Here is a 56,872-nt window from a genome sequence, read left to right on the forward strand (position 1 = left end):
CTGAGGCTCTTGCCGCCGACGAGGATGCCGGCGGATTTGCCCCAGATCGGCCAGTCATTGTCGACCTGAACGGTGTAACCCATGCCGGCGAGCAGTTTGATCGTGTCGGGCGAAAGTGCGTGGGGTTCCGTATAGATCTTGTCTGGCAGCCATTGATGATGGATGTGCGGCGCGTCGATCGCCTCCTGGATGTTCATGCCGAAATCGATGACGTTGATGATCGCCTCGAGCGTGATCGTGATGATGCGCGAGCCGCCAGGGCTGCCGATCACCATGAAGGGCTTACCGTCCTTGGCGATGATCGTTGGGCTCATCGAGGATAGCGGCGTCTTCTTCGGCTCGATGGCGTTGGCCTCGCCCTGCACCAGGCCGTAAAGGTTGGGCACGCCCGGCTTGGAGGTGAAGTCGTCCATCTCGTTGTTCAACAGAATACCCGTGCCTGGCGCGACGACACCGGCGCCGAATTCACCGTTCAGTGTATAGGTCACGGCAACGGCGTTGCCGTCATTGTCGATGATCGAATAATGCGTTGTTTCATGACTTTCGCCGAGACCTTTGGGCATCAGGTCGGCAGAAACACCGGCCTTGTACGGATCGATGCCGTCACGGATCGTCTTTGCGTAATCCTTGTCCAGCAGCTTGCTGACGGGGTTCTTGACGAAGTCGGGGTCGCCAAGCGCCGAGTTGCGGTCCACATAGGCGTGGCGCATGGCTTCGACCATGACATGCACCGTATCGGCCGAACCATAGCCGGTATAGGAGAGCGGATATTCTTCCAGCACGTTGAGGATTTCGCAGATGATGATGCCGCCGGAGGAGGGTGGGGGCGAAGAAATGATCTGGTAGCCGCGATAATCGCATTTCACCGGGTCGAGTTCACGAACCTTGTATTGCTCGAAATCCTGGGTCGCGAGAATGCCGCCCTTATCCTGGCTTGCCTTGACGATGGCGTTGGCGACCGGCCCCTTGTAGAAACCATCGGGCCCTTGATCCGAAATATCGGAGAGAGCGTTGCCGAGATCCGGCTGGGTCAGCTTGTCGCCCGTCGCGAACGGCTTGCCGTCAGACTTGGTGAAGATCGCGGCGGTGGCCGGATCGCGGGAAAGCCAATCCTTGTTATCGTTCAGCTCTGCCGCATCGGCCTGGTTCAGCGTGAAGCCTTCCTTGGCGTAGCGAATAGCCGGCGCGATAAGATCCTGACGGGATTTCGTCCCGTATTTCTCGCGGGCGGTCTCGAAACCCATGACCGAGCCGGGGACGCCGACTGCAAGATAACCGTCGGTGCTCGCGCCTTTGACGATATTGCCCTTATCGTCGAGGTACATGTCCTTCTTCGCCGCCAACGGCGCGCGTTCGCGAAAATCGAGGAAGGTCGTCTTGCCGTCACGCATGCGGATGGTCATGAAGCCGCCGCCGCCGATATTACCGGCGGTCGGATAGACCACCGCCAATGCGTAGCCGACGGCGACCGCCGCATCGACGGCATTGCCGCCGCTTTTCAACACCTCAACGCCGACATCCGTGGCGAGATGCTGCGCCGTGACCACCATGCCGTGTTCGGCCTCCACCGGTGGTGGCGCGGCGGCTCTGGCTGTTACCGAGAAAAGGGCAAAGGTGATCAAGGTCACCGACGAAATCGCTCGATGGCGGAAATGGCGCATCATCATGCCTCCCGTTATTGGCTTGGGAACGAAGCCCATTTTTGAAATGGTGCCCTATTCGGAAATGGCGATATCCGCAGTTGCAATTTTTTGAAGATGCCATTGCGATATGAGCCGGCAATGGATCTGCGAGTTCCGGCGGAGCTGCTGCCGCCAATCGCGCACTGCGCGGTAAGAGGCTTGAAACCGGGCGAATCCGATGGGTGTGGATCGATTCCGTGTTCACCTCGGTGCGGGAGCGATGGATAGCCCGGCACCTGTAATATTTCTTTTATTAGTTGAATCTACTTTAAGGAGCCTTCAACCGAGGCAGTAGTATTGCGTGGAGGTTAGGGATGGCCGTGACGAAGCTTGAACGCTGGAGGAGCGAGCGCATGACGCAGGTCAAGCCGCTCGTCATATCTGAAAAGACGCATATCATCGAAATCGAATGCAGCCATTGCAGCCGGCACTTTTTCAGGTGGTCATCGATGGCTGCAGCCTATTGGCGTTGCGACGATTGCAGCGCGATTGCCTGATCGTGTCTTGCTTCACGATGCTAGGCTATCAGGATCGCGCGGAAATCGTTGACGTTAGTTCCAGTCGGGCCGGGCACGAATAGATCGCCGATGGCGTCGAATGCCGTCCAGGCATCGTTGTTTGCCAGCATTTCGGCGGGAACCATTCCCGCCTCGCGAAGCCGTGCCACTGTACCGGCATCCACAAAGGCGCCGGCATTGTCCTCGCTGCCGTCTATGCCATCCGTGTCGGCGGCCATGGCGTGAATGCCGGCATGGCCGTCGATATCGATGGCGAGCGACAGCAGGAATTCCGAGTTTCGGCCGCCCTTGCCCTTGCCTTTCAGTGTCACCGTCGTCTCCCCGCCTGATAGCAGCACGATTGGCCTGGCGAAGGGGCGATTGCGATGCAGTACTTCGCGGGCGATGGCGGCGTGGACATGAGCGGCCTCGCGGGCTTCGCCTTCGACCGCATCGGAGAGGATGGCTGCTTCGATGCCCGCGGCACGCGCCACCTCGGCTGCGGCCTCCAGCGAGACCCCGGCCGATGCGATGAGATGAACCTCATTGCCGGCAAAGCGCGGATCGTCGGGGCGCGGTGCATCCGCTTCAGCCTTTTCGATATGGGCGAGAACGGCTGGCGGCAACTCGATGCGATAGAGGCGGATGAGATCAAGGGCTTCCTCGCGCGTGCCGACGCCTGGCACCGTCGGGCCTGATGCCACGAGTGCTGGGTCGTCACCGGGTATGTCCGAGACGACGAGCGAGACGACCTTGGCGGGATAGGCGGCAGCAGCGAGCCGGCCGCCCTTGATGGTCGACAGGTGCTTGCGAATGACATTCATTGCGGAGATGGGGGCGCCGGAAGCGAGCAGTGCCTTGTTGACGGCGATCTCGTCCGCGAGGCTGAGCGTGCCTGCGGGCGAGGGCAAGAGGGCCGAGCCACCACCTGATATCAAGGCGATCACCAGATCATCTGCGGTCAGGCCCTCGACAAGTTTGAGGAGCCGGCGGGAGGCGGTAAGTCCCACTTCATCCGGCACCGGATGGGCGGCTTCTATGATCTCGATCTGGCGGCAGGGGGCGGAGAAGCCGTATCGCGTCACCACCAGGCCCTCCAGCGGGCCATCCCAGCATTGTTCCAGTGCTGCCGCCATCTGAGCCGAGCCCTTGCCGGCGCCGATGACGATCGTTCGGCCTTTCGGCTTTTTCGGTAGATGCGTGCGGATGCCGGTCAGTGGATCGGCGGCGCGCACGGCGGCATCGAACAGAGAGATCAGGAAGGCGCGGGGATCGGAAACGGTCATATCGAAACTGCCTGTCTTGCGATGATCTTGTAACCATTTGGTGGCTTAACTGTCTTGAAGACGCAAGGGGCAGGAACTGCAATTGTGTCCCGCGCGATGAATCCCTATGTAGAGGGAAAGGATTTTACGCTGTTATTGCAAGGATTTTCGAAATGGCCGAACTGAAAGTGAAGACAAGGCAGACGGGTGCCACCGCAACGGTCGGCCGTACCGGTTTTCCGCATGTGACCTCGGTGACCGGCGGTGAGATCGATATCGTTACCTCTCCGTCTCAGCCCGGTTTCAACCCGCTCGATCTGCTCTATTCGTCTCTATCCGCCTGCCTGGTCTTGAGCGCCCGCATGGCAGCCAGCAGCCTCGGCGTGCTCGACAAGCTCACCGAAGTCACCGCCGTCGTGACAGGCGAAAAGGCCACCGAAGGCCTTTCCCGCGTCGAGAAGTTCAATATCGCCTTCACCATCAAGGGCGATTTTAGCGACGAGGTGCGCAACGCCATCGCGCATGCCGCCGAAGACGAGATCTGCACCGTCAGCAACACGATCCGCGGCAATCCGCAGTTCGAGACGACGATTTCGGGGTGAGTTTTGGGTTTGGAGTAACCCCACATTCGTCCTTTCGCAGTCGCGCTTCGCTAAACTGGTCAGGTCCACTTTCGCCCCGCAGGCGGGGAGAAGATGCTTGGTGTTATCGCTCCCTCTCCCTCGTCAGAACGGGGAGAGGGGCCGTTTCGTTATTTCGAAGGAAACACAAACCCTTCGAGGTAAGGCCCAAGCTCCGGATCGATATCCACCTTCACAGCATTGTTGTAGATCGCAGTCGCGATCATGATCCCCGCGAAAGCCACGAGATTGGCAAGGGTCGGCTCGTCGTAGCGGGCTTTCAGTCGTGCCCAGACGTCTTCGGGAATCGCGTTTGAATCCCTGACGATTGCCTTGCCGAACTCGATCAGCAGGGCTTCGTCTTCCGTCGGTACGATCGTTTCCGGCGTCAGGCCGGCATTGATCAGCGCACGTCGGAAGAAGCCGACCGGGATGATCGAGCGGCATTCGATCGCGATGGCTTGGCAAAGCAGCCACACGCCGCGATCGTCCAGCGCCGGGCGCAGTTCCTCGCGCAGAGGAAACCATTCCGCATAGATGCGATGCGCCACCGGCGAATGCAGCAATGTCCGCTTCATGTTCGTCATGCGGCCACGCAGCTGCACTTCGCGGTCATGCTCGGCGCGCACGGCGTCCGAAGCGGTTTCGTAATCGATCGGGGTAATATGGCTCATGTTATTCTCTTGTAGTGGACTCTCTTATTGCGCGGCTTCAGCGCTAGCCTTGAAGAAGCGGTTTTCCGGGCGCGGCAAGCCGAGGTGTTCGCGCAAAGTCGTGCCTTCGTAGTCGCGGCGGAAAATGCCGCGGCGCTGAAGCTCTGGAACAACACGGGTCGTCACGTCAAGCAAGCCCTGCGGCAGGAAGGGGAAGACGACGTTGAAACCGTCGGAGCCTTCCTCGTGCAACCACTGTTCCATCTCGTCTGCGATGCTCTGCGGCGTGCCGACGAAGGCGAGGCCGGCATAGCCGCCGAGGCGCTGGGCTAGCTGGCGGACAGTGAGCTTTTCGGCTTCGGCAAGGGCGATGACGCGTTCACGACCGCTCTTGCTGGCATTGGTTTCCGGCGTTTCCGGCAACGGAGCATCCGGATCGAACTTGGAGGCATCGTGCCCGAGTGCGATCGACAAGGAAGCGATGGCGCTGTCGTAATGGACGAGGCTGTCGAGCTTCGCCCGCTTGGTCTTCGCCTCTTCGACGGTATCGCCGACGACGATAAAGGCGGCGGGCAGGATCTTCAGGTGATCCGGGTCGCGGCCGATTGCCTTCATGCGTCCCTTGATATCGGCAAAGATCGACTTGCCGTCGGTGAGATCGCGGGGTGCGGCAAAGACCGCTTCTGCCGTTTCGGCGGCAAGCTGACGGCCGGCGTCGGACTGTCCTGCCTGAACGATGACGGGCCAGCCCTGCGGCGGACGGGCGATGTTGAGCGGACCACGAACGCTGAGTTCCTCGCCCTTGTGCCCAAGCACATGCATCCGCTCGGGATCGAAGAAGATGCCGCTCTCGGGATCGCGGATGAAGGCGTCGTCGGCAAAACTGTCCCAGAGGCCGGTAACGACATCGTAGAATTCGCGGGCGCGATGGTAGCGCTCGCCATGCTCCATATGTTCTTCCAGTCCGAAGTTAAGTGCCGCGTCGGGATTGGATGTGGTGACGATGTTCCAGCCGGCGCGGCCGCCGCTGATGTGATCGAGCGAGGCGAAACGGCGGGCAATGTGATAGGGGAGGTCGAAGGTCGTCGAGGCGGTGGCGACCAGACCGATCCTGTCGGTGACGGCGGCGAGCGCCGAAAGCAGGGTGAATGGCTCGAAGGACGTAACGGTGTGGCTGCGTTTCAGCGCCTCGATCGGCATGTTGAGAACGGCCAGATGATCGGCCATGAAGAAGGCATCGAATTTAGCCTTTTCCAGCTCCTGCGCGAAGCTCTTTATATGCTGGAAATTGAAGTTGGCGTCCGGATAGGCGCCGGGATAACGCCACGCACCGGTATGCAGGCTGACGGGACGCATGAAGGCCCCGAGCTTCAATTGCTTCTGTTCGGTCATCGGCTCTCTCTCGAAAATCTTCAGGCTGTCACGACGCCGAAACGGCATCGAGAACGGAATGATGCCCTACGACGTAGGCGTGCTCCTCGCGCATTCAAAGGGCCGATTTCATTTATTTGATCGCTTTCGCGGAATATTCATCCGGGCACGGTTTCGGCGCCGTTCTGTCCGGCGAAAACCTTGACCAGCCAGTCTATGAAGACGCGCACTCGCGGTGAAAGCTGCCGGCTGCGCGGATAGAGCATGGAGACAGGCGTTCGTGTCGGCGGGTAGTCCGGAAGGAGATGCAGCAACTCGCCCGATCGTAACGCTTCCTCGGCGTGATAGAGTGGAACCTGGATCAGGCCGAGGCCGAGCTTGGCGGCGGCGAAATAGCTCTCGGCTGCGTTGACGGAAATGGTGGCCGGCAGGGTGATCTCGCGGACTGCGCCGTCGATCTGGAACTCCAGCGGCAGCAGACCACCTGTTGCGGAAGAGCGGAAGCCGATCATGCGGTGGCCATCGAGCCTATCGGGATGAGCCGGTGTGCCGAAACGTTCGACATAGGCCGGCGCCGCGAGCGTCACTTCCTCCAGCATGGCAACACGACGACCGATCATGTCGCTGTCTTGCAGCGCGCCAACGCGCAGCACGCAATCGATCCCTTCGCGGATCAGGTCGACGAACCGGTCGCCTTCGGTGATCTGCAGTTCTATGTCGGGATAGGTTTCGAGGAAGGAGGGCAGGTTCGGCAGCACGAAATGCCGGGCAAGCGTGCCATGCACGTCGACGCGCAACACCCCCTTCGGCTTGGCGCCGGCAAAGGCGCCTTCCGCATCCTCAATGTCGGAGAGGATGCGCAGGCAGCGCTGGTAATAGGCTTCTCCATCGAGCGTCGGGCTGACATGCCGCGTCGTGCGCTGCAGCAGACGCACGCCGAGACGCGCCTCGACCTGCTTGATGGCATCCGTCACCGTCGAGCGGGGCAGGCCGGTATCTTCCGCCGCCAGCGTGAAGCTGCGCCGTTCCACGACCCGGCAAAACACCCGCATGGCATCGAATCTGTCCATCTATTTGTTCGCTAATTTCGGATAGTGATGCCGATTAATGGCCGATTATCCGCCGTATGAAAAGAGGCATCTTCTCCTCATCGAAACGCGCCACGGCGCAGAGCAACGAAGGATGAGGAAAATGAGTAGCAATTCCAAAAAGGTAGCGATCGTCACCGGCGCATCGCGCGGTATCGGCGCAGCCATTGCCGAGCGGCTGGCCGAGGATGGCTTCACTGTTGTCATCAACTATTCCGGCAGCGAGGCCGCCGCCGAGGAACTGGCTCGCAAGATCGAGGAGAAAGGCGGCAAGGCGCTGACCGCGAAGGCCGATGTTTCCGATGTCGACGCCGTGCGCCGCATGTTCGATGCGGCCGAGGCAGCCTTCGGCGGTGTCGATGTCCTCGTCAACAATGCCGGCATCATGCAGCTTGCCAAGATCGCCGATGCCGACGACGCTCATTTCGACCGCCACATCGCCATCAACCTCAAGGGCACGTTCAACACGCTGCGCGAGGCCGGCAGGCGGCTGCGCGACGGCGGCCGCATCGTCAACTTTTCGACCAGCATCGTCGGCCTGAAACTCGAAACTTACGGTGTCTATGCGGCAACCAAGGCCGGCGTTGAGGCGCTCACCGGCATCATGGCGAAGGAACTGCGCGGTCGCTCGATCACGGTCAATGCGGTCGCTCCCGGCCCGACGGCCACGGATCTCTTCCTCAACGGTAAAAGCGATGAACTCATCGACCGCATGGCCAAGATGAACCCGCTGGAGCGCCTCGGCACACCGCAGGACATTGCCGCTGCCGTTTCCTTCCTTGTCGGCCCGGATGGTGGCTGGGTCAACGGCCAGACGCTGCGTGCCAATGGCGGCATGATCTGAGCCAACTTGGCGGCAGGGCAATGCCTGCCGCCCTCCAACCTATCGCGAAAAGCAGCCAATCCAGCAAAGGAACAGGATCATGAGCAAGCAAGTCATTGTCATCACTGGCGCGTCGAGCGGCTTCGGCGCTCTGACGGCACGCGCTCTCGCCAAGGCAGGGCATACCGTCTATGCGGGCATCCGCGAAACCAAGGGACGCAATGCGGCGCAGGTTGCGGCGGCAGCGGCATTTGCCGCAGAGAACGGCGTCGATCTCAGGACCGTCGAACTTGATGTCGCCTCGGATGCCTCCGTCGATGCCGGCATTGCCGCCGTCGTCGCCGAGCAGGGACGCATCGACACCATCATCCACAATGCCGGCCACATGTTCTTCGGCCCGGCAGAGGCATTCACGCCGGAGCAGTTTGCCGAGCTCTACGACATCAATGTGCTCAGCACCCAGCGTGTCAATCGGGCCGTGCTGCCCCATATGCGCAAGGAAGGGAAGGGGCTGGTCGTCTGGGTTTCCTCGTCCAGCACCCGTGGTGGCACGCCGCCCTATCTCTCGCCTTACTTCGCAGCCAAGGCGGCGATGGATTCGCTTGCCGTCTCCTACGCTTCGGAGCTGGCCCGTTGGGGCATCGAGACCGCCATCATCGTGCCCGGCGCCTTCACCAAAGGCACCAACCACTTTGCCCATTCCGGTTCGCCGGCAGACAAGGCCCGTGCCGCTGAATACGACAACGGCCCATATGCCGGCGTTCCTGACCAGGCATTGAAAGGGCTGGCCTCACTGGAACCGGCGGATGCCGATGCTACTTCGGTGGCGACTGCAATCGTCAATGTGGTCGATATGCCATTTGGTACGCGACCCTTCCGGACACATATCGATCCCTCCGAGGATGGTGCGGAAGTCGTCAATGGCGTTGCCGACCGGGTGCGCGCAGAACTATTCCGACGCATCGGTCTGGAGGATTTGCTGCGGCCCATCGCGAGGGGCTGAGACCTCACCGCCACCTTCCAGCGTGTCAAATCGCCGCTTCTGTGCCACAGGAGCGGCAATGACTTACGTTCGTCGAGACTATTTTGTGCAGTACGGCATTCCAAGCCTTAGAATTTCGTACTAAAGCGAATCCTTCATAGGGTCGGGAGATATCCATGGACGCGAAGGACATCGGCGAAATTGCCAGCTGGCTCATGCAGGCCGGTCTCAAGGGGATGGCGGAAGTCGATATCCTCTCGGGTTTCTGCGACCAGTGCTGCGCGCACGGCCTCAAGCTTGATCGCGCCATGGCGCTGATGGATACGTTGCATCCGGTCTATGAAGGCCGGGCCTTCCGTTGGGATGGTAACCAGGTGATCGAGCGCGAGTTCGAATATGGCCCGTCGCATCAAGGGATCGCCTCCGAAAACTGGGTTCGTTCTGCTTTTTATCACATGCTGACGACGGGCGGAGACGAAGTGCGCCGTCGGATCGGCTTCGGCGAACCAACGGACTTTTTCGGGCTCGATAAGCTCAAAGAGGATGGTCACACCGATTATATCGCCATGGTGCATCGCTTCGAAGAGGGCGGCACGATCGGCGAGATGGACTGCTTCTACTCCAACTTCGCCACGGCGGCCGAAGTCGGGTTCCCGCAAGAGGATCTGCGCGTGCTGCGCAAGCTGACGCCGGCGCTTGCGCTTGCAATCAAGTGCACCGGCATGAGCCGCATCGCCCGTACCATCGCGGAGGTCTATCTCGGCGAGGACGCTGCCAGGCATGTGCTTGAGGGCAAGATTACCCGAGGCAAGACCGAGCGGATTTCAGCGGCGCTCTGGTTTTCCGATCTCGCGAACTACACACGAATCTCCGATACCGCCGAGCCGGATGATATCATCCCGATGCTGAATGCCTATGCGGATGCGGTGATCTCGTCGATCCATGAGGCGGGCGGCAATGTGTTGAAGCTGATCGGTGACGGCACGCTGGCCATCTTCAAGGCGAGGAATTCCGCTGATGCCTGCGCTGCCGCCCTGATGGCGGAATCGCTGCTGCGTCAGCGGCTGCGCGACCTCAATTCGCAGCGGCAGATCGAGGGCAGGCCGGTGACGGATGTCTATCTCGGCCTGCATATCGGCGATGTCTTCTACGGCAATATCGGCAGCATGGACCGGCTCGATTTCACGGTCATCGGACCTGCCGTCAACGAGGTCAGCCGCATCGCCTCGATGTGCCGTTCGGCCGATCGCAACATCCTGATGTCGTCGAATTTCGTCGAGGCGCTGTCCACCAACCGCGGCAACGATCTCGTCTCGGTCGGTCGTTACGCGCTGCGTGGCGTCAACCGACCGCAGGAACTGTTCACGCTGCTATCCTCGGCCGCCTGATCCGCGGCTGCATGGCGTTTTGTCTGCCTATCGCGCCGAGCTCAGTTCCTGAGCGAGTCCGATCAGAAGTCCTTCGGGTCCACGGATGTAGCAAAGCCGATAGGCATTCTTATACTCGACAACTTCGTCGACGACTTGCGCGCCGAGCGTGCGCAGCCTTGCAAGCGTCTCGTCGATATCGTCGACGGCGAACATAACGCGGAGATAGCCGAGAGCGTTCACCGGGGCGTTGCGGTGGTCTGCGATGACAGCTGGTCTGATGAAGCGGGAGAGTTCGAGCCGGCTGTGTCCGTCCGGCGTGCGCATCATGGCAATCTCGACGTGCTGATCGCCCAGCCCCGTAACGCGTCCGGCCCATTCTCCTTCGATCGTGGCCCGCCCTTCGAGCTCGAGGCCAAGTTCGAGAAAGAAATCGATCGTCGCTCCGAGGTCTTCGACGACAATTCCGACATTGTCCATTCGCTTGAGTGCCATGGTGCCGATCTCCCGAGTGTTGCCCGACTCTACATGGTGTTGACAGGCCGAACAACGGAGGCTTGAATTGCCTCAAGCAGCCGAGGTTATTCGTCTCTCAGCGACGGCCTGCCGCAAACATCGGGCCGCCCTTGTTCGACGGGAAGCCGTAACCATTGATCATCACAAGATCGATGTCGCTGGCGCGGGCGGCAATGCCTCGTGAAAGCAGAGCATCGCCCTCATTGGTCATGGCCTTCAGCAGGCGGGAGACAATTTCGTCGGCGGTAAACTGCTTCGGCACGATGCCTTTCTCGGCGCGGGCGGCTTCGATCATGGCCGTCACGTCAGGATCGACGGTCCGCTTGCCATCGGGATATGTGTACCAGCCGCGCCCGGTCTTCTGGCCGAAACGTCCGGCTTCGCAGAGCCGGTCGGGGATGACGACATAGCGTTCCGAAGGGTCGCGTGTCGCGGCCTGCCGCTTGCGGCGTGCCCAGGCGATTTCCAGGCCTGCCATGTCGAAGACGGCAAACGGACCCATCGGAAAACCATAGGCCTCCAGCGCCGCATCGATCTGCTGCGGCGAGGCACCATCTTCGAGCATGTATTCGGCTTCGCGACGATAGGCGGAAAAGATGCTGTTGCCGATGAAGCCTTCGGTGACGCCGGAGACGATGGGCAGCTTGCCCAGCCGCTTTGCAAGCGCAAGGGCTGTCACCAGTACGTCGGGCGCCGTCCGCTTGCAGTTCACCACTTCAAGCAGCCGCATGATATGCGCGGGCGAGAAGAAGTGCAGTCCGACGACACGTTCCGGCCGTGCAGTGGCGGCGGCGATGACATCCGGGTCGAGATAGCTGGTATTGGTGGCGAGGATGGCGTCGCCCCGAACGATCGCATCGAGGCGCTGGAACAATTCCGTCTTGACGGTGAGATCGTCGAAGACGGCTTCGATGACGATGTCGACCTGCGACAACTGCTGCATATCGGCCGTAACGGTCAAGCGGCCAACGCGGTCCTCGCGGCCAGCCGCATCGAGGCGGCCGGATTGCACGGCCTTGTCGAGCAGGCCGATGATGCGTTCGCGGCCTTTTTCTGCAACGTCTGGGCTCTGTTCTACGCCGATGATGCGGTAGCCACCATTGAGTGCCGCAACGGCGATACCCGAGCCCATGAGACCCGTGCCGACGATGCCGATCGTTTCGATCCTGCGCGGCGCGACCGCTTCCAGTCCCTCGACCTTGCCTGCGGCCCGCTCGGCGAAGAAGACGTGACGCAAGGCGGCGGCCTCTTCACTGTCGCGAAGCTCGATGAAGGTGCGGCGCTCCTCGGCCAGTCCTTCCGTCAGGGAGGTGGTCGCTGCCAGGCGGATAAGCCGGACGGCTTCGGAGGGCGCCCGTTGAGCGCGGGCCTTGCGCAATGCGTCCGTTGCGGCCTTGTCGATGATGTCGGCTGCTTCCGCAGGGATGGGCAACAGGCCGGTGCGGCGAAGGGTGGAGCTGTCGATTGCCTTGATATCTGCGACGGCTTCCGTGACCGGAACGCCGCTGGACAGGCTATCGATAATGCCGAGCTTCACTGCTTCGGCGGCGGAGACCATGCGCCCGCTCGTGATCACGTCGATGGCCGCGGCGATACCGATCAGGCGGGGCAGGCGCTGCGTGCCGCCGGCGCCGGGAACAATGCCGAGCTTGACCTCAGGCAGTCCGAGCTTGGCTGACGGGGCAGCATGGCGGCGATGGCAGGCAAGCGCCACTTCCAGGCCGCCGCCGAGCGCGGCGCCATTGATGGCTGCGGCAACGGGTTTGGCAAAGGTTTCGATGCGCGAGATGACATCGGGCAGCAGCGGTTCGACCGGCGGCTTGCCGAATTCCTTGATGTCGGCGCCGCCGATGAAAGTGCTGCCTGCGCCGGTCAGGACGATGCCCTTGACCGCACCGTCCTTCCCCGCGTGATCGAGCGCGGCCATCAGGCCGGCTCTCACATCTGCGGAGAGCGCGTTGACCGGTGCGTTGTCTATGGTGACGACCAGGATGCCATCGGCGAGCGCCGCCGAGATGGTGTCCGAAAAGCGCAATGCCGACATGATCTTGACCGCCTGTCTGGAGAGTTTTCACGTTTCTTCGAAACGCGAAAACTCTCTATCTCTTTGTTTCCACGCATTTCGGACGAAAAACCGCTGCGCACTTTTCCTGGAATAGCTCCAGCGTTATTCCGGAATGACGGCCGTCGCCTGGATCTCGATCTTGGCACGATCCTCGACGAGAGCAACGACTTGCACGGCCGCCATTGCCGGGAAATGGCGGCCGATGGTTTCGCGATAAGCCTGGCCGAGACCCTTCAAATTGCCGAGATATTCCTGCTTGTCGGTGAAATACCAGGTCATCGAGGTGATGTGCTTCGGTTCCGCGCCGCCTTCGGCAAGGATGGCAACAACGTTCTTCAGCGTCTGGCGCACCTGGTCGACGAAATCGTCGCTTTCGAATTCGCACGCGGCATTCCAGCCGATCTGACCGCCGACGAACACCGTGCGGCCCGTCGCCGCTATGCCATTGGCATAGCCGATCGGCTTGGCCCAGCCTTCAGGTTGCAGGATGGTGTGCATCGGTCGTCTCCAGATGAGAGGTCAGCGCGGCGCGGATATCATCCGGCCATGCGTGCGATTGATTGGTGTCGAGCGAGGTAGCGACGACGCGGTGCTTGGCTGTCCACAGCACTTGGCCGTTCGCCGAGACCTGATGTTCCAGGTCGAGCGAGGAACGGCCGATGCCGCGGACGACGAGCACGAATTCGAGATCGTCGCCTTGCAGGCCCGGCTTCATGAAGGTCAGATCGAGCCGCACGGTGGGGACACCGATACGTAGGTCATCGATCATTCGCCTCCAGGGGAAGCCGAGCGAGGCAAAGTAGTCTTCCAGAACCCCGACGAGGATGTTCAGATACGACGGGAAATATGCGATCCCGGAAGGATCGCAATCTCCGAAACGCAGGGGTCTGGTGGTTTTAAAAGCCAAGGCGGACCTCAGTTCGAAAAGGCGGCAATGCCGGTGATGGCGCGGCCGAGGATGAGGGCGTGGATGTCGTGCGTGCCCTCGTAGGTGTTGACCACTTCGAGGTTGACCAGGTGGCGTGCGACGCCGAACTCGTCCGAGATCCCGTTGCCGCCAAGCATGTCACGGGCGGCGCGGGCGATATCCAGTGCCTTGCCGCAGCTGTTGCGCTTGAGGATCGAGGTTAGTTCGACGGGCGGATGACCCTCTTCCTTCATGCGGCCGAGGCGCAGGCAGCCCTGCAGGCCGAGCGTGATCTCGATGACCATGTCGGCGAGCTTCTTCTGGATGAGCTGGTTGGCGGCAAGCGGCCGGCCGAACTGTTTGCGGTCGAGCACATATTGCCGCGCCTTGGCATAGCAATCCTCGGCCGCACCGAGCGCACCCCAGGCAATACCGAAGCGCGCCGAGTTGAGGCAGGTGAAGGGTCCCTTGAGGCCGGATACGTTCGGCAACAGGTTTTCCTCGGGTACGAAGACATTTTCCATCACGACTTCGCCGGTGATGGAGGCGCGCAGGCCCACCTTTCCGTGGATGGCAGGCGCGGAGAGGCCCTTCCAGCCCTTTTCGAGGATGAAGCCGCGGATGAGGCCATCCTCGGTCTTGGCCCAGACAACGAAAACATCTGCGATCGGTGCATTGGAGATCCAGGTCTTGGCACCCGTCAGGCTATAGCCGCCATCGACCTTCTTTGCGCGTGTGACCATCGAACCGGGGTCGGAGCCGTGGTTTGGTTCGGTCAGGCCAAAGCAGCCGATCCACTCGCCGGTCGCGAGCTTCGGCAGGTACTTCTGCTTCTGGGCTTCCGAGCCGAAAGCATCGATCGGCACCATGACGAGCGAGGACTGAACGCTCATCATCGAGCGGTAGCCGCTGTCGACGCGTTCGACTTCTCGGGCGATCAGGCCGTAGGCGACATAGCCGAGACCGGCGCCGCCGTATTCCGGGGCAATCGTCGGACCCAGCAGGCCGAGTTCGCCCATTTCGCGGAAGATCGTGGGATCGGTCTGTTCATTGCGGAAGGCTTCGAGAACGCGGGGGCCAAGCTTCTCCTGCGCGTAGGAATGCGCTGTTTCAAGCACCATACGTTCGTCGTCGTTCAGCTGCTCCGTCAGGCGGAACGGATCGGCCCAGTCGAAAATCTCGCGGCTCATGCTCTTATCTCCCATTGGAGCGGTTGGGCGTCTTTCAAAAGCACCGAACCGCTCAATTTCCTTCTTCATGCAATTCCGGGCGGAAAATTGCTGAGCAATTCCCCTAGAACTGCTCTAGGTCTTCAGAAGTTCGCGCGCAACGATGAGTTTTTGAACTTCAGTCGCACCTTCATAGATGCGAAGCGCGCGGATCTCCCGATAAAGTTTCTCCGTTATCTCGCCCGACCGCACGCCACGCCCGCCAAAGAGCTGGACGGCCCGATCGATGACGCTTTGCGCGGTTTCAGTCGCCGTCATTTTGGCCATGGCCGCTTCGCGCGTCGTCGGCAGGCGCTGTACGTCGCGACGCCAGGCGGCGCGATAGGTCAGCAATGCGGCCGCGTCGATGCCGGTTGCCATGTCGCCGAGGGCGGCTTGCGTCAGTTGCAGGTCCGCGAGCCTTGCGCCGAACATCGGACGCTCGCGGACATGGGAAAGCGATTCATCCAGCGCACGGCGGGCAAAGCCAAGGCTCGCGGCAGCGACCGAGGCGCGGAAGATGTCGAGCGTGCGCATGGCGATCTTGAAGCCTTCGCCCGGCGCGCCGAGGCGACGCGACGCAGGAATGCGGCAGTTCTCGAAACGGATCGTTGCCAAAGGATGCGGCGCGATCACCTCGATGCGTTCGGCAATCGAGAAGCCGGGATCGTCGGCAAAGACGACGAAGGCGGAAATGCCGCGGGTTCCCGGCGCTTCGCCGGTGCGCGCGAAGACGGTGTAGACGTCAGCGATGCCGCCATTGGAAATCCAGGTCTTCTCGCCGTCGAGAACATAGTGATCGCCGTCGAGACGGGCGGCGCAGCTCATCGCGGCGACATCGGAGCCCGCGTCCTTCTCGGAGAGCGCAAAAGCGGCAAGCCAATCGCCGGATCGTACTTTGGGCAACACGGTTGCACGCAACGCCGGCGAGCCCGAGAGGCCGATGGCTCCGGTGCCGAGCCCCTGCATGGCAAAGGCGAAATCGGCAAGGCCGTCATACCAGGCCAACGTCTCGCGGGCGAGGCAGACCATGCGGGAATCGATCAGAGGATCGTCATGGGATGCGCCCGTCGCGGCGGCAAGAAGCCCGGCGTCACCAAGCGACTTGACCAGCTTGCGGCAAGCACCGTCAACATCCGAATGGTCGATCGAGGTCATGGCGGCGGATTTGCCGAAAGCATCGACATCATCAGCATAGCGGCGATGTCGCTCTTCGAAGAACGGCCAATCCAGATGATCGCGTGTCGGGCCGGGGAGGCTGCTTGCCTTGGACATCAGCTCAATCCCCCTGGAATTCCGGTCGGCGCTTGGCGGCGAAGGCTTCGAAGGCGCGGCGGAAATCCTGCGTCGCCATGCATATCGCCTGCGCCTGCGCTTCGGATTCGATCATTTCCTCGATGCCCATCGCCCATTCCTGGTTCAGCATGGTCTTGGTCATGCCATGGGCGAACCAGGGGCCGTCGGCCAGCGAGCGGGCGAGCTTGATCGCTTCGCTTTCCAGATCGGTATTGGCATGCAGGCCGTTATAGAAGCCCCAGGCTTGTCCTTCAGCCGCCGTCATCGAGCGGCCGGTATAGAGAAGCTCGGCGGCGCGGCCTTGGCCGATGATGCGGGGCAGGATGCCGCAAGCGCCCATGTCGGCACCGGCAAGGCCAACGCGCGTGAAGAGGAAGGCGGTCTTGGCTTCCGGCGTCGCAAGCCTGAGATCGGAGGCCATGGCGAGGATCGCACCGGCACCGGCACAGATGCCGTCCACTGCCGTGATGATCGGCTGCGGGCATTTGCGCATCGCCTTGACGAGATCGCCCGTCATGCGCGTAAAGGCGAGAAGCTCGGGCATCGCCATGCGGGTCAGCGGTTCGATGATTTCGAACACGTCGCCGCCGGAGGAAAAATTGCCGCCGGCGCCGGTCAGCACGATGGCGCGGATATCGGATGCATAGGCGAGATCGCGAAAGAGATCGCGCAGCTCGGCATAGCTGTCGAAGGTCAGCGGGTTCTTACGTTCCGGACGGTTCAGCCTGATGGTGGCGACGCGGCCGTCTTCACTGACATCTAAGAGAAAATGCTCAGGCTTGTAATCTTTGAAGGGCCTCAGATGCCCTTTCATCGTCATGTCCCGATCGCTCATGGCGTTCAAATCTCCCCACCGGCAACCGCAATTGCCTGTCCATTGATCGATGCCGCGGCCGGCGATGCCAGCCAGAGCACGGTGTCGGCAACCTCTTCCGGCTTGATCAGCCGTCCCTGCGGATTGGACTTCGTAAACTCGGCAAGCGCCTGTTCGGCGGTGCGCCCGGTCTTGGCGACGATCGTTTCGATCGAACGCTGAATGATCGGCGTATCGGTGAAGCCGGGGCAGACGGCATTGACCGTCATGCCGGTCTTGGCAAGCTCAAGCGCCAGCGAGCGCGTGAGACCGACGACGCCATGCTTGGCGGCAACGTAAGCCGAGACGTAGCCATAGCCCTTCAAGCCGGCCGTCGAGGCGATATTGATGATGCGCGCGCCGATGCCGCGGGCTTTCAGATCGGGAAGAACTGCTTGTGTCACAACGAAAACGCCCGTCAGATCAACCGATAAGACGTGGTTCCACGCCTCGAGACTTGTCTTCTCGAACGGCGCGCTCGGCGCTTCGCCGGCATTGTTGACGAGAATATCAACCGGGCCGAATTTTTCGCGTGCTTTGGCGAGGCCCTCGGCTACGGCTTCGGTGCTGGTGACATCGAAGCCTTCGACCACAAAAGCCTGCACGCCGATCTCGGCGGCAACCGCTTCCAGCGGTTCCCTGCGGCGACCGGCCAGGCTGACCTGCGCACCCTCGGCGGCGAGCGCCCTGGCGATCGCGGCACCGATGCCGCTGCCGGCACCGGTGACGAGGGCATGACGGCCCGCAAGTTTGCCCGAACTCGTCATTTCATCCTCATTTCGCCGGTGCCGTGGTGGCCGCGCGGGCGAGATTGGTTTCGTACTGAGTCTTGCCGGAAACATATTGCTTCGGCCAGGGAATGGAAGTCAGTCCGATCTTCGCGGCCTCATGCAGCGACCAGGCCGGATCCGCCAGATGCGGGCGGGCGACGGCGCAGAGATCGGCGCGGCCAGCGGCGATGATCGAATTGGCGTGATCGGCCTCTGAGATCGCCCCGACGGCGATCGTCGGGATGCCGATCTCGTTGCGGATCTTGTCGGAGAAAGGCGTCTGGAACAGGCGGCCGTAAACAGGCTTTTCCTGTTTCGAGACCTGGCCCGAGGAGCAGTCGATCAGGTCGGCGCCGGCTTCCTTGAACATGCGCGCGAAGATGGCCGCATCTTCCGGCGTGTTGCCGCCATCGGTCCAGTCATGGCAGGAGAGACGGACCGAGATCGGCTTGTCCGCCGGCCATATGGCGCGGATCGCATGGAAGATTTCAAGCGGATAGCGGGCGCGGTTTTCGTGACTGCCGCCATATTCGTCGTCACGCAGATTGGTGAGCGGCGACAGGAAGCTCGACAGCAGATAGCCGTGGGCGCAGTGCAATTCCAGCCAATCGGCGCCGGTTTCAACCGCGAGTTTCGTCGAGCGGATGAAGTCGGCCTTGACGCGGTCCATATCGGCGCGATCCATGGCCTTCGGCACCTGGCTGTTCTTGAGGTAGGGGACTGACGATGCCGAGATCAACGGCCAGTCGCCTTCTGCAAGCGGCTGGTCGATGCCTTCCCAGGCGAGTTTCGTCGCACCCTTGCGGCCTGCATGGCCGATCTGAATGCCGACCTTGGCGGCGCTATTCGTATGAACGAAATCGACGAGCCGCTTCCACTGCGCCGCCTGTTCCTCGTTCCAGAGGCCAAGGCAACCGGGGGTGATGCGCGCATCCGGGGTGACGCAGGTCATTTCCGCAAAGATCAGGCCGGCACCGCCAAGGGCGCGCGAGCCGAGATGAACGATGTGGAAATCGTTCATCACGCCATCCTCAGCCGAATACATCGCCATGGGCGAGACGACGATGCGGTTGACGAGCTGTACGTCGCGGAGGCGATAGGGCGTGAACATCGGTGGCAGGCAGCGGTCATTGCCGACGGCAAGGCCGGATTTTTCGGCGAACCAGCGCTCATAGCCCTCGAGCCAGGTCTTGTCGCGGAGCCTTAGGTTCTCGTGGCTGATGCGCTGCGAACGGGTCAGCATCGAATACATGAACTGCGGCGGCTCGAGCGTATCCGCATAACGGCGGCCGACGACTTCGAACCATTCCATCGCGTTGCGGGCGGCATTCTGGATGCGAGCGACGTCGACGCGGCGGATTTCTTCGTAGGTCTCCAGAACGGCTGGAATCTTATCCTTCTGGTGCCCGTGGATCTGGAACTGACGGGTCAGTTCGATGGCGTCATCGATGGCGAGCTTGGTGCCGGAACCGATGGCAAAATGCGCGGTATGTGCCGCGTCGCCCATCAGCACGACATGGGAATTGCCGTTAAAATGGCTCCACTTGCCGCAGATCAGGCGGTTGAAATTCAGCCATGCCGAGCCGCGGATATGGCGGGCATTTGTCATCAGCGAAGCGCCTTCGAGCACTTCGGAGAACAGGTTTTCGCAGAAGGCGATAGAGCCATCCTGATCGACCTTGTCGAGGCCGTGGGCGAGATAGGCTTCCTCGGTGGTTTCGACGATGAAGGTCGAGGTCTTGTCGTCGAACTTGTAGATATGCGCCTGGAACCAGCCGTGGTCGGTCTTGCGGAAATCGAAGGTAAAGGCGTCGAACAGCTTGTCTGTGCCGAGCCAGATATAGCGGTTCGGCCGCGTGATCATATCAGGCTGGAAGACTTCCGGATAATGATTGCGAATGCGCGAATTGAGGCCGTCCGAACCGATAACCAGATCGGCGTCGGGGTAATCGAGATCGGAATTGACATCGGTTTCGAAGATCAGCTCGACATCCAGCGCTTCGCAGCGTTTCTGCAGGATGTTCAAAAGCTTCTTACGGCCGATGCCGACGAAGCCGTGGCCCGATGTGCGCTGGCGCGTGCCCTTGAACAGGACTTCGATGTCGTCCCAATGATTGAAGGCGTCTTCAATCTCGGCGGCGCTTTCCGGATCCCATTCGCGCATCGAAACCATGGTCGCGTCGGAGAAGACGACGCCCCAGCCGAAGGTATCGTAAGGGCGATTGCGCTCGACGACGCGGATCGAATGCTCGGGATGGAGCTTCTTCATCAGAAGCGCGAAGTAGAGCCCAGCCGGACCGCCGCCGATACAGACGATGCGCATCGCTTATCCCTCCTCTTGAAACCGTGGTGGTTCCGAAAAATTATTTAAGTTTAAAATATCTCGCCGGTCGCGTTCGTCAAGATATGTCTTGCCTGAATCTCTTGATTAAACGACCGTGCAGCGCTCTGGAAATCTCAAAATACCTTTTAAATCAATTGGAAACAGGAAATATTTTAGGCTTAAAATTTCTTGCTTGAACATTTCATTCTTCAATGCGATCTTTTTAGCCACGCCACACATAGCACCTTGGGGAGGCCGTTATGGTGGTGGCTTGGTTGATTGCTATCTGGGAGCGAGGCAATGCTGGGACCGACCGGTCATACCGATACATTCACGCGGGACAATTTGCCGCCCTTCGAGGAATGGCCTGAATTGCGGATGGACGGTTTCGACTATCCGGAATGGCTGAATGCCGGTTTCGAACTCAGCGATCGCATGGTCGAGAAGGGCTTCGGCGACAATGTGGCCCTGATCGGCAATGGTCGCCGCCGCACCTATAAGGAACTGGCGGACTGGACCAACCGCATCGCCCATGCGCTCGTCGAAAACTTTGGCGTCAAACCCGGCAATCGCGTTCTCATCCGCTCCGGCAACAACCCCGCCATGATTGCCTGCTGGCTGGCGGTGACCAAGGTCGGCGCCGTTGCCGTCAACACCATGCCGATGCTGCGTGCGGGCGAACTGTCCAAAGTTGTCGACAAGGCAGAAATTTCCTTAGCACTCTGCGATACGAGATTGCTGGAGGAGCTGGTCGCTGTCGCCAAGGATAGTCGCTTCCTCCAGCAGGTCGTCGGCTTTGACGGCACCGCCAATCACGATGCCGAGCTCGATCGTATCGCGCTCAATAAGCCAGTCCGCTTCGAGGCGGTCAAAACCGGACGAGATGATGTAGCGCTGCTCGGCTTCACTTCGGGGTCGACGGGCGTGCCGAAGGCGACGATGCATTTCCATCGCGATATCCTGATCATTGCCGACGCTTATGCCAAGGAAGTGCTGCAGGTGACGCCCGATGACGTTTTCATCGGCTCGCCGCCGATTGCCTTCACCTTCGGGCTCGGCGGTCTGGTTGTATTCCCGCTGCGCTTCGGTGCATCGACAGCGCTGCTGGAGAATGCCTCGCCGAAGAACATGGTCGAGATCATCCAGGAATATGGCGCGACCATCAGCTTCACCGCGCCCACGGCCTATCGCGCCATGTTGGCCGCCATGGAAGAGGGGGCCGACCTTTCCTCGCTTCGTATCGCGGTTTCGGCGGGTGAGACGCTGCCCGGACCGATCTTTGAGGAATGGACGCGCAAAACCGGCAAGCCGATCCTCGACGGTATCGGCTCGACGGAGTTGCTGCATATCTTCATCTCCAACCGGCTCGATGATGCCAAGGCGAACTGCACTGGCAAGCCGCTGACAGGCTATGAAGCCCGCGTCGTCGATGAGGAGATGAACGAGGTTCCGCGCGGCACGATCGGCAAGCTCGTCGTTCGTGGCCCGATCGGTTGCCGTTATCTCGCCGATCACAGGCAGGCCGATTACGTCCGGGCTGGCTGGAACCTGACGGGCGACAGCTTCATTCAGGACGAAGACGGTTATTTCCACTTTGCGGCGCGCTCCGACGACATCATCCTTTCGGCCGGCTACAATATTGCCGGGCCGGAAGTGGAGGCTGCCCTTCTGTCGCATGCGGACGTTATGGAATGTGCCGTCGTCGGCAAGCCGGACGAGGAGCGGGGCCATATCGTTCAGGCCTATGTTGTGCTGGCCGCCGGCGCCACCGGTTCGGATCTGCAGGTCAAGAAGCTGCAGGATCACGTCAAAGCCGTGATCGCGCCCTACAAATATCCGCGCTCCATCATTTTCGTCGAAGCCTTGCCGAAGACCGAATCCGGCAAGATACAGCGTTTTCGGTTGCGCAACTGAAGGTCGGGGTGCTTCGTCCGGCATCCCGGGCAGAAAACTGCCATGCATATGTCCTGGAAATGCTCATCACGCGGCGTTTTCCTGCTCCGTTTCGCGCGTCAGCCAGTGCGGATCAATTTCCGGCAAGGGAATGGCATCGAGCAACATGCGCGTATAGGCGGAGGCGGGTGTGGTGAAGACGCGCTCGCAATTGCCTTCCTCTTCGACACGGCCATGGCGCAGGACATAGACACGGTCGCAGACGGCGCGGATGACCGAGAGATCGTGGCTGATGAACGCCATCGACAGGCCAAGGTCGCGCGAAAGTTCCTTCAGCAGATTAAGCACCTGTGCCTGCGTCGAGACGTCAAGGCCGGAAACAATTTCGTCTGCCAGCACGAAATCTGGCTCCAATAGCGCTGCCCGTGCGATGCCGATGCGCTGGCGCTGCCCTCCGGAAAGTTCGTGCGGATTGCGATCGAGGCAGGCCTGCGGCAGCGTCACGCGCTCGAGGATCTTGGCAACGCGTCGCTCGGCGTCTTTCCGGTCCGAAGCCAATCCATGCAACAGCAGCGGTTCCACGAGGATACGGCGGATGGTGTGGCGCGGATTGAGCGAAGCCATCGGGTCTTGAAAGATCATCTGCATGCGGCGGCGCAGAGGCCGCATAGCGGCATCGGGCAGGCGGGTGATATCCCTGCCATCGAAATGGATGCTGCCTGCGGTCACATCGACAAGCCGCAGCAGGGCGCGGCCGAGCGTCGTCTTGCCCGAGCCGCTTTCGCCGACGATGCCGACCGTTTCGCCACGGCAGATGTCGAGATCGACGCCATGCAGCACCTTGATGCCTTGACCCGGCGGTCCGAAAAGGTGCGGCTTGGCGCCATAGGTAACTTCGATGCCCCTGGCCGACAGGAGACTATCGGAAATGCTCATCGGCGAACCTCCGGAATGCCGATTTCGCGGCGCAATTGTTCGAAGACGGTTTGCGGAACCGGCGTCAGCCCGGCATCCGGCCGATCGTAGCGCGGACCGGCCGATATCAGCGATTTTGTGTAGATGTGCTGGGGATGGGTGAGCACATCGCTCGTGCGTCCCTCTTCGATGACCTTGCCGGCGTAGAGCAGGGTGATGCTGTCGCAGATCTGGGCGACGACGCCGAGGTCATGCGTGACGAAAATGACGGCGGTGCCATGCGCCTCCTGCAGGCCACGGATCAGCCGCAGGATCTGCTTCTGCACCGTGACGTCGAGCGCCGTGGTCGGCTCGTCGGCGACGACCAGCTTCGGCTCCAAGGCGAAAGCGGCGGCAATCAATACGCGCTGGCGCATTCCCCCGGACAGTTCATGGGGGTAGGCGCGCAATACGCGCTCGGGATCGCGGATATGCACTTCTTCCAACAGCTTTAGCGCGCGCTGCCGTGCATCACGCGACGACATGCCTCGCTTCAACCGCAGGCCGTCAGTCAGTTGCGCCTCGACGCGCCGGCCCGGATTGAGCGCCGTTTGCGGATCTTGCGGGATCAGCGAAATCTCGCTGCCCATGATACCGCGTAGCTCCCTGGCTGAGAGAGTGAGGAGGTCTCGGCTTTCGAAAAGGATCGAACCGTTGGTGATACGGACGCTGCGGGGCAAGATGCCGAGCAGGGCCTTGGCGATGGTCGATTTTCCGGCGCCGCTTTCGCCGACGAGACCGCGCACTTCGCCGCGTTCCAGTGTCAGGGAAACGTCGCGCAGGATCGGCGCCTTGCCGTCGCGGTCGGATACGGCGCTGAGGCCGGTAATGGAAAGAAGTGGAGGTGTCATCGGCGCATCACCGGATCAAGAGCGCGGCGCAGGCCATCGCCGAGTTGATTGAAGGCAAGCACCGTCGCGAAGAGCGCGATCAGCGGCACGACCAGCACCCACCAGCCTTGATAGATCATCTGCCGACCCTCGGCGATCATGCCGCCCCAGGTCGGCGTATCGGATGCTACCGACAGGCCGACAAAGGACAGGATGGCTTCGACGATGACGGCGATGCCCATTTCCAGGCTGACAAGGGCGATCAGCACCGGCGTCACATTGGGCAGGATTTCGCTGAAGAGGATTCTCACCCGGGAGAAGCCGATCGTATGGGCTGCCGTTACATAGTCCATCCGCGCCTGCGCCTGCGTTTCCGATCGCACGACACGACAGAAACGCGTCCAGTCGATGATGACGATAGCAGCGATGACCGAGTGCACGCCGGAGCCGAAGACGGCGACGAGCAGGATTGAGAGAAGCACCGGCGGGAAGGCCATCCAGATATCGACGAGGCGGGAAATCACTTTGTCGATCCAGCCGCCATACCAGCCGGCAAGAAGGCCGAGCAGCGTCCCGATCAGCGCCGCGAGGCCTGCTGCGACGAAGGCCACCGTAAGCGCGATGCGGGTGCCGAAGATGGCACGGGACAATACGTCGCGGCCAAGATCGTCCGTGCCGAGCAGGAAGCCGGGATCGGAACCCTCGATCCACGCCGGCGGCAAGGTGCCGGACATCAGATCCTGCTCCAGCGGATCCTTCGGCGCGATATAGGGCGCAAAGATCGCGAGGATGATCAGGATCAGGATGAAGCCACCGCCGAAGATCACCTTCGGCTCGGCGAGCAATGCCCGGATGCGCTTAGCCATTCTCGACGGCGATCGCGGCATGGCGGGCGAGGTGACGTCAGCCATGGGCGAGCCTCGGATTGAAGGCCGCGACCAGAAGATCGACCGCCAGATTGACGAGAATGAAGATGGCGCCGAAGACGAGGACAAGCCCCTGGATCAGCGGCAGGTCGCGGTTGATGACGGCGTCGATCGCCATGTTGCCAATGCCGGGATAGGCGAAGATTCGCTCGACGATGACGGTGCCGCCGATCAGGAAAGTGAACTGCACGCCGGTCAGCGCGATCGTCGGGCCGACGGCATTGCGCAGCGCTTCCTGCAACACCAACCGCAGTTCGGACATGCCTTTCAGCTTGGCGAGCAGAATATAGTCCTGCACCATGGCCTCGGAGAGCGCGGCTTTGAGCACCCTGGCGATGATGGCCGCAAGCGGCAGGCCGAGCGCCAGGACCGGCATGACCATATGGGCGCAAATATCGGCGAAGATCGCAAAGCGAAGCGTCACCAGGCTTTCGACGAGATAGAAAGGTGTTGTGAATTGCGCGTCGATGCTTGGGTCGATGCGGCCGGAAAGCGGAAAGAGAACTCCGAGAACCAGGACCAGCGCAAGCGCCCAGACGAAATCCGGCACGGCCAGGAAAAGGCCGTTCAGGCTATCGATCACAGGTTCGAAAATCGTGCGGCGGGCCAGCGTGCCGACGATGGCTACCGCGCCACCGAGCAGAACGGCCAGAACCAGGGCGGCAAAAGCAAGCTCCAGTGTCGCGGGGAGACGTTCGCCCAACAATGACAGCACATCGCGTTTCAGAGAGATCGACGTCCCGAAATCACCCATGAGGACCGATTTCAGCCAGATTCCAAACTGTGCCGTCAGGCTTGCATCAAGACCGTAATGGGCGCGGAGTGCTGCGATATCTGCGGGGCTCGCGCCCGGCGAGATCATCATGGCGATCGGATCGCCCGGCACGACGCGCAGCAGGACGAAGACGATCAGCGCCACTCCGAACAGCGTGATGGCGGCCATGATCAGCCGATTGAGAATGGAAACTGCTATCATTCGTTATGTATTCCGATGGCATTCGCTGCTGCAAATGAAGAAGCCAAGCCCCTCATCCGCCCTGTCGGGCACCTTCTCCCCGTTTTTCACGAGGAGAAGGGGAAAGAGGCACCTGCAGCCTACCCCTAACCGCCTGTTCACGCGAGGGAACAGAGGTCGTCCCCTCTCCATGCGAGCGGAAAGAGGGTCAGGGTGAGGGGCAAAGCCACAAAAGCGATATCAAGCCTTCGACACGAGTGTCGGCTGCAGGGCGCCGGAGACGTTCGGCGTGACCTTCAGGCTCGACTTGTAGACGATCGGCTGAGCATATTGCAGCAGCGGAATCACATAGCCCTGCTCGGCGATGTATTTGATCGCTGCTTTCCAGCCAGCAATGCGCTTTGCCTCGTCCTTTTCGCCCCAGAGCGGTCCCAGCATGTCGTCGACATCCTTGGTCTTCCAGGCCGAGTGCGGCGAGGGGCCGAACATGGCGAAGCCGGTAGAGGTCGTCGGGTCGCCGATGGCATTGCCCCAGTTGTAGAAGGCGGCCGGTCCGAGCTTGTGGGCGGCGCGCAGTTCGTAATGCTTGGCGATTTCGTAGACTTCGATCTCAGCCTCGATGCCCACCTTGCGCCACATGCCGACGATCGCCTGGATCATCTCGTAGTCCTTCGGCTTGAAGCCGCGGGTGGTCTTGATGGTGAATTTCACCGGCTTTTTCGTCGAGTAGCCGCTGGCCGCCAGGAGCTTCTTGGCCTGTTCCGGATCGTAGGGGATCTTGATGGAGGCGTCATAGGCTTCGTATTCCGGCGCTTCAAGCGTCGATAGCGGATTGCCGTAGCCGCGCAACAGCCGCTTGATGATCGCGTCCTTGTCGATCGCCATGTTGGCGGCGAGGCGGACATTCTTGTCGAGCATCGGATCGACATTGCTGATGAAGATCATGCCAATATCGGAAACGGGCGTCGCAACGCCTGCGAGACCCGACTTGGTCTTCAGCCGGTCAAAATCCTCATAGGGGATTTCCAGCGTCACGTCGGAAGAGCCGGATTCGATTTCGGCGACGCGGCTCGTCGTATCAGGCACGAACTTGAAGATGACCGTGTCAAAGGCGGGCTTGCCGCCGAAATAATTCGGGTTCGCCTTCAGGCGCAGATAGGAATTGCCCTCATAGGCATCGACCATATAGGGGCCGGTGCCGATCGGCTTCTTTTCGAAGCCTTCCGCGCCCACCTTGGTGTAATAGTCCTTCGGCAGGATATAGCCGGTGAGGAAGGCCATCCACTTGAAGAAGGTCGGCTCGAAGCGCACCACATCGCCGGTGATGCGGTTGCCTTCCACCTTGTAGTTATTGGCGGTCGACCAGATGAACTGGATGGGATTGCCCGTTTCCTGCTTGGCGGCGCGCTCCAACGACCAGACGACATCATCAGGTGTGAACTTGGAGCCGTCATGCCAGGTGACGCCTTCGCGGACGTCCATCCAGACCTTGGTCTTGTCGTCGTTCCAACCCCAGGCGGTCAGCAGGCCCGGCTGGAACTTCAGATCCGGTCCCTGGCCGATATACTGGTCGAAGATCGAGCGGTAGATCGCCTGGATCGTCGGGTTGACGGCGGAAGGGCCGGTCGTCGGATCGAAAGACGGCAGGTTGACGTTGAAGGCGATGGTCAAAGTGCCGGCCTCGGCAGCTTCGACGGGCGTTCTGCCCGCGAGAATCCCAGTAATGAATGCGGCTGCGCCGAGGCTGAGGGCCTCGCGCCGAGTAAGTTTAGTCATGGTCACTCCGTTCCCCTGTTAAGCGGCAGAAAAGCATGACGCTCCGCCTGCCGCTGGCGATTTATTGTCGGAATGTTTTAATCCTAAAATATGTATTTCGGAGCGGCAAGCGCTTTCTCTGGCCCTTTCGAAAATTCCCGCGTTCGGCCCAAGGCAAGGCTGTGTAAGATGGTCTATTTTTATGCATATGCATATAATTGCGGTTTCAAATCGCTCTTTTCACTCGCTGCCGCTTGTAGAGATCGCCGTATAGCAGCTGCTCCAAGAGGCGGTCTGTTGCTCAATATCGCGTATTTGTTCGTTGACAGTTGAAGGAAGTTCAAAATATGATTTTGCAAATGATTTAAAGAAGCCCATAGGGCAAAGGGGTAACGACGATGGCCGAGCGATCATTTGCGCGCGAGGTCGAGGATCTGAAGCTCGGGGAAGGTGATGTCTTCCGCGGCGAGGGTATTCTCGCGATCACCAAGGCACTTCTGCAGTCCGGCGTATCCTATGTCGGCGGCTATCAGGGATCGCCGATTTCCCATCTCATGGACGTGCTGGCCGATGCCAAGGACGTGATGGAAGATCTCGGCGTCCACTTCGAGACGTCTGCATCGGAAGCGGCTGCCGCCGCCATGCTGTCGGCCTCCGTCATGTACCCGGTGCGCGGCGCCGTTACCTGGAAATCGACGGCGGGCACGAATGTTGCTTCCGACGCGCTTTCCAACCTGTCTTCGGGCGGTGTCACCGGCGGCGCGCTAATCATCATCGGCGAGGATTACGGCGAAGGCTCCTCGATCATGCAGGAGCGCAGCCATGCCTATGCGATGAAATCGCAGATGTGGTTGCTCAATCCACGCCCGAACCTGCCGTCGATCGTGCAGGCGGTCGAGGAAGGTTTCGAGCTTTCCGAGGCTTCCAATACGCCCGTCATGCTGCAGGTCGGCATCCGCAGCTGTCATGTGCATGGCCAGTTCGTCGCCAAGGACAACAAGCGGCCGGCCTATACGCTGAAGCAGGCACTCGAAAATCCGGTTCGCGATGTCAACCGCATCGTACTGCCGCCCGCCTCCTTCCTGCATGAGAAGGAGAAGCTGGAGAAACGCTGGCCGGCCGCTGTCGACTTCATCAAGAAGCGCCAGCTCAACGAATATTTTGGTCCTTCCGAAGGCGAAGTCGGCATCATCCTGCTCGGCGGCGCCTACAATGGCGTCATGCGTGCGCTGCAGCAGCTCGGTCTTGCAGACGTCTACGGCAATTCCGCTGTGCCGCTATACGTTCTCAATGTCGCCTATCCGCTGATCGACGATCAGATGGCCGAGTTCTGCGCCAACAAGAAAGCCGTGCTGCTGGTCGAGGAGGGGGCGCCCGAATATATCGAGCAGTCGCTCAACACGATCCTGCGCCGCCGGGATATACAGACCAAGGTCTCCGGCAAGGATGTCTTGCCGATGGGCGGCGAATATACCGCACCGGTCCTGATGAAGGGCATCAAGAATTTCCTGGAGATCCATCAGCGCGTGTTGCTCGGCAACCAGCCACCGCTGCCGGATCCGACGCCTATCCTCAACGATCCCAAGATCAAGGCATTGGCGGAAGTCGTGCCGCCGCGGCCGCCGGGCTTCTGCATCGGCTGTCCCGAGCGGCCGATCTTCGCGGCGATGAAGATGGTGGAAGGTGAACTCGGCCAGCATCACATCTCCGGCGATATCGGCTGTCACCTGTTCTCGATCCTGCCGCCCTTCAATCTGGGCAGCACCACCATGGGCTACGGGCTCGGGCCCGCGGCTGCTTCGGCCTTCAACGTGGCCGCCGACAAGCGCGCGATCTCGGTCATGGGCGACGGCGGTTTCTGGCATAATGGCCTGGCGACATCAGTCGGCAATGCGGTCTTCAATAAGCAGGATGGCGTCATCCTCGTCGTCGACAATTACTATTCTGCGGCGACCGGCGGTCAGGACATACCGTCCTCGCGCGCCCTCAATCCGCGCCGCAAGACCAACAATTCCATCGTCAATGCGGTCAAGGGCATCGGCGCGACCTGGGTGCGCCAGATCGACCGCACCTATGATGTCGCCAAGATGCGCGACACGCTGCGCGAGGCGCTGACATCGAAGGAACCGGGGCCGAAGATCATCGTCGCCTCCTCGGAATGTATGCTCAACAAGCAGCGTCGCGTGAAGCCGCTATTTGCCAAGGCCGTGAAAGACGGCAAGCGCATGGTCAAGGAGCGCTTCGGCGTAGACGAAGATGTCTGCACCGGCGATCACGCCTGCATCCGTCTTTCCGGCTGCCCATCACTATCGGTCAAGCATACCGACGATCCGCTGAAGGACGATCCGGTGGCGGCGATCGACAATAATTGCGTCGGCTGCGGCAATTGCGGCGAGGTTTCGGAGGCTGCGGTGCTCTGTCCGTCCTTCTACCGCGCCGATATCATTCACAACCCGACGGGTTGGGACCGCTTCGTCGCCCGCCTGCGTTCCCGCGTCATCGGCTGGCTGCAGGCGCGTCGCCGCGCCGGCCGCATCGTCTTCGCAGATTGAGAGGGCGATATGAACGAGCATGTGAGCATGAGTGACCTCGGCGCCAACAGACTTTCCACGGACAAACCGCTGTCGCTTGCCGTTCTTGCCATGGGCGGACAGGGCGGTGGCGTGCTGGCCGACTGGATCGTCGGCCTTGCAGAAGCCGAGGGATGGATGGCGCAGACGACATCCGTGCCCGGCGTGGCGCAGCGTACGGGTGCGACGATCTACTACATCGAGATGCTGCCAGCCCGCGATGGCCATGCGCCGATCTTCTCGCTGATGCCGACCCCCGGCGATGTCGATGTCGTCATGGCGGCCGAACTGATGGAGGCCGGTCGTTCCGTGCTGCGCGGCCTGGTCACCCCGGACAAGACCGTGCTGATTGCTTCGACGCATCGCTCCTTTGCTGTGGGCGAGAAGGAGAAGCCGGGCGATGGCATCGGCAACCCGGAGGTCGTGGTCGACGCTACGGATTTTGCCGCCAAACGCACGATCGCCTTTGACATGGAGACACTCGCGGTCAAGAACGGCAGTGTGATTTCCGCATCCATGTTTGGCGCGCTGGCCGGTTCCGGTGCGCTTCCTTTCGCAAAGCAGGCTTTCGAGGCGATGATTCGCGCCGGCGGCAAGGGCATCGAGCCGAGCCTCAAAGCGTTCAATGCTGCTTTCGACAGGGTCAAGGAAAAACCGCGCGACGCTGTTTCCGCAACTCCGCCGAAGCATTTCGACACTTTGCCGGAGACGGCCGGCCACCCGGCACTCGACCGGCTGGTCAATCGCATCCGCGCGGAGTTTCCTGAAGTGGCCCATCCGCTGCTGTTTGCCGGTGCCAAGCGACTGACCGACTATCAGGATCCGGCCTATGCCGACGAATATCTAAGCCGCGTTGCAGCGCTTCATGCGCTGGACCGTAAAGCAGGCGGTGCAACCAAGGACTTCGCCTTCACCGTCCAGGCGGCAAAATATGTCGCCGTTGCCATGGCCTATGACGATGTCATTCGCGTTGCCGATCTGAAAGTGCGCGGTTCGCGCTTTGAGCGCGTGCGCAAGGAGGTCGGCGCCAAGGACGACCAGCTCGTCTACATGACCGAATACATGCATCCGCGCATGGACGAAGTCTGCGGCACCATGCCGAAGGGCATGGGCCTGTGGATCGAGAACCGTCCGCGCCTGTTCGAGCGGCTCGACCGTTTCGTCAACAAGGGCCGGCGCGTTCAGACCGGCACGCTGTTCTGGTTCCTCGGCCTCTACATGGTCTCCGGGCTGCGCCGTATTCGTCGCGGCACCCTGCGCCATTCGCGTGAGGTCGAGCATCGTGAGGCCTGGCTGACCGCAGCATCCAATCTGCTGACCGCGAATTACGATCTGGCCGTCGAGGTGCTTGGCAATCGCCGCCTCGTCAAAGGCTATTCCGATACGCATGTGCGCGGCCTGTCGAAGTTCGATCGCGTCATGTCTGCGCTGCCGTTGCTGCGTGACCGTGAAGACGGCGCTGCCTGGATGAAGCGGTTGCGGCAGGCGGCGCTCCTCGATGAAAAGGGTAGCGCTCTCGACGGCGCGCTGAAGACCGTAGAGACACTCTGACACGTTCAGACCAATTGAACGGGGCGGGTATTCCGCCCCGTGCGTCCTCGGGATGCAGACAATATCGGCCAAGACCGATACTTTCCAAAAGGGAACCATTGCATGGACAGTCTTCGAAATGGCGTTGCGAGGGACCCTTCTGGTCCTCGCGGCGGAGAGATCTCGCATGCCAAAAGCCTCGTCGTCGTGCTTATCTGCTGGCTGGCGATTTTCGCCGAAGGATATGATGTCGGTGTCCTCGGTGCCATTCTGCCGGCGCTCTCCACCGACAATGTCTGGCATCTCTCGCCGCTGCAGCTCGGAGCGATGGGCAGCTATACCGTCTTCGGCATGCTTGTTGGCGGCATTGTCGTCGGCACGCTCAGCGAACTCTATGGCCGCAAGCCGATGTTTCTCGCATGTCTCTCGCTCTTTGCCGTCTGCACGGCGCTCACCGCCTGGTCGCCGACACCGACATGGTTCGGCGTCAGTCGCGTTGCCGCCGGTCTTGGCCTTGGGGGTATCATTCCGCTCGCGGCGGCGCTGACCATCGAGTATTCGCCGGCAGCGAAGAAGAACCTTAATTACGGCATCATGTATTCGGGCTATTCGCTCGGTCTTTTCGCCGCTGCGCTCGTCGGCAGATGGTTGCTGCCGGATCATGGATGGCGGCCGGTCGTTCTGGTGGGTGCACTGCCGGTTCTGTTCGTGCCCGTCATGGCGTGGTTGCTGCCTGAATCCCTCGATTTCCTTGTGGCGCGGGGACGAAGCGAGAAGGCGAAACGTCTGGCCGCCAGGCTTGGCGTTTCCGTTCCGGCGAGAAATGCGCCGCGGGAAAGGAGCCTCGGCTGGCGCGCTGTACTGGGCGAGATTTTCTCGCCGCGAAATGCCTTTGCCACCGCCTGCTTCTGGATTGCGCTGTTCATGGGGCTGCTCCTGGTCTACGGGCTGGCTCAATGGCTGCCGCAGATCATGCGCAAGAGCGGCTACGATCTCGGCGACAGCCTGCTGTTTCTGGCGGTTTTCAGCTTCACCTCGGCAATCGGCGGTATCGTGCTTGGTCAATGGGCGGATCGTTTCGGCGTGCGGCTGACCGTGACGCTGTCCTATCTGCTCGGCGCCGTCGGTATCGCGCTTCTCGCCTTCAAAGGCTCCATCTGGTTGAACTATACGGTCGTCGCCATCGCCGGTTTCGGCACGGTATCTGCATCGCTGATCCTCACCGGCTATCTGGCTGCCTACCTGCAGCCCTTCGTGCGAGCCGCCGGCACCGGCTGGGCGCTGAGCTTCTCGCGCATCGGCGCGCTTTCCGGGCCGCTTATGGGCGGATATATCGCCAGCCTGAATGTCGGTCCGGAGTGGAATTTCTACGTCTTCGCCATCATTGCCGCCATCGCGGCACTGGCGACGGCGCTCATTCCCAACAAGCGATGATCTGATCTAAGCGGGCCTTTTGGCCCGCTCTATCTTATTGTCTTTTAAGCATTCCGGACGGAAAACCGCTACGCACTTTTCCTGGAAATGCTCTAGATCTCGTGCTTGCGGATGTTGTGCAGAACCTTGTGCAGGGTCGAGATGAAGCCGCGATACTCGGCTTCGTCGACGCCGTCGAACATCTGCAGGAACAGGTCGTACATGGTCGGCCACACCTTCTCGAAGGCGGCACGACCTTCCTCTGTGATGGAGACGTCGCGGATGCGCATGTCCTCGACACGCGGCTGGCGGCGGATGTAGCCCTGCTGTTCGAGCGAATCCAGTGTGCGGCTCATCGTCGACTGTTCGGTGACGGCAAAAACGGAGAGCTCGTTGATGGTGAGGCTGGCCGAGACGCACAGAACGGCGAGCGTTCGCATCTTGGCGGTCGTCATGTCGTATTCGCGCAGCTCTTCGGAAAGATTGGCATTCCAGCGGGCCATCAGCCGGTTCATCAGGTAGGGCGCGAAGTGGTTGAGGCCGATTTCGCCCATGGTGGGGCGTTTGGCGTTCTCATCCTGCTTGCGCCTCAAAACGGTGCCTGAAAACCGTTCCTCCATCGACGATGCTCCCTAGGAAACCTGTTACTTCAGCGATGATGCGAGCAGGAAGCCGGAGCCTCCGCCGAGACCTGGACCGGGATGTGCCGAAGCGCCGATGTGGTACAGGCCTGATATGTGGGTGCGGTGGTTAACAGATGACTTGAATGGACGCCAGATGAAAAACTGGTCGAGGCCGCAATAGCCGCCGTAGGGGTCGCCGCCGACGAGATTCATGTTCATCGCCTCCAGATCGCCCGGAGAATAGGATCGCCGCGCCAGCTTTATCTTCGAGAAATTCTCGATATGGCTCGATAGTATCGCTTCGATGCGGTCGGCATAGCGCTCGCGAACCTCTTCCGTCCAGCGGCCGTCCTCCGGCGTTGCGATCTCGCCTGCGGCATCGCCCTTGATGTGGCGCGGTGCTTCGGGGAGCTGCAGCCAGAGGATCGATTTACCTTCAGGCGCACGGCTGGGGTCCAGCGCGACCGGTTGGCCGACGCAAATCGTGGGTTCGGCGGGCAGCAGCCCGCGCTCGCATTCGTTGGCAGAGCGGGAGACGCCGTCGAGGCCGGAGGTCAGATGCAGCAGCGCGACCTTGCCGAGTTCGGCATCGGCTTTCCAGCGCGGCGGCTCCGATAAGGCGTAATGGATCTGCATGTCGCCCTTGCCGTACCGGTAATTGGCAACTCCCGATTTCACCTCTGCCGGCATTGGGTCCGGCCAATCGCCCATCAGCCTGTCGTAGAGCTGGTTGGGTGTCACTGAGCAGATCACTCCCGCCTTTGCGTGCAATGTCTCGCCGCCGGCGAGCCGCACACCGTCTGCACGGCGGTTAGGCCCCGGAATGATGCTCGCCACGTCGGCATTGACGCGGATTTCGCCGCCATTATCGGCGATCAGACGCTCGAAGGCGGTCAACAGGGTTGCGGCGCCACCCTTGACGATGGGCGCGCCGGCAAGCTCAATGGCGAAGCCGATCACCTTCAACATCTCGGCGGAATAGGCGCTTTCCGGCCCGAGACCGCAATGCAGGACCCAGGGCGCCCAGAGCGCATGAATGTCCTCGGACTTGTAATTGGCTTCGAGGTAGCCGCGAGCGGGCGTCAGCGCGTCGCCAAACCAGGCTGCGAGTTTGCGCAGGCCCCGGCTCCAGCCTTGCTTCCCGACTGCCTTCAGGGTTGATCCCGACCACAGCGCCCCGCCGAGAAGGGAAAACAGGAACGGCGCATCGGCGGCAAGCGCCTCCATCTCGCGAGAGAAGGTTTGCCCGTCGCCGAGCGACAGCTCGTCGAAGGTGGCGATGTTTCGGCGCCTGTCCTTGGAAAAGATGACATGCGAACCATCGGGCCGCAGCACGCCCGTCGGAAGATCGGCATGGGCGAATTCCAGCCCACGCGCCTCAAGATCCTTGCCGATGGCACCATAGGCCGGCGAGGTGAGGAACAGCACCATGGTTGTCGCCATGACGTCGTGGATAAAGCCGGGCTCGGTGATCTCCTCGGTACGCAGGCAACCGCCGATGCGGTCGTTGCGCTCGAGGACGAGCACCCTGTGGCCCTTTTTGCCGAGCATAGCGGCTGCGACAAGCGCATTTATGCCGCTGCCGACGATAATGTAGTCATAATCGCCCATTGCCGTTGCCCCTCATAGGCAAGATAGTTGGAAAGGAGGAGCCCGCCCCCGGACTCCCGCCTTTCCAGCCTATCATGCAATCAACGCAAGCGCACGAACCGGCGAGCCGGTGCCCTTGACGAACTTGAGCGGAGCGGCGATCAGCACGGCACCCTTGGCCGGAAGCTGATCGAGATTGGAGAGGCTGGCGAGGCCATAACGGTTCGCCTTGTGCATGAGATTGTGTGCCGGGAAGGGCGGGTTCATGCCGCCGGCCGAACCGGCGTCGGTGCCGATCGTTTCCTGACCCCAGCCGATGATGCCCTTGGTCACCAGATATTCGATTGCTTCGGCCGTCGGGCCGGGGGAGTGCGGGCCATTTTCATCGGCGTTCAGGAAGGTCTCGGTGGAGCCGTTGCGCTTGTACCAGTCGGTACGCAGCAGCACCCAGCTGCCGGCTTCGATGGCGCCATGCTGCGCTTCCCATTCCTTGATGCTGTCGACCGTCAGCAGATAGTCAGGATTGGCAGCAGCTTCCTTGGAGCGGTCGATGACATTGACCGGTGCCACGAAATTCTGCGGCGGAATGGTATCCGTCGTGTTGTTCGGATTGTCCTTGCCGGTGATCCAGTGACAGGGTGCATCGAAATGCGTGCCGGTATGTTCGCCGAGTTCCAGCCAGTTCCAGGCCCAGAAGGGACCGTCCTGGTTGTATTCGGAAATCGTGTGGACCTTGACGTTCGGCGTGTTCTTGCCGAACTGCGGCGGAAGATAGAGGACCGGGGTTTCCGGGCCGAGCGGCGCCGTGAGGTCGACGACCTTGACGGCACCCGAAATCAGGGCGGAGGCCAGGCTGGCGAGTGTAGTGGCAGTCATGATAACGTTCCCTTCGTTGTCGCAGGAACTCGTGCAAAGAGCCGCTTGGCGGGACTTCTGACGGGATCTAGCGTGAATCCATTTTTCGCCGGACGCGGGGTGCCTTTCCTCTGAGCACTTGGTCCACGCAGCGGCGGAATGTGGGGAGCCTATGTCACAATATATGATATTGCAAGCATTCCGGCGCGGGCCAAGTGTCCAAAATTGACCCTTTCGAGCTGCCTCTTGGGTTTTGTTAAGTCGCTGTAAATAAAAACAAATCATCCTGTGATAATAGCGAATGCTCTCTTTGGTTGCTTCCGCGTAAGAAATTCGCGTCAATAAATGCTTGAAGCTTAAAGCTCAAGATGTATGCATGTGACAATAATAATAACCGACGAATGAGGGGCAGACGATGAGCTATGATGCGATCATAGTGGGGGCCGGCCATAACGGTCTTGCGGCGGCGGTGCATCTGGCGGCGAAGGGCTGGAAGGTTGCCGTCATCGAGGGCAATGCGGAGCCGGGTGGCGCGGTCAAAACCCGGGAGGTGACGCTGCCGGGCTTTAGGCACGATCTTTGCGCCATGAACCTTTCCATGTTCGCCGGCTCCGCCTTTTTTGCGCAGTACAAGGACGAGCTTTCGGCTGCGGGCTTGGGCTTCGTGGCGGCAGCCGATTGCTTTGCCAGCGTCTTCCGGGATGGCACCTATCTTGGCGTCAGCACCGATCTGGAAAAGACCGCGGGCGCCATTGCCGACATATCGCCCCAGGACGCCGCCGCCTGGCGTCATATGCTCTCGGAGTTCGGGGCGGATGCCCCGCATATCTTCGGTCTCCTTGGATCTCCGATGCCGTCGATAACAGCCGCAAAGGTGGTCTGGAAAGCCTGGCGGCAGAAAGGCACCGGCTGGCTTTACGATACGGCACGCATGTTGTTTGCCTCACCGCGCGATTTTCTCGATGCGCGTTTCCAGAATACCAAGCTGAAGACGATGATGGCGGCCTGGGGATTGCATCTCGATTTTGCACCCGATGTCGCTGGCGGCGCGCTGTTTCCCTATCTCGAATCCATGGCCAATCAGGCCTTCGGCATGGTCATCGGCAAGGGCGGAGCCGATACGATCATCAAGGCGATGGCCGCCGTGCTGAAGAGCAAGGGCGGCGAGCTGATGCTCGGCACTCGGGTCGACAAGATCGTAACATCAGGTGGCAAAGCGACCGGCGTCGTCCTCGCTGATGGGCGGCGCTATGAAGCGAAGCGCGCCGTTATCGCCAATGTCCATCCGCAGCTTCTTTTCGGCAAGCTTCTCAATCAGGATTCGTCGCGGCAGGCGTTTGACAACAAAGTCTCACGCTTCCGGGCCGGCCCCGGCACGATGATGATTCATCTGGCGCTATCGAGCCTTCCCGATTGGACGGCAGGCAAAGCGCTGCAGAACTTCGCCTACGTCCATATCGCGCCGGATCTCGAAATGATGTCCCGTTGCTATGCCGAGGCGATGGGCGGCTTGCTGCCTGTTGAACCCGCTTTGGTGATTGGCCAACCCACTGCAATCGATCCCTCGCGTGCGCCCTCCGGTCAGCATACGCTCTGGATACAGGTGCGCGTTTTGCCGGCGGAATTCCGCGGCGATGCGGCGGGTCAAATTACCGGCGATAGCTGGGACGCAATCAAGGAGGCCTATGCGGAGCGCGTCCTCGATATCGCCGAACGCTATGCGCCGGGTCTGCGCGGCAAGATATTGGGACGGTCGGTGTTCTCGCCGGTTGATCTCGAACGTGAGAACCCGAACCTCGTCGGCGGCGACAATCTCTCCGGCAGCCACCATCTCGACCAGAACTTCCTGTTTCGTCCCGTTGCCGGCTACTCGCGCTACAAGACGCCTGTGGGATCTCTGTTCATGTGCGGGGCCTCCACATGGCCGGGCGCGGGAACGGGAGCCGGCTCCGGTTTCATGTTGGGGAAAATGCTGGCGAAGTGACCGCCATATGACTTGACGCCCAAACCTTTGACATTTCAAATATCGTTCCCTAAAGCATTTCCAGGAAAAGTGCGCAGCGGTTTTCCGTCCGGAATGCGGTATGCAACGAGAAGACGCAGCATTTCCGCTTTGCGAAGAAAAGCGGAAATGCTCGGGATCGCTTATCTGAGTGATGCGGAACGATAGACCGAGGCAACGTCATGACAGAGTCTGAGAGTGCAACCGTTGACTTGGAGATCATCGTTCAAGGAGCGCAGGAAGGTAAAAAGCTGGAACTGCGGCTCTGGCTGCGGATGCTGTCGACCACGAAGCTGATCTCGCAAGAAATCCGCCGCCGGCTGCGCAACGAGTTCGGCGCGACGTTGCCCCAATTCGACCTGATGGCGCAGCTCTATCGCGAACGCGATGGTCTGCGTCTCGGCGAGCTTTCCAAGCGCACCATGGTTACCAACGGTAATGTCACGGGCCTGGTCGAACGGCTTGAGACGGACGGGCTGGTGCTGCGCGTTACGCCTGATGGTGACCGGCGCGTGACCGTCGCGAAGCTGACGGACAGAGGGGTGACGTTGTTTGGCGCCATGGCAGCCGCCCATGAAGGCTGGCTGCGCGATATGATGGCGGATGTCGATCCCGCCATCGTCACCGAGCTCTGGCAGGACATCGGTGCGGTAAAGACGTCGGTCAGCAACCATCTGTCCGGCAGCGACTTCGACTGACGACGGTTTCAGCGGCCCAGCGTCTCTCTGAAACGCCAGGCCGCTCCCCTCTATTGTCTTCGGATGATTCCGCGCGAAACCGCCATGTGCGTTTCGTTGAGGTGCCTAGAGCATGTCGGGCAAAAGTGTGCAGCGGTTTTTGCGACTACGACATGCGGGAAATCAAAGAGCTAAAGCGCATGAAGCGAATCTTAGAGATCGCGACGCGCTTTAGCGGGCGCGCTCGCTCTTGAACTTCTTTTCGAGCACGCTCACCAGACGGACCATCGGCCAGAGCAGTATGACGTAGATCACCGCTGCCATGATAAGCGGCGAGGGGTTGGCGTAGAGCCCTTGCGCGTTCTGCCCTTCTTTCAGCAGCTCCGGCAGCGCCACGGTTGAGGCAAGCGACGTATCCTTGAACATGGAGACGCAGTTGCTCGTCGTCGGCGGGATAACGATACGGACCGCCTGCGGCAGCACGACCTTGTAGAGCGTGATCAGGAAAGGAATGCCAAGGGCGGCTGCGGCCTCGAACTGGCCGCGCGGCACGCTCTCGATACCCGAGCGGAAGACTTCGGCGGAGTAGGCCGCCAGTACGATGGAAAAGCCAATGATCGCCGACCACCAGGCCGAGAGGCTGATGCCGACGAAAGGCAGTGCGTAGTAGATCAGGATCAGCACGACCAGCATCGGCATGGCGCGCATGATGTCGATATAGGCGATCATCAGCAGCTGGATCGGCTTTGGCGCATAGAGGCGGATCAGGCTGACGATGAGGCCGCCGGTCACGCCGATCACGATGCTGACCACGCCGAGCGCAATGGTCATCCAGAGCCCGCGCAGCAATTGCGGGAAGGCCGAGATCATGACGTCGGAATTGAAGAAGGTATCGACGAAAGACATTGGCACTCCCGTGTGCAAGACGAAGACAAGATTGTTCAGCACATTTCTGCATTAAAAGAACCGCAGAAATGCCCTATCTCTTTGTTTTTACGCAACTCCGGACGCAAGGGTGCTTCGCACTTCTTGCTGAAATTGCTCGTTTATCTACGCCGGTCGTTGCGACCGGCGTAGCTTACTTTGATGATGATCTTTTGATCACGCCTTGGGGATAGGCAATTCGGTGACGGTGGAGGAGCCAGCCGGTGCCTTGCCGCCGAACCACTTCTCGTGGATCTTGTCCAGCGTGCCATCCTTCTTCATCGCGGTGATGGCATCGTTGATCTTGGCGACGAGCGGCGAATCCTTGGTCATCATCAGGCCGTACTGTTCGCCGGTCTTGATGCGATCCTTGATGGCGAAGCCCTTGGTCTTGACGAACAGATACTGCATGCCGGGGATATCGCTGACGACGGCGTCGATGCGGCCTGCGCCGAGATCGAGGAACATGTCCTGCTGCGAGTTGTAGCCCTTGACGTCGGCAAAGCCCTGAGCAGCCTTGTTGTCGTTGACCCACTTTTCCCCGGTCGAGCCGGAGAGTACGCCGACGACCGCGCCCTTGAGATCGGCGAGTGCCTTGATCGAGCTGCCTTCCTTGGTGGCGACGCCCATGTCGGAATCATAGTAGGGCTGGGTGAAGGACTGAGATTTCAGGCGTTCCGGCGTGATCGTGATCGACGAAATCGCCACATCGATGCGTTTAGAGCTCGTTGCCGCGAACAGGGCCTGGAAGCCGTAGTCGGCGATGTTGGTCGTCATGCCCGCGCGCTTGGCCGCTTCGTTGACGACATCCACTTCGAAGCCTTCGAAGCCGCCATTGGCGGTCTTGTATTCGAAGGGTGGGTTGTTGGGATAGGAACCGACGTTCAAGACATCGGCGGCATAGGCGAAATGGCTTCCACCGGCCAGGCCGACGGCGGTCGCTAGGACCAGTAGACTGCGACGAGTTATATGCATTTTCTTGGTCTCCCTCTGGTTATGGTTGCGGGCTTTCCTCTTACCCGCGGGTATTTCCCGTCCGCCCATGCGGGCGCCCGTCTCATGTCATCGCATCGACCATGCGGTCGAGGGCGAGGCGCATCTGTTCGGTTTCGCGGAAAGTGCACATGCGCAGGAAAGCGCGGGACGACTCTCCGAAATGATATCCGGGCGCCAGGCCAACGCGGGCTGTCTCCAGAATGCGTTCGCAAAGCGCGGTCGCATCTGGCTCTCCCTGCAGCGCGAAGAAAGCATACATGCCGCCGCGCGGCTTTTCCGGCAGTATCATGCCCGGTATCTTCGGCAACTTTTCATAGGCCAGGTCGAGGCCGGCCTTGATGCGGCCGCGGATCTCTGAAATCAGCGGCTCGCCTTCACGCAATGCCGCCGCTGCACCGGCCTGGACCATCGCCGAAGTGCCGCTGTTGACATATTGCGTCATCGCGCCGAGCTGGTCGGCGACGGCAGACGGATGCGTCAGCCAGCCGACACGCCAGCCGGTCATCGCCCACGCCTTCGAGAAGCTGTTGATCGCGATCACGCGATCGCCATCCTCGGCCACCTGCAGGATCGAAGGGGCGATGTCGCCGTCGAAATAGAGGCGGGCGTAAACCTCGTCCGAGATGATCCAGATGCCGGTGCGGCGGCTGAAATCGAGCAGCGCCTGCATCTCCTCGCGAGAGGCCGTCCAGCCCGTGGGATTGGAGGGTGTCGAGAGGAAGATGGCGCGCGTGCGCGCATCGCAGCGAGCAAAGAGCTTGTCGAGATCGAGGCGCCAGTCGGTATCGAAATCGAGAGAGACCGGACGCGGCTCGCCGCCGATCAGGTGGATGGCGTTGTGGATGTTCGGCCATTGCGGCGCGACGTAGACGACGTTGGTGCCGACGTCGACCAGCAGCTCAAGCGCCATATAGAGCGCCTGCATGCCGCCGGGAGCGACGGTGGTGCGCTCGATCGGGATCGGACGTTCATGCAAGCGCGTCTGGTAATCCGACAGCGCTTCGTTCAGCGTCTGCAGCCCGCGCATGTTCGGGACATAGAAGGTCGCGCCGTCATCCAGCGCCTTCTTTGCGGCATCGCGAATGAAGGCGGGCGTCACGATGTCGCCTTCACCGAACCAGAGCGGAATGACGCCGCCGAGTTCCCGGGCGCGCTTGGCGAGCACGGCAATATTGTCGGTGCGCATGTCACGAATCTGGGCGCGGATGCCTTCGAGAGCATCGCGGCCCGTGATCGTGTTCGGCAGGTTATGCTGCGGCAGAAGAGACAAGAAATTTCCCCTGGGAATCCGGTGTTGAAGAGACGAAACGATTGCTGAAACTCATGCCTCGATTGCCCTTCATTTTCGAATGGTTATCCAAAAACCAATGCATTTCAAGGCTAAAGTTTAAGCTTAAAAAGTCTACATTCCTGCCCGAGCCGGCAGTGGCTTCCGCCGGGCGTAAGGCTTTGGAATAAATCATTTTTCTCTCGCCTCCAAGCCGCCGCCCGACTTCTTTGCATCGATGACGCCGGCAGCCATGCTGGCGCCGAGAAACATCGTATCGCTTGCGAGAATGAAGAAGCTTATGCCCGCTTGCGACCATGCCGCGACATCATCCGGTGTCGGCCGGAAAATGCCGACCGCGCGACCGGCTGAAAGGACAGTTTTGGTGATGGTGCGGATGGCGGCGTCAAGCTTGTCCTTTCCGGCCGGTCCCATCGCGTCGATCGAGACCGAAAGATCGCCGGGGCCGATGAAAATCAGGTCGATACCCTCGACGGCGGCGATATCGGCGATGTTGGCCAGTCCTTCGGCCGTCTCCACCTGAATGGCAAGCACGAGCTCGGCATTGGCTTTGGCGAGGTAGTCAGGGATGCGATAGCCGTAAGCGGCAGCACGGCCCGGGCCGACGCCGCGAACGCCGAGTGGCGGATAGCGTGTGGCCTTCACGGCGGCGCGGGCCTGCTCCGCTGTCGACACGCGGGGGATGAGAACGCCGGTAGCCCCGGCATCCAATACGGCTGCGATATCTTCAGCCGCATGTCCGGGCACACGAACCATGGCCGGAACGTGATGGACGTCGGCGGCGCGGATCAAATCCTCGATGCGCTCGCGGCTGATCTGCGAATGCTCCCAGTCGATGCAGAGGAAATCGACGCCGGAGGCTGCCGTCACTTCGATGGCGACAGGATGCGGAATGGCGGCAAAGGTGCCGACAAGCAGCTTGCGCTCGATACAGTTCCGGCGGAAATCGCTCATCCTCTTCCTCACACTTCAATGGTCCCCTCGACGAGGGATAGACCGAAACGACCTAGCTGCGAAGCGACATTCTTTTTTGAGCATCAGGTTGCTTTCGACGCGCTGCCGATCGGGCCGGCGGCGCGCAGGCATTGCGGTGGCGGTGTTGTTCGGGCGCCGCCACCGCTCACGGACACGACTTATTTGCGCCGTGCCATGATCTCGGTCAGGACCGCATCGAACCGCGCGATTTCCTCGACCTTGTTATAATGCACCAGTGACACGCGGATAGCGCCGGTTTCCATCGAGAGACCCAGGCGCTTCATCAGGCGCGGTGCGAACATATGACCGTCGCGCAGGCCGATGCGCTCCTTGCCCATCTCGGAGGCGAATTCCTGCGGCGTGATGCCAGGCATGTTGAAGCAGATCGTGGGAACGCGCTGGTCGAGACGGTTTTCGTCGGAGATGCCATAAATAACGGCGCCGTGGCGCTTGAGGACGGCGATCATCTCGCGCGACAGCATCAACTCGTATTGGCGGATCGCCCCCATGGCAGCGGCGAGCGCCTGACGGCGGCTGTGGTCGCCGTTCGGCAGGAAGCGGCGGCCGAGGCCTTCGAGGTATTTCACCGCGGCATTCATGCCGGCGACGTTTTCATAGGTGAAGGTGCCGACTTCGATCTTGTAGGGCGGCACGTCCGGAATGAAGTCTTCCTTGAATGTGGGAAGCTTGACCAGCGCGTCGTAGCGACCCCAGAGGAAGCCCATGTGCGGCGAGAAGTTCTTGTAGCCGGAGCAGACGAGATAGTCGCAGCCCCAGGCCTGCACGTCGATCAGACCGTGCGGGCCGTAGTGGACACAATCGAGGAAGGTTTCGGCACCGGCAGCCGCCGCCAGTTTGCAGACAGCGGCGACATCGACGATCGTGCCGATCGAATGCGCCGTGACGGTGCAGGCGACGAGACGGGTCTTGTCGTTGAGCAGCGGCTTCAGATCTTCCACATGCAGCGTGCCGTCCTCGCGCATCCGCCACCAGACGATCTTGGCACCGTCGCCTTCCAGCGCCATCCAGGTAGCGATGTTGGCGTCGTGATCCATGTCGGTGACGACGATTTCGTTGCGCTCGCTGAGCAGCTTGGCGATGCCGAGGCTCACCAGGCGGATGAAGGAGGTGGCATTCTGGCCGAAGGAGATTTCTTCCGGACGATAGGCATTGACCAGCATGGCAACGCTTTCGCGCGCCTCATCCAGATTGCGGTCGACGCCCTGGCTGTGCTGGTATTTCGCCATGCGCTGGACGTTGAAATCGATCAGGTGATTGGCAACCGCGTCCACCACCGTCTGCGGAACCTGCGCACCGCCTGCATTGTCGAGAAAGACGAAATCGCCGGCCTTCTGGATGGCCGGGAACATGGCGCGGACCTCGTCGACCGGGAAGCTGTTATGGCCGGCGAATTGCGATGCGGAAGCGGCGGAGCTCATGGGGATCTCGCTCTGGATATTGGGTTGAAATCTCTAGTTTGATCATTTGATCACAAAATACTTTAAGGTTCAATCAAATTTCTCAATCTCGCTTCCGAAGCTTAGCGGCGCCCCGCGCCGGAGCCCTTGCGCGGCTCTTCCTGTGTGGCCGGGCAATAATCCTGCAGGATTTCGTGGGTGCGTCTGATATCGGCGACGACGCCATCGCGCGCGGCGGCAAAATCACCGGCTTTCAGCGCCTTGACGATCGCGACGTGCTCGCCGGCAGGATCAAGCTGGCCGCTGCGCATTAAAGGCTCCACCGAGGCGGAGAGCATGCGCATGTAGGGGCCGAAGCGCAGCCAAAGGGTTTCGATCAATTGCAGCAGCACCTCGGAACCGGAGGCGCTGTAGATGGTGAAATGGAACTGCTGGTTCTTGGCCATCAGGTCGTAGACGTTGGCACCGAGGCCGATGACATGCTGTTCGCCGGCGATGCGTTCCAGCGTTGCGATATCAGTCGCGGTGAGGTTCGGCAAGCCGAGTTCGGCGGCAAGGCCCTCCACTGCGATGCGGGCGCGGCAGAGATCGTCCAGCCGCGCGAGCGTGACGATCGGAATCCTAGCCGAGCCGTTGGCGGCGACTTCGAGGGCATTTTCTGCCGCGAGCCGGCGCAGAGCCTCGCGAACCGGCATGTTGCTTGTGCCGAAGGTTTCTGCGAGCGAGGCGATGGTCAGGCTCTGGCCGGGATCGAAATTGCCTGCCATCAGCGCATTCCGGAGCTGCTGATAGACGCTCTCCTGGATCGTCGTTCTGGAGGACACCGGTTCCAGGGCTATGCGCACGCTTGCTTCCTTTTCGCTTCTGCGGACTCGTTCATCGTAGAACGAAGGGCGGGCGAAAGGAAAGGGGCCTCGGAATTGGGATCAGGCTTCCTCCGTCTCCCAGCTCGTCCGATCGGACGCCTCCGCCATCGCCGGAGCTTTTCGTAACCCCAGGCCGACGCCGATGAGGGCCAGGGCGCCGCCGATGGCATGATAGGAATGCAGCTCCTCGCCAAGCAGCATCCAAGCCAATGCCGCCACGATGATGGGCAGGAGATTGATCAACAGCGAGGCACGGCTTGCTCCCAGTCGATGGATGCCGATCATCCAGCAGAAGGGAGCGATAAGCGAGGTCGGGATCGCTGCATAAAGAATGAGGGGCAGATTTGTTGTTGTGACGGGCGAGATGTCGCCCATCAGGAAGACAGGGATCAGCAACACGGTCGAAAAAGCGATTTGCCAGAAGAGCTGCTGCCACATGGGCAGCGGCATCGCCCAGCGTCTCAGCATGACGCCGTAGAGCGCATTTGAGAGAACGGCGATGATCATCAGGCCGTCGCCGATATGAAAACCGCCGTTGATTAACATCATCGGGTCGCCTCGGGATGTCAGGTAGACGAGCCCGATCAGGGAAATGCCGCCGCCGGCGACGCTTGCCACAGTCAGTCTTTCACCCGCGAAGAGGCCGGCAAGCACAGTCGACAGCAGTGGCATGAGGGCGAGCATCACCCCCATGTTCACCGCTGATGTCGTCTTCGCCGCCTCGTAGGCAAGGCTCTGATAGATCACCATGCCCAGCGCACCGAGTGCGGCGAGCTTGAGCCAGTGCTCGCGCAGAGCAGCCCTGTCGCGCCAAGCCGCGCGGCCGACGAAGGGCAGGAGCACGAGGAAGGCGAGCAGCCAACGATAGAAGGAGATGGAGCCGGGTGAAATGACGCCGGCAGATGCCTTGGTGACGACCGTATTGCCTGACCAGATCAGAACCGTCAGTAGCGGCGCCAAACCGGCAGTGCTGGCGATGGATGCGGTTGAGTTCGACTGGTTGTTCATTGAACAGTCTCCGACGTCGTTCTGGCTTGGCTGCGAAACAAAGGAGTGGCGGATAGCTCTCGCTATCGTGATGCTCTTCTACCTTTTGTCCGAATTGTGGTATATAACGAGATTAGGACAATGAGTGATGAAATGAGGACATGCCAGACAGGCTTCCACGTATCGAGGGTGATCCGCCGAATCCCGTTTCCTTTCGGACGGAGAACTACGGGGCTGGCACGGTCTTTCCCCGAAAGAGCCAGCCATGGGGCGAGTTCAACTATGCCCTTGCCGGCGTCTGCGAATTCGACATTCAAGGCGTGCCCTATCTGTCGCCGCCGCATTATGCCATCTGGCTGCCGCCGGACACCATGCATGGTGCGCGCAATCAACACGATCTGCGTTATGTCACCGTCTATGTCGAACGCGCGCTCTGTGCGGATTTGCCCGATAAGCCGACGACCCTGAGCATCAGCCCGTTGCTGAAGGCCATCCTCGCGGATTTCGCGGCGCGGGACATCACCGTGCCGGACACGGCCGAGGATCTACGGCTTGCGCAGGTTCTGGTGGATCAGATTCGACTGGCGCCCGGGTGTGAAAACTACCTGCCTTTCTCCGACGATCCGTTGCTCGGTCCCGTGCTCAGCGCATTGCAGGCCGATCCCGGCGACCGGCACTCGCTCAGCGAATGGGCACGCCAGATGGGCACGACCGAACGGACCTTGTCGCGCCGATGCCAGGACGACCTTGGCCTCTCTTTCAACGAATGGCGTCAACGATCGAAGCTGGTTGCCGCGCTATCGATGATCGAAGCCGGCGAGCCGGTGCAGCGGATTGCCTCCCGGCTGGGCTATAGCAACGCCTCCGCCTTCATCGCGATGTTTCGCCGGCTGACGGGTACGAGCCCGACGCAGATGCGATAGCGCATTCATGACTCGATCAGCATGACATCGAGCGCGCGCAGTTGTTCCGGATCGGCTATCGCATCGACCGCTGTGACCAGATTATCCTCATTGAGCGTGAAGCGAAGCGCGATGCGGAGCTGTCCGCCGATCACCACCACGGCGCCAACGGCGCCATTGATGACGGCTGCGCAAGCTGCCTGCGCGCGGCCATTGAAGGTCGCGGCGACGGCAGTGCGTCCATGAATATCTCCGACAGATCCCATGCGGGCAGCAATGGCATCAGGACGGAAGATCGCTTCGGGATCGAGTACGGCGAGGAGCGCCTGCATGTCGCCTATGCGGGACGCCGTCAGAAAGGCGTCGACTACATGGCGTTGCCGCGTGAGGTCTGCCTCCGTTGTCGACGGCGTATCCTGCACGCGACGGCGGGCGCGGCTCGCAAGCTGGCGCGTCGCAACCGTGGTGCGGCCGAGGATCGGGGCGATGTCGTCGAAAGACACATCGAACATGTCGTGTAAAACGAAGGCGAGCCGCTCGGCTGGATTGAGCTTTTCCAGAACGACCAGCAAGGCGAGGCCGACTGAATCGGCCAGCAATGCATCCTGTTCGGGATCGGTGCCGTTTCCGGCCTCGTGTACCACCATCGGCTCAGGAACATGGATCGTCAGCGGCTCCTCGCGGCGCGATTTGCGTGCGCGCAGCAAGTCGAGGCAGATGCGCGCGGTGACCGTCGTCAGCCAGCCGCTGAGGTTTTCGACATCGGTGGTGTCGCTTCTGACCAGGCGGAGCCATGCTTCCTGTACCGCATCCTCAGCCTCGGTGCGCGAGCCGAGCATGCGATAAGCAACGGCGCGCAGATGCGGCCGGTTCGCCTCGAATTTCTCTGCCTGCCACTTTTTTTCGTCCATCGGTCACATTCCCTCATCGTGTTCCGTCAGACCTATGACGAACGAAATCCGGCCGGTGTGACAGCGGATCGGCAGGAAAGTGCATCGTCTGAACGAGAGCCGCAACAGCGCTCTCAAAAACAGAGGAAAGAAACAATGCAAGCTCGCATGAAGAACCCAGCTCTCGTCTTGCCCGAAACGCTCCAGGCGCTTCTGGCCGTCAGCAATTCCCTCAAAGATCGTGGCCTCTCGGAAAGCACCATGGACCTCGTGCATCTGCGCGTCAGCCAGATCAACGGCTGCAGCGTCTGCACCGATATGGGCTTTCGCAAGCTGCAGAAGGCGGGTGAGACGATGGAGCGTATCGTCGGCGTGTCCGCCTGGCGTGAAATGCCATATTTTTCGGACGCCGAGCGTGCGGCGCTCGCGCTGGGGGAGGCTGTCACGCGGCTTGCCGACCGGCCCGATGCCGTTACCGACGAGATCTGGAATGAAGCTACCAGGCACTACGACGAAAAGGCGGTCTCTGCCCTGATCGTCGCGATTGCCCTCGACAATGTCTGGAACCGGCTCAATTCGACGGTCCGTCAGCCGGCGGGCGCCTCCTGGAATTGAGGGCTGCCGGCGCAATCCATCTCCCCGCTCGGGGAGAAGGCGACGCTTTGGTTTCAGGCTTCTCCGACCCGCGCGGTCACCAGAAGCTTCGCCAGCCAGTCCACGAAAACGCGCACCTTGTTGCTGAGGTGGCGGTTGGGCGGGTAGACGATGTGCATGGGCAGAACGGGTCGCGTCCAGCCGGCAAGGACGGGGACGAGCGCGCCGCTGGCGAGCGCGTCCCGGACCATGAAGCTTGGAACCTGTGCGATGCCAAGCCCCTGCAACGCCGCCTGGACGTAGCTGCGGCTGTCGTTGACGGAGAGGATGTAGCGTGGAGTGATCTCCAGCGACTCGTTCCCACGCTCGAAGCTGAAAGGGACCGTCCGGCCGGTTTGCGCGCGGAAATAGCTGACCGCATGGTGATTGATCTCGAGATCCTCCGGTCGTTCCGGAATGCCGTTCCTCTCGATATAGAGAGGGGCGGCGCAGGTCACGAGATGGATTTCGCCGACGCGGCGGGCGATCAGCGACTGGTCGCTCGGCATGCCGGCGCGAAGCGCACAGTCGACATTCTCGGCCAGATAGTCGACGAGTCGATCGCCGACGCCGAGGTCGATATGGATATCGGGGTAGCGCTGATGGAAGTCGCAGAGTGCCGGCATGACGATCCGCTCGGCAAAGGCGCCGGCCATTTCGACGCGCAGGCGGCCGCTCGGCAGACTTTGCGAATTGCTGATGCTGCCGTCCAGTTCCTCGATTTCGGAGAGGATCTGAATGGCGCGCTCGTAATAGAGTGCGCCGTCCGTCGTCACCATGACACGCCGGGTCGTCCGGTTCAGGAGCTTGGCGTGAAGATGGGCCTCAAGCGACTGGATGAGCGTCGTCACCGTCGCCTTCGGCATGGAAAGGGCTGCGGCGGCGCGGGTAAAATTCCCCGTCTCCACCACGCGTGCGAATGCCCGCATTGCTGATAGTTGGTCCATTCCATGATGTCCCTCGACCACAAAATGAAGAGGTCGATTGTTTGTAATTGTGAATAGTCTGATCGAATATAGGCTACTTATTCTCAGAACGGAATAACGATATGTTGTTTCCATGATTGTTGCAATGCGGCACGGGGCGCTCAAGACCGCATTATCGAGAATATGATTGCAAAGCGTGCTAGAGGGCTAGCTTGGTTTAGTCATGTTCATCCGAACAGATAGGATTTGGGTCGATGAGTGCGCCGTGGAAAGATGTTGTGCTGGAAAACGTGCCTACGGGGCCGGTGGCAGCTCGGATCTACAACGGTGAAGGTTTGAAGAAGGCGGCACCCCTCGTGCTTTATCTGCACGGAGGCGCTTTTCTCGATACTTGCCATGCGACAGAGAGACCGGTGGCTGCAAGCCTCGCTGAGGCCGGCGCCATCGTGGTTGCGGCGGATTATACGAGCTGCAATCAGAATGCTTTTCCGAAGGTGTTGGAATGCGCCTACGGGATTTTTGCCTACCTCAGCAACAAGCGCAACATGCTTGCGCTGGGTGGGGCAAAGAAATCGCTGCTGTTTGTCGCCGGTGAGGAATCGGGTGGCAATGTTGCAGCGGGCGTCGCTTTAAAGGCGCGCGATCAGATACCCGGTTCGTTGGACGGACAGGTGCTGATATCGCCTTTGCTCGACCCCTTCATGGGATCGAAATCTTTCCTCCAGGCGGAGGAAAGCGGCATGCGCGAGCGCTGGACGGAAGGCTGGAACCGTTACCTGGGTTTCCTGGGCGGTGTCTGTCATCCCTATGCAGCGCCTCGATACTGTTCGCGGCTTTCGGGCCTCGCGCCGGCATTGGTGCTCACGGCCGAGGACGACCCGCTCCGCGACGAGAGCATGGAATACGGCAGTCGGCTGAAAGCGGCTGGCGTCCGTGTTCGCCAGCAAGTCCTTCCCGCCGGGACAGGCTGGCCCACCCTCTACGGCGGGCAGTCGAAAGACAGGCCTTCATGGCGACAGGACATATGCTGTTGTTTCAAGGGCTTTGTCGAAGACGTGCAGGCATGATCGACGGCAGCATTCCGGTCGCGAGGAAAGTCGCGGATTTGGACGGGGTGCCGAAACCAAGAACAGAGGCGATTTTCGCGCGCATAAGCCGCGCTTCGCACCCCTGACTGTATCGAGACAATAGGAATTTTCGGTCCCCATTTCCCAAGAGGGGGCCAAAGGAGAGACTAACATGAAGTCCAACGGTAAGCGCTGGGCCCTGTGGGGCGCCGGCATGGGTGTTGCTGCGGCCATTTCAGGCGCGGCATTCTATCTCGAGCTGCCCCGCGGTGCTCAGGCAACCGAGGCAAGCGGCCCGGCGGCGATGCCGGCCATCCCGGTCACCGTCGCCGCGGTGGAGCCACGCGACATCACGTCCTGGCAGGAATTTTCCGGCCGGCTCGAAGCTATCGACCGGGTCGAGGTGCGGCCGCGCGTCGCCGGCGCTATCCAGTCGGTGCATTTCCGCGAGGGAGCCCTGGTCAAGCAGGGCGACCTGCTTGTGACGATCGACCCTGCACCCTATGAGGCAACGGTTGCACAAGCCCAGGCTCAGGTATCGGCCGCCAAGGCGAAGCTCGATCTGGCCAAGGTCGAGGTCGGTCGCGGCCAGAAGCTCTTCGACAACAGAACGATCTCGCAGAGCGATATGGATACGCGCACCAGCAATTATGCCGAGGCGGAAGCCAATCTGAAGGCTGCGCAAGCAGCCCTGCAGACTGCGCAGCTAAACCTCGATTATACGCAGGTTCGCGCTCCGATTTCCGGCCGCGTCGGCAAGATCGCCGTCACAGTCGGCAATCTTGTCGCTGCCGGCTCGACGTCGCCGGCGCTGACGACGCTTGTCTCGGTCGATCCGATCTATGCGAGCTTCAATGCGAACGAGCAGACCGTTACCCGGGCGCTGGCGGAATTGCCGGCAACCGACGGTGCGGTTCCGCCCGTCGAGCAGATTCCGGTCCAGATCGGCACTGCCGGCGACAACGGTACCCCGATCAAGGGCAAGTTGCAGCTGATCGACAACGAAGTCGATGCGGCTAGCGGCACCGTCAGCGTTCGCGCCGTCTTCGACAATCCCGGCGGCCGTCTCATCCCCGGCCAGTTCGTGCGGGTTCGCATGGGCCAGCCGAAGGCCGAGACCAAGCTGCTCATCAGCGAGCGGGCGATCGGGACGGACCAGGACAAGAAGTTCGTCTTCGTGGTCGGCGCAGAGAACAAGGTCGAGTATCGCCCGATCAGCCTCGGCGACACGTCAGACGGCATGCGCATCGTCACGGCAGGCCTGAACGCCGGCGACAAGATCATCGTCAACGGCCTGCAGCGGGTTCGCCCGGGCGCAGTCGTCGATCCCAAGCCGGAAGAGAAGGTCGCTTCCAAATAATTCATCCGGCCGGAGAGATTAGTCTCCGGCCGTTCGTTCCAATGCTTCGTTTTGTAATGCTCGTGGCGCCTGTTGGGCCGCGGGCCCGGACTTCGTGTCCCTTGATTCACCCATGGAGAGGGTTCTGCCATGAACATCTCAAGATTTTTCGTTGACCGTCCGGTGTTCGCCGGAGTGCTATCGATCCTCATCGTGGTCGCCGGCCTGATCGGTCTGAAGCTGCTGCCGATTTCCGAGTACCCGGAAGTCGTGCCGCCGTCGATCGTCGTTACCGCCCAGTATCCGGGCGCCAACCCGAAGGTCATCGCCGAGACGGTGGCGACGCCGATCGAAGAGCAGATCAACGGCGTCGAGGGCATGCTCTACATGAGCAGCCAGGCGACATCAGACGGCCTGCTGACGCTGACCGTCACCTTCAGGCTCGGCACCGACCCGGACAAGGCGCAGCAGCTTGTGCAGAACCGCGTTTCGCAGGCTGAGCCTCGCCTGCCGCAGAACGTGCGCGATCTCGGCATTACCACGGTCAAGAGCTCGCCCGACCTGATGATGGTGGTCAACCTCATCTCGCCGGACAATCGCTACGACATCACCTATCTGCGCAACTACGCCACCCTGAACATCAAGGACCGGCTCGCTCGCCTCGACGGCGTCGGCCAGGTTCGTGTGTTCGGCTCGGGCGACTATTCCATGCGCGTCTGGGTGGATCCGCAGAAGGCTGCCGAGCGCGGTCTCGCCGCCAGCGATATCGCCAATGCCATTCGCGCGCAGAACATTCAGGCCGCTGCCGGCATCATCGGCCAGTCGCCGAGCGTTCCGGGCATCGACGTGCAGCTGAACGTCAATGCCCAGGGCCGTCTGACGACGCCGGAGGAATTCGGCAACATCATCGTCAAGAGCGGCAGCAACGGCGAGATCACCCGCCTGCGCGATGTCGCACGCATCGAACTCGGCGCTGCCGACTATTCGCTGCGTTCGCTGCTCGACGGTAAGCCCGCCGTGGCCATTCCGGTCTTCCAGGCGCCGGGTTCCAACGCGATCACCATCTCCGACAACGTCGTCAAGACGATGAACGAGCTGCAAACCGCGATGCCTGACGGCGTGAAGTACGAAATCGTCTACGACACCACGCAGTTCGTGCGTGCGTCGATCGACAAGGTCGTGCACACGCTGCTGGAAGCCATCGTGCTCGTCGTCATCGTCGTCATTCTGTTCCTGCAGACATGGCGCGCCTCGATCATCCCGCTGATCGCGGTTCCGGTCTCGATCATCGGTACTTTCGCCGTGATGTATGTCGCCGGCTTTTCGATCAACGCGCTCAGCCTTTTCGGTCTGGTGCTGGCGATCGGTATCGTGGTGGATGACGCAATCGTGGTCGTCGAAAACGTCGAACGTAACATCGAGAATGGCCTTAGCCCGCGTGACGCGACCTATCGCGCCATGAAGGAAGTATCCGGCCCGATTATCGCGATCGCGCTGGTGCTGGTTGCCGTCTTCGTGCCGCTGGCTTTCATCTCCGGTCTTTCGGGCCAGTTCTATCGCCAGTTCGCACTGACGATCGCGATCTCGACCGTTATCTCGGCTTTCAACTCGCTGACCTTGTCTCCGGCTCTGGCGGCAATGCTGCTGAAGGATCACCATGCGCCGAAGGATATGCTGACGCGCGTGATGGATTTTGCCTTCGGCTGGTTCTTCCGTGGCTTCAACAAGGTATTCCACCGCGGTTCATCTGCCTATGGCAGAGGCGTCGGTGGCATCCTGTCGGTGAAAAGCCTGGTCATGATCGTCTATCTCGCCCTCATCGGCGCGACCTACTACCTGTTCCAGGCCGTGCCCGGCGGCTTCGTTCCGCAGCAGGACAAGCAGTATCTGATTGGCTTTGCCCAGCTGCCTGACGGCGCCACCCTCGACCGCACGGATGACGTCATCCAGCGGATGAGCAAGATCGCGCTGGAACAGCCTGGCGTCGAGCATGCGATTGCCTTCCCGGGCCTGTCGATCAACGGCTTCACCAATTCCTCCAACGCCGGCATCGTCTTCGTGACGCTGAAGGGCTTCGAGGATCGTACGACGCCGAACCTGTCGGGCGGCGCCATCGCCATGCAGCTGAACCAGAAGTTCGCCGGCATTCAGGACGCCTTCATCGCCATGTTCCCGCCACCGCCCGTCCAGGGCCTCGGCACGACCGGCGGCTTCAAGCTGCAGATCGAGGATCGTGCCGGTCTCGGCTACCAGGCGCTCGACCAGGCGAATAAGGCATTCCTCGCCAAGGCTTACCAGACGCCTGAACTGACGGGGATCTTCTCGAGCTATCAGATCAACGTGCCCCAGCTCTTCGCCGATCTCGATCGTGCCAAGGCCGAACAGCTCGGCGTCTCGGTGACCGATGTCTTCGATACGCTGCAGATCTATCTGGGTTCACTCTACGTCAACGACTTCAACGCATTCGGCCGTACCTACAGCGTGCGTGTGCAGGCGGATGCCCAGTTCCGCTCGCATGCGAACGATATCGGCCAGTTGAAGGTTCGCTCGGCGTCGGGCCAGATGATCCCGCTCTCGGCGTTGCTGAAGGTCGAGGCCAGCACCGGGCCGGAACGGACGACGCGCTACAACGGCTTCCTCGCTGCCGATATCAACGGCGGGCCGGCGCAAGGCTACTCGTCCGGTCAGGCACAGGCTGCCGTCGAGCGGATCGCCAACGAAACGCTGCCCCCGGGCATCGGCTTCGAGTGGACGGATCTGACCTATCAGCAGATCCTGGCCGGCAGTTCGGGCGTCATCATCTTCCCGCTGGCCCTGCTGCTCGTCTATCTCGTGCTGGCCGCGCAGTATGAAAGCGTCACCCTGCCGCTTGCGATCGTCATGATCGTGCCGATGGGCGTGCTGGCCGCCTTGACGGGCGTCTGGTTGACCGGCGGAGACAACAACATCTTCACGCAGATCGGCTTGATGGTGTTGGTGGGATTGTCGGCGAAGAACGCGATCCTGATCGTGGAATTCGCCCGCGAGCTGGAGCTGGAAGGCCGCAAGCCGGTCCAGGCTGCAATCGAGGCCAGCCGCCTGCGTCTGCGTCCGATCCTGATGACCTCCATGGCCTTCATCATGGGCGTCGTGCCGCTGGTCACCTCGACCGGTGCCGGTGCGGAGATGCGCGCTGCCATGGGTGTCGCGGTGTTTGCCGGCATGATCGGCGTCACCTTCTTCGGCATCTTCATGACGCCGGTGTTCTACGTGCTGATCCGCGGTGTCACGGGCAACCGTCCGCTGAAGCAGCATCATCACAACGACAATGACCATTCGGCGGAGGTACTCCCGATCGCCGCCGAATAGGGGGCCGTGCCGAGCGGTACTCCAGTGCTCGACACCCCATGGGCGGGACCGCAAGGTCCCGCCCTTTGTTTTGCGGAATTTGTCGCACGTCGGCTGATTTCCTTTGCATGCTGGCACCATAGGTTTATCAAGCTCTTGCATGAGTTGATGAACGTACATCGGGTTGGTGGGAGCAGCCCGTTGGCGGAAAGACCGAAACAGCGATAGCATGCTCTCGCAAGGTCCGCGTGTTCCATTCGGAGGATAGGCTATGGGCGGCAGGAAGATCGCTTTTCTCGGTACGGGATTGATGGGCGCGCCGATGGTGCGGCGGTTGCTGGCCACCGGCTTTGCCGTGACCGCGTGGAATCGCGACCGGAGCAAGGCGGAGCCGCTGGCCGCTGATGGCGCCATCGTCGCGGATACGGCGGCAGAGGCGGCGCGAGGAGCCTCGGTGCTATTCACCATGCTCACCAATGGCGGCGCCGTCGGCGAGGTCCTGTTCGGCAGCGGCGTGGCTGACGCTCTGGAAATCGGCGCTGTGGTCATCGACAATAGCTCGATACCGCCGGCCATTGCGCGCGAACATTCCTTCAAGCTTGCCGAGCGTGGCATCAGGCATATCGACGCGCCGGTTTCCGGCGGTGTTGTGGGTGCGGAGGCCGGGACGCTGGCAATCATGGCCGGTGGCGATGTCGATGTTATCGACAGCGTTCGCGATGTCATGGCACCTCTCGGGCGCGTGACACGTGTGGGGCCGAGCGGCACCGGACAACTCGCAAAGCTCGGCAATCAGCAGATCGTTGCCGTGACGGTCGGTGCAGTCGCGGAGGCGATGCTGCTGGTCGAAGCCGGCGGCGGCTCGCGCGAGGCCTTTCGCAATGCCATTCGCGGCGGTTTTGCCGAGAGCAGGATCCTCGAACTGCACGGCCAGCGCATGATCGAACGCAGTTTCGAACCAGGGGGAACCGCCCGCATACAGTTGAAGGATCTCGATATGATCCTCGCGACGGCCAGCGGCCTGTCCCTGCAACTGCCTCTGACCGAGGCCGTCAGAGCGGAATTTGCTGAGTTCGTCGAGAACGGCGGCGGGGAGCTGGATCACAGCGCCTTGCTGCAGCACTTGGAAGACAAGAATGGCCGAGGAAAGGCTTGAGGAAGAGATGAGCGATAAGGGTGCATCCAAGCGTCGTCTGCGTTCGCAGGACTGGTTCGACAATCCGGATCATATCGATATGACGGCGCTCTATCTTGAGCGCTTTATGAACTATGGCATCACGCCGGAGGAGCTGCGGTCGGGCAAGCCGATCATCGGCATTGCCCAGAGCGGCAGCGACCTCACACCCTGCAATCGCCATCACCTCGATCTCGCCAAGCGCGTGCGCGACGGCATTCGCGATGCCGGCGGCATCCCGATCGAATTTCCGACCCATCCGATCTTCGAGAACTGCAAGCGCCCGACAGCGGCAATCGAC

Annotated in this window: 50 protein-coding genes (2 of these 50 running past the window's edge); 18 read left to right on the forward strand and 32 right to left on the reverse strand. The window is 61.0% G+C overall.

The window, feature by feature from the left end; translation table 11 throughout:
• Positions 1–1,661 carry the 5' portion of a gamma-glutamyltransferase gene (gene ggt, locus ACIQJ2_RS08950; RefSeq protein WP_400670251.1) on the reverse strand. The gene continues 82 nt to the left of window position 1, outside the view, so the window shows 1,661 of its 1,743 coding nt (coding positions 1–1,661); the start codon lies at positions 1,659–1,661; its stop codon lies off the left edge, out of view.
• 335 nt (positions 1,662–1,996) lie between these two features.
• Between ggt and ACIQJ2_RS08955 the strand changes: the two genes are divergently transcribed.
• Positions 1,997–2,179, forward strand: a complete 183-nt coding sequence (locus ACIQJ2_RS08955; protein ID WP_199148066.1) for a hypothetical protein — start codon at positions 1,997–1,999, stop codon at positions 2,177–2,179.
• A 20-nt stretch (positions 2,180–2,199) separates the two neighbouring features.
• Here ACIQJ2_RS08955 and ACIQJ2_RS08960 read toward each other — a convergent pair whose 3' ends face one another.
• The gene (locus ACIQJ2_RS08960; RefSeq protein WP_400669705.1) at positions 2,200–3,465 is read right to left on the reverse strand and encodes a glycerate kinase; all 1,266 of its coding nucleotides are present in this window, start codon (positions 3,463–3,465) and stop codon (positions 2,200–2,202) included.
• 152 nt (positions 3,466–3,617) lie between these two features.
• Between ACIQJ2_RS08960 and ACIQJ2_RS08965 the strand changes: the two genes are divergently transcribed.
• Entirely contained in the window at positions 3,618–4,046 is a 429-nt protein-coding gene (locus tag ACIQJ2_RS08965; RefSeq protein WP_285172870.1) for an OsmC family protein, read from the forward strand.
• A 149-nt stretch (positions 4,047–4,195) separates the two neighbouring features.
• Here ACIQJ2_RS08965 and ACIQJ2_RS08970 read toward each other — a convergent pair whose 3' ends face one another.
• The 3 genes from ACIQJ2_RS08970 to ACIQJ2_RS08980 all read right to left on the reverse strand — a co-directional run bounded on the left by ACIQJ2_RS08970 (position 4,196) and on the right by ACIQJ2_RS08980 (position 7,158).
• Entirely contained in the window at positions 4,196–4,738 is a 543-nt protein-coding gene (locus ACIQJ2_RS08970; RefSeq protein WP_400669708.1) for a carboxymuconolactone decarboxylase family protein, read from the reverse strand.
• A 24-nt stretch (positions 4,739–4,762) separates the two neighbouring features.
• Complete coding sequence (locus tag ACIQJ2_RS08975) at positions 4,763–6,109, reverse strand: LLM class flavin-dependent oxidoreductase (protein WP_400669711.1); 1,347 nt, start codon at positions 6,107–6,109, stop codon at positions 4,763–4,765.
• Positions 6,110–6,246: 137 nt separating this feature from the next.
• Entirely contained in the window at positions 6,247–7,158 is a 912-nt protein-coding gene (locus ACIQJ2_RS08980; protein WP_400669713.1) for a LysR family transcriptional regulator, read from the reverse strand.
• A gap of 121 nt (positions 7,159–7,279) precedes the next feature.
• On the opposite strand from ACIQJ2_RS08980, the gene ACIQJ2_RS08985 reads away from it, so the two are divergent.
• The 3 genes from ACIQJ2_RS08985 to ACIQJ2_RS08995 all read left to right on the forward strand — a co-directional run bounded on the left by ACIQJ2_RS08985 (position 7,280) and on the right by ACIQJ2_RS08995 (position 10,369).
• The gene (locus ACIQJ2_RS08985) at positions 7,280–8,020 is read left to right on the forward strand and encodes an SDR family oxidoreductase (protein WP_400669716.1); all 741 of its coding nucleotides are present in this window, start codon (positions 7,280–7,282) and stop codon (positions 8,018–8,020) included.
• 79 nt (positions 8,021–8,099) lie between these two features.
• Positions 8,100–9,002: an SDR family oxidoreductase gene (locus tag ACIQJ2_RS08990; protein ID WP_400669719.1), complete on the forward strand. Its 903-nt coding sequence runs from the start codon at positions 8,100–8,102 to the stop codon at positions 9,000–9,002.
• Between the two features lie 155 nt (positions 9,003–9,157).
• Positions 9,158–10,369, forward strand: coding sequence for an adenylate/guanylate cyclase domain-containing protein (locus ACIQJ2_RS08995; RefSeq protein ID WP_400669721.1), 1,212 nt, complete (start codon positions 9,158–9,160; stop codon positions 10,367–10,369).
• 27 nt (positions 10,370–10,396) lie between these two features.
• On the opposite strand, the gene ACIQJ2_RS09000 is transcribed toward ACIQJ2_RS08995, so the two are convergent.
• The 9 genes from ACIQJ2_RS09000 to ACIQJ2_RS09040 all read right to left on the reverse strand — a co-directional run bounded on the left by ACIQJ2_RS09000 (position 10,397) and on the right by ACIQJ2_RS09040 (position 20,286).
• Positions 10,397–10,843 (reverse strand): VOC family protein, encoded by a 447-nt coding sequence (locus tag ACIQJ2_RS09000; protein WP_400669724.1) that lies wholly within the window; start codon positions 10,841–10,843, stop codon positions 10,397–10,399.
• 97 nt (positions 10,844–10,940) lie between these two features.
• A complete protein-coding gene (locus ACIQJ2_RS09005) occupies positions 10,941–12,908 on the reverse strand; it encodes a 3-hydroxyacyl-CoA dehydrogenase NAD-binding domain-containing protein (protein WP_400669727.1) in 1,968 nt (655 codons plus the stop codon).
• 123 nt (positions 12,909–13,031) lie between these two features.
• Positions 13,032–13,427 carry a RidA family protein gene (locus ACIQJ2_RS09010; protein ID WP_184702818.1) on the reverse strand — a complete coding sequence of 132 codons (396 nt, stop codon included), beginning with the start codon at positions 13,425–13,427 and terminating at the stop codon, positions 13,032–13,034.
• A complete protein-coding gene (locus ACIQJ2_RS09015; RefSeq protein WP_199148077.1) occupies positions 13,405–13,836 on the reverse strand; it encodes a thioesterase family protein in 432 nt (143 codons plus the stop codon). The genes ACIQJ2_RS09010 and ACIQJ2_RS09015 overlap by 23 nt, the downstream gene beginning before the upstream one ends.
• An 8-nt stretch (positions 13,837–13,844) precedes the next feature.
• Positions 13,845–15,026 carry an acyl-CoA dehydrogenase gene (locus ACIQJ2_RS09020; RefSeq protein WP_400669730.1) on the reverse strand — a complete coding sequence of 394 codons (1,182 nt, stop codon included), beginning with the start codon at positions 15,024–15,026 and terminating at the stop codon, positions 13,845–13,847.
• A 114-nt stretch (positions 15,027–15,140) separates the two neighbouring features.
• A complete protein-coding gene (locus ACIQJ2_RS09025; protein ID WP_400669733.1) occupies positions 15,141–16,319 on the reverse strand; it encodes an acyl-CoA dehydrogenase family protein in 1,179 nt (392 codons plus the stop codon).
• A 4-nt stretch (positions 16,320–16,323) separates the two neighbouring features.
• A complete protein-coding gene (locus ACIQJ2_RS09030) occupies positions 16,324–17,175 on the reverse strand; it encodes an enoyl-CoA hydratase family protein (protein WP_400669736.1) in 852 nt (283 codons plus the stop codon).
• 5 nt (positions 17,176–17,180) lie between these two features.
• Positions 17,181–17,960: an SDR family NAD(P)-dependent oxidoreductase gene (locus ACIQJ2_RS09035; RefSeq protein WP_400669738.1), complete on the reverse strand. Its 780-nt coding sequence runs from the start codon at positions 17,958–17,960 to the stop codon at positions 17,181–17,183.
• A 7-nt stretch (positions 17,961–17,967) separates the two neighbouring features.
• Positions 17,968–20,286, reverse strand: a complete 2,319-nt coding sequence (locus tag ACIQJ2_RS09040) for a bifunctional salicylyl-CoA 5-hydroxylase/oxidoreductase (RefSeq protein ID WP_400669741.1) — start codon at positions 20,284–20,286, stop codon at positions 17,968–17,970.
• Between the two features lie 300 nt (positions 20,287–20,586).
• On the opposite strand from ACIQJ2_RS09040, the gene ACIQJ2_RS09045 reads away from it, so the two are divergent.
• A complete protein-coding gene (locus ACIQJ2_RS09045) occupies positions 20,587–22,200 on the forward strand; it encodes an AMP-binding protein (protein ID WP_400669743.1) in 1,614 nt (537 codons plus the stop codon).
• Between the two features lie 66 nt (positions 22,201–22,266).
• Here the strand turns inward: ACIQJ2_RS09045 and ACIQJ2_RS09050 are convergent, their stop codons facing one another.
• From ACIQJ2_RS09050 to ACIQJ2_RS09070, 5 genes are all read right to left on the reverse strand, one after another.
• Positions 22,267–23,115 (reverse strand): ATP-binding cassette domain-containing protein, encoded by an 849-nt coding sequence (locus ACIQJ2_RS09050; protein WP_400669746.1) that lies wholly within the window; start codon positions 23,113–23,115, stop codon positions 22,267–22,269.
• Positions 23,112–23,984 carry an ABC transporter ATP-binding protein gene (locus tag ACIQJ2_RS09055; protein ID WP_400669748.1) on the reverse strand — a complete coding sequence of 291 codons (873 nt, stop codon included), beginning with the start codon at positions 23,982–23,984 and terminating at the stop codon, positions 23,112–23,114. The genes ACIQJ2_RS09050 and ACIQJ2_RS09055 overlap by 4 nt, the downstream gene beginning before the upstream one ends.
• Positions 23,981–24,874 carry an ABC transporter permease gene (locus ACIQJ2_RS09060; protein ID WP_199148086.1) on the reverse strand — a complete coding sequence of 298 codons (894 nt, stop codon included), beginning with the start codon at positions 24,872–24,874 and terminating at the stop codon, positions 23,981–23,983. The genes ACIQJ2_RS09055 and ACIQJ2_RS09060 overlap by 4 nt, the downstream gene beginning before the upstream one ends.
• A complete protein-coding gene (locus ACIQJ2_RS09065; protein WP_400669751.1) occupies positions 24,867–25,865 on the reverse strand; it encodes an ABC transporter permease in 999 nt (332 codons plus the stop codon). The genes ACIQJ2_RS09060 and ACIQJ2_RS09065 overlap by 8 nt, the downstream gene beginning before the upstream one ends.
• A gap of 219 nt (positions 25,866–26,084) precedes the next feature.
• Positions 26,085–27,620 carry an ABC transporter substrate-binding protein gene (locus tag ACIQJ2_RS09070; RefSeq protein WP_400669753.1) on the reverse strand — a complete coding sequence of 512 codons (1,536 nt, stop codon included), beginning with the start codon at positions 27,618–27,620 and terminating at the stop codon, positions 26,085–26,087.
• 377 nt (positions 27,621–27,997) lie between these two features.
• Between ACIQJ2_RS09070 and ACIQJ2_RS09075 the strand changes: the two genes are divergently transcribed.
• From ACIQJ2_RS09075 to ACIQJ2_RS09085, 3 genes are all read left to right on the forward strand, one after another.
• Positions 27,998–30,151 (forward strand): thiamine pyrophosphate-dependent enzyme, encoded by a 2,154-nt coding sequence (locus ACIQJ2_RS09075; RefSeq protein ID WP_400669756.1) that lies wholly within the window; start codon positions 27,998–28,000, stop codon positions 30,149–30,151.
• Between the two features lie 9 nt (positions 30,152–30,160).
• The gene (locus ACIQJ2_RS09080) at positions 30,161–31,720 is read left to right on the forward strand and encodes an indolepyruvate oxidoreductase subunit beta family protein (RefSeq protein ID WP_400669759.1); all 1,560 of its coding nucleotides are present in this window, start codon (positions 30,161–30,163) and stop codon (positions 31,718–31,720) included.
• Positions 31,721–31,822: 102 nt separating this feature from the next.
• Positions 31,823–33,133, forward strand: a complete 1,311-nt coding sequence (locus ACIQJ2_RS09085) for an MFS transporter (RefSeq protein ID WP_400669761.1) — start codon at positions 31,823–31,825, stop codon at positions 33,131–33,133.
• Positions 33,134–33,225: 92 nt separating this feature from the next.
• Here the strand turns inward: ACIQJ2_RS09085 and ACIQJ2_RS09090 are convergent, their stop codons facing one another.
• The 3 genes from ACIQJ2_RS09090 to ACIQJ2_RS09100 form a co-directional block, all read right to left on the reverse strand.
• Positions 33,226–33,732 carry a MarR family transcriptional regulator gene (locus tag ACIQJ2_RS09090; RefSeq protein WP_199148092.1) on the reverse strand — a complete coding sequence of 169 codons (507 nt, stop codon included), beginning with the start codon at positions 33,730–33,732 and terminating at the stop codon, positions 33,226–33,228.
• 24 nt (positions 33,733–33,756) lie between these two features.
• A complete protein-coding gene (locus tag ACIQJ2_RS09095; RefSeq protein ID WP_400669764.1) occupies positions 33,757–35,346 on the reverse strand; it encodes a phytoene desaturase family protein in 1,590 nt (529 codons plus the stop codon).
• Positions 35,347–35,418: 72 nt separating this feature from the next.
• Complete coding sequence (locus tag ACIQJ2_RS09100) at positions 35,419–36,201, reverse strand: cyclase family protein (protein ID WP_400669767.1); 783 nt, start codon at positions 36,199–36,201, stop codon at positions 35,419–35,421.
• Between the two features lie 394 nt (positions 36,202–36,595).
• On the opposite strand from ACIQJ2_RS09100, the gene ACIQJ2_RS09105 reads away from it, so the two are divergent.
• Positions 36,596–38,164, forward strand: coding sequence for a phytoene desaturase family protein (locus ACIQJ2_RS09105; RefSeq protein WP_400669770.1), 1,569 nt, complete (start codon positions 36,596–36,598; stop codon positions 38,162–38,164).
• Between the two features lie 200 nt (positions 38,165–38,364).
• Positions 38,365–38,880 carry a MarR family transcriptional regulator gene (locus ACIQJ2_RS09110; RefSeq protein ID WP_199148096.1) on the forward strand — a complete coding sequence of 172 codons (516 nt, stop codon included), beginning with the start codon at positions 38,365–38,367 and terminating at the stop codon, positions 38,878–38,880.
• A 210-nt stretch (positions 38,881–39,090) separates the two neighbouring features.
• On the opposite strand, the gene ACIQJ2_RS09115 is transcribed toward ACIQJ2_RS09110, so the two are convergent.
• The 8 genes from ACIQJ2_RS09115 to ACIQJ2_RS09150 all read right to left on the reverse strand — a co-directional run bounded on the left by ACIQJ2_RS09115 (position 39,091) and on the right by ACIQJ2_RS09150 (position 46,334).
• A complete protein-coding gene (locus tag ACIQJ2_RS09115; RefSeq protein ID WP_199148097.1) occupies positions 39,091–39,765 on the reverse strand; it encodes an amino acid ABC transporter permease in 675 nt (224 codons plus the stop codon).
• Positions 39,766–39,960: 195 nt separating this feature from the next.
• Entirely contained in the window at positions 39,961–40,758 is a 798-nt protein-coding gene (locus ACIQJ2_RS09120; protein ID WP_400669774.1) for an ABC transporter substrate-binding protein, read from the reverse strand.
• An 82-nt stretch (positions 40,759–40,840) separates the two neighbouring features.
• Positions 40,841–42,049, reverse strand: coding sequence for a pyridoxal phosphate-dependent aminotransferase (locus ACIQJ2_RS09125; RefSeq protein WP_400669777.1), 1,209 nt, complete (start codon positions 42,047–42,049; stop codon positions 40,841–40,843).
• Positions 42,027–42,242, reverse strand: a complete 216-nt coding sequence (locus ACIQJ2_RS09130) for a hypothetical protein (RefSeq protein ID WP_400669779.1) — start codon at positions 42,240–42,242, stop codon at positions 42,027–42,029. Before ACIQJ2_RS09130 ends, ACIQJ2_RS09125 begins: the two co-directional genes overlap by 23 nt.
• Entirely contained in the window at positions 42,239–43,021 is a 783-nt protein-coding gene (locus ACIQJ2_RS09135) for an HpcH/HpaI aldolase/citrate lyase family protein (RefSeq protein ID WP_400669782.1), read from the reverse strand. The genes ACIQJ2_RS09130 and ACIQJ2_RS09135 overlap by 4 nt, the downstream gene beginning before the upstream one ends.
• Before the next feature lie 179 nt (positions 43,022–43,200).
• Entirely contained in the window at positions 43,201–44,481 is a 1,281-nt protein-coding gene (locus ACIQJ2_RS09140; protein WP_400669785.1) for a cysteine desulfurase-like protein, read from the reverse strand.
• A 101-nt stretch (positions 44,482–44,582) separates the two neighbouring features.
• Positions 44,583–45,305 carry a GntR family transcriptional regulator gene (locus ACIQJ2_RS09145; RefSeq protein WP_400669788.1) on the reverse strand — a complete coding sequence of 241 codons (723 nt, stop codon included), beginning with the start codon at positions 45,303–45,305 and terminating at the stop codon, positions 44,583–44,585.
• An 81-nt stretch (positions 45,306–45,386) separates the two neighbouring features.
• On the reverse strand, positions 45,387–46,334 hold the full coding sequence (locus ACIQJ2_RS09150) for a DMT family transporter (RefSeq protein WP_400669791.1): 948 nt from the start codon (positions 46,332–46,334) through the stop codon (positions 45,387–45,389).
• A gap of 140 nt (positions 46,335–46,474) precedes the next feature.
• Here ACIQJ2_RS09150 and ACIQJ2_RS09155 point away from each other — a divergent pair, with 140 nt between their 5' ends.
• Positions 46,475–47,236, forward strand: a complete 762-nt coding sequence (locus ACIQJ2_RS09155) for an AraC family transcriptional regulator (RefSeq protein ID WP_400669793.1) — start codon at positions 46,475–46,477, stop codon at positions 47,234–47,236.
• Positions 47,237–47,241: 5 nt separating this feature from the next.
• Here the strand turns inward: ACIQJ2_RS09155 and ACIQJ2_RS09160 are convergent, their stop codons facing one another.
• Complete coding sequence (locus tag ACIQJ2_RS09160; RefSeq protein WP_400669795.1) at positions 47,242–48,126, reverse strand: sigma-70 family RNA polymerase sigma factor; 885 nt, start codon at positions 48,124–48,126, stop codon at positions 47,242–47,244.
• Between the two features lie 135 nt (positions 48,127–48,261).
• On the opposite strand from ACIQJ2_RS09160, the gene ACIQJ2_RS09165 reads away from it, so the two are divergent.
• Complete coding sequence (locus ACIQJ2_RS09165) at positions 48,262–48,720, forward strand: carboxymuconolactone decarboxylase family protein (protein ID WP_400669797.1); 459 nt, start codon at positions 48,262–48,264, stop codon at positions 48,718–48,720.
• Between the two features lie 53 nt (positions 48,721–48,773).
• Here the strand turns inward: ACIQJ2_RS09165 and ACIQJ2_RS09170 are convergent, their stop codons facing one another.
• Positions 48,774–49,685: a LysR family transcriptional regulator gene (locus ACIQJ2_RS09170; RefSeq protein ID WP_199148021.1), complete on the reverse strand. Its 912-nt coding sequence runs from the start codon at positions 49,683–49,685 to the stop codon at positions 48,774–48,776.
• 233 nt (positions 49,686–49,918) lie between these two features.
• On the opposite strand from ACIQJ2_RS09170, the gene ACIQJ2_RS09175 reads away from it, so the two are divergent.
• The 5 genes from ACIQJ2_RS09175 to ACIQJ2_RS09195 all read left to right on the forward strand — a co-directional run.
• Positions 49,919–50,731: an alpha/beta hydrolase gene (locus tag ACIQJ2_RS09175; protein WP_199148020.1), complete on the forward strand. Its 813-nt coding sequence runs from the start codon at positions 49,919–49,921 to the stop codon at positions 50,729–50,731.
• Between the two features lie 172 nt (positions 50,732–50,903).
• Complete coding sequence (locus ACIQJ2_RS09180) at positions 50,904–52,091, forward strand: efflux RND transporter periplasmic adaptor subunit (RefSeq protein ID WP_400669802.1); 1,188 nt, start codon at positions 50,904–50,906, stop codon at positions 52,089–52,091.
• 129 nt (positions 52,092–52,220) lie between these two features.
• Complete coding sequence (locus ACIQJ2_RS09185) at positions 52,221–55,418, forward strand: efflux RND transporter permease subunit (protein WP_199148018.1); 3,198 nt, start codon at positions 52,221–52,223, stop codon at positions 55,416–55,418.
• 250 nt (positions 55,419–55,668) lie between these two features.
• Positions 55,669–56,553 (forward strand): NAD(P)-dependent oxidoreductase, encoded by an 885-nt coding sequence (locus ACIQJ2_RS09190; protein ID WP_400669804.1) that lies wholly within the window; start codon positions 55,669–55,671, stop codon positions 56,551–56,553.
• Between the two features lie 7 nt (positions 56,554–56,560).
• Positions 56,561–56,872: the start of an IlvD/Edd family dehydratase gene (locus ACIQJ2_RS09195; RefSeq protein ID WP_400670253.1), read on the forward strand. It continues 1,473 nt past the right edge of the window; the window shows 312 of its 1,785 coding nt (coding positions 1–312); its start codon is at positions 56,561–56,563; its stop codon lies off the right edge, out of view.

Source organism: Rhizobium sp. NPDC092011, assembly GCF_044756305.1.
In the GTDB taxonomy this organism is placed as follows: domain Bacteria; phylum Pseudomonadota; class Alphaproteobacteria; order Rhizobiales; family Rhizobiaceae; genus Rhizobium.

Excerpts from the sequence above, each read along its gene's own strand:
- ACIQJ2_RS08955 (WP_199148066.1), top strand. The coding sequence starts at position 1,997 with ATGGCCGTGACGAAGCTTGAACGCTGGAGGAGCGAGCGCATGACGCAG.
- ACIQJ2_RS08960 (WP_400669705.1), bottom strand. The coding sequence starts at position 3,465 with ATGACCGTTTCCGATCCCCGCGCCTTCCTGATCTCTCTGTTCGATGCC.
- ACIQJ2_RS08965 (WP_285172870.1), top strand. The coding sequence starts at position 3,618 with ATGGCCGAACTGAAAGTGAAGACAAGGCAGACGGGTGCCACCGCAACG.
- ACIQJ2_RS08970 (WP_400669708.1), bottom strand. The coding sequence starts at position 4,738 with ATGAGCCATATTACCCCGATCGATTACGAAACCGCTTCGGACGCCGTG.
- ACIQJ2_RS08975 (WP_400669711.1), bottom strand. The coding sequence starts at position 6,109 with ATGACCGAACAGAAGCAATTGAAGCTCGGGGCCTTCATGCGTCCCGTC.
- ACIQJ2_RS08980 (WP_400669713.1), bottom strand. The coding sequence starts at position 7,158 with ATGGACAGATTCGATGCCATGCGGGTGTTTTGCCGGGTCGTGGAACGG.
- ACIQJ2_RS08985 (WP_400669716.1), top strand. The coding sequence starts at position 7,280 with ATGAGTAGCAATTCCAAAAAGGTAGCGATCGTCACCGGCGCATCGCGC.
- ACIQJ2_RS08990 (WP_400669719.1), top strand. The coding sequence starts at position 8,100 with ATGAGCAAGCAAGTCATTGTCATCACTGGCGCGTCGAGCGGCTTCGGC.
- ACIQJ2_RS08995 (WP_400669721.1), top strand. The coding sequence starts at position 9,158 with ATGGACGCGAAGGACATCGGCGAAATTGCCAGCTGGCTCATGCAGGCC.
- ACIQJ2_RS09000 (WP_400669724.1), bottom strand. The coding sequence starts at position 10,843 with ATGGCACTCAAGCGAATGGACAATGTCGGAATTGTCGTCGAAGACCTC.
- ACIQJ2_RS09005 (WP_400669727.1), bottom strand. The coding sequence starts at position 12,908 with ATGTCGGCATTGCGCTTTTCGGACACCATCTCGGCGGCGCTCGCCGAT.
- ACIQJ2_RS09010 (WP_184702818.1), bottom strand. The coding sequence starts at position 13,427 with ATGCACACCATCCTGCAACCTGAAGGCTGGGCCAAGCCGATCGGCTAT.
- ACIQJ2_RS09020 (WP_400669730.1), bottom strand. The coding sequence starts at position 15,026 with ATGAGCCGCGAGATTTTCGACTGGGCCGATCCGTTCCGCCTGACGGAG.
- ACIQJ2_RS09025 (WP_400669733.1), bottom strand. The coding sequence starts at position 16,319 with ATGTCCAAGGCAAGCAGCCTCCCCGGCCCGACACGCGATCATCTGGAT.
- ACIQJ2_RS09030 (WP_400669736.1), bottom strand. The coding sequence starts at position 17,175 with ATGAGCGATCGGGACATGACGATGAAAGGGCATCTGAGGCCCTTCAAA.
- ACIQJ2_RS09035 (WP_400669738.1), bottom strand. The coding sequence starts at position 17,960 with ATGACGAGTTCGGGCAAACTTGCGGGCCGTCATGCCCTCGTCACCGGT.
- ACIQJ2_RS09040 (WP_400669741.1), bottom strand. The coding sequence starts at position 20,286 with ATGCGCATCGTCTGTATCGGCGGCGGTCCGGCTGGGCTCTACTTCGCG.
- ACIQJ2_RS09045 (WP_400669743.1), top strand. The coding sequence starts at position 20,587 with ATGCTGGGACCGACCGGTCATACCGATACATTCACGCGGGACAATTTG.
- ACIQJ2_RS09050 (WP_400669746.1), bottom strand. The coding sequence starts at position 23,115 with ATGAGCATTTCCGATAGTCTCCTGTCGGCCAGGGGCATCGAAGTTACC.
- ACIQJ2_RS09055 (WP_400669748.1), bottom strand. The coding sequence starts at position 23,984 with ATGACACCTCCACTTCTTTCCATTACCGGCCTCAGCGCCGTATCCGAC.
- ACIQJ2_RS09060 (WP_199148086.1), bottom strand. The coding sequence starts at position 24,874 with ATGGCTGACGTCACCTCGCCCGCCATGCCGCGATCGCCGTCGAGAATG.
- ACIQJ2_RS09065 (WP_400669751.1), bottom strand. The coding sequence starts at position 25,865 with ATGATAGCAGTTTCCATTCTCAATCGGCTGATCATGGCCGCCATCACG.
- ACIQJ2_RS09070 (WP_400669753.1), bottom strand. The coding sequence starts at position 27,620 with ATGACTAAACTTACTCGGCGCGAGGCCCTCAGCCTCGGCGCAGCCGCA.
- ACIQJ2_RS09075 (WP_400669756.1), top strand. The coding sequence starts at position 27,998 with ATGGCCGAGCGATCATTTGCGCGCGAGGTCGAGGATCTGAAGCTCGGG.
- ACIQJ2_RS09080 (WP_400669759.1), top strand. The coding sequence starts at position 30,161 with ATGAACGAGCATGTGAGCATGAGTGACCTCGGCGCCAACAGACTTTCC.
- ACIQJ2_RS09085 (WP_400669761.1), top strand. The coding sequence starts at position 31,823 with ATGGACAGTCTTCGAAATGGCGTTGCGAGGGACCCTTCTGGTCCTCGC.
- ACIQJ2_RS09090 (WP_199148092.1), bottom strand. The coding sequence starts at position 33,732 with ATGGAGGAACGGTTTTCAGGCACCGTTTTGAGGCGCAAGCAGGATGAG.
- ACIQJ2_RS09095 (WP_400669764.1), bottom strand. The coding sequence starts at position 35,346 with ATGGGCGATTATGACTACATTATCGTCGGCAGCGGCATAAATGCGCTT.
- ACIQJ2_RS09100 (WP_400669767.1), bottom strand. The coding sequence starts at position 36,201 with ATGACTGCCACTACACTCGCCAGCCTGGCCTCCGCCCTGATTTCGGGT.
- ACIQJ2_RS09105 (WP_400669770.1), top strand. The coding sequence starts at position 36,596 with ATGAGCTATGATGCGATCATAGTGGGGGCCGGCCATAACGGTCTTGCG.
- ACIQJ2_RS09110 (WP_199148096.1), top strand. The coding sequence starts at position 38,365 with ATGACAGAGTCTGAGAGTGCAACCGTTGACTTGGAGATCATCGTTCAA.
- ACIQJ2_RS09115 (WP_199148097.1), bottom strand. The coding sequence starts at position 39,765 with ATGTCTTTCGTCGATACCTTCTTCAATTCCGACGTCATGATCTCGGCC.
- ACIQJ2_RS09120 (WP_400669774.1), bottom strand. The coding sequence starts at position 40,758 with ATGCATATAACTCGTCGCAGTCTACTGGTCCTAGCGACCGCCGTCGGC.
- ACIQJ2_RS09130 (WP_400669779.1), bottom strand. The coding sequence starts at position 42,242 with ATGATTTATTCCAAAGCCTTACGCCCGGCGGAAGCCACTGCCGGCTCG.
- ACIQJ2_RS09135 (WP_400669782.1), bottom strand. The coding sequence starts at position 43,021 with ATGAGCGATTTCCGCCGGAACTGTATCGAGCGCAAGCTGCTTGTCGGC.
- ACIQJ2_RS09140 (WP_400669785.1), bottom strand. The coding sequence starts at position 44,481 with ATGAGCTCCGCCGCTTCCGCATCGCAATTCGCCGGCCATAACAGCTTC.
- ACIQJ2_RS09150 (WP_400669791.1), bottom strand. The coding sequence starts at position 46,334 with ATGAACAACCAGTCGAACTCAACCGCATCCATCGCCAGCACTGCCGGT.
- ACIQJ2_RS09155 (WP_400669793.1), top strand. The coding sequence starts at position 46,475 with ATGCCAGACAGGCTTCCACGTATCGAGGGTGATCCGCCGAATCCCGTT.
- ACIQJ2_RS09160 (WP_400669795.1), bottom strand. The coding sequence starts at position 48,126 with ATGGACGAAAAAAAGTGGCAGGCAGAGAAATTCGAGGCGAACCGGCCG.
- ACIQJ2_RS09165 (WP_400669797.1), top strand. The coding sequence starts at position 48,262 with ATGCAAGCTCGCATGAAGAACCCAGCTCTCGTCTTGCCCGAAACGCTC.
- ACIQJ2_RS09170 (WP_199148021.1), bottom strand. The coding sequence starts at position 49,685 with ATGGACCAACTATCAGCAATGCGGGCATTCGCACGCGTGGTGGAGACG.
- ACIQJ2_RS09175 (WP_199148020.1), top strand. The coding sequence starts at position 49,919 with ATGAGTGCGCCGTGGAAAGATGTTGTGCTGGAAAACGTGCCTACGGGG.
- ACIQJ2_RS09180 (WP_400669802.1), top strand. The coding sequence starts at position 50,904 with ATGAAGTCCAACGGTAAGCGCTGGGCCCTGTGGGGCGCCGGCATGGGT.
- ACIQJ2_RS09185 (WP_199148018.1), top strand. The coding sequence starts at position 52,221 with ATGAACATCTCAAGATTTTTCGTTGACCGTCCGGTGTTCGCCGGAGTG.
- ACIQJ2_RS09190 (WP_400669804.1), top strand. The coding sequence starts at position 55,669 with ATGGGCGGCAGGAAGATCGCTTTTCTCGGTACGGGATTGATGGGCGCG.